We start from the raw sequence: 57005 nt of genomic DNA, 5'->3' as shown, positions 1-57005 counted from the left end.
TCGTCGAGCACCGCCCGCGCCGCCGCGTCGAGGTCGCGCAGGGCGACGCCCACGGCGGCCGCCTCACGCGCCGCGGTCAGTGCCTCGGCCACGATCCGGCCGGCTTCGCGCATCGCCTCGATCGACGCGTCTGTCTTGATCTCCACCATGCCAATTACTATACCGGTTCAACCGTTATTCTCATACCGGTCGATGCGGCATTACAATAACGGCATGGTGCGCACCCCTCTCACCCCCGAAGAGCGCGAACGCGGCGAGCGGCTCGGCCGGCTCCTCCGTCAGGCGCGCGCCGGCCGCAGCATGGTGGAGGTCGCAGCTGCGGCCGGAGTGTCCGCCGAGACCCTGCGGAAGATCGAGACGGGCCGTGCCCCGACCCCCGCCTTCTTCACCGTCGCCGCACTCGCCGCGGTCCTCGGCCTGTCCATGGACGAACTGATCGTGAGCTGTGCGCTGGTGCCGGCCGCCTGAGCCGGCGAGGCGAACGACCGGCCGGGGCATGACGGGCCGCGGAGGCTCACGTACGCTCGGCGTCGTGAGTGCCGAGAAGTTCGCCAGTGCCAGATACGTCAGCGTCACCACGTTCCGCAGGAACGGGACCGGAGTGGCCACGCCCGTGTGGTTCGCCGTGGACGACGGGGAGTTGTTCGTCTGGACGCGGTCGGACTCCTGGAAGGTCAAGCGCCTGCGCAACGACAGCCGCGTCGTCATCACCGTGTGCGACGCGCGCGGCAGGGTCACCGACGGTGCGCCCACCGCCGAGGGCACGGCCCGCCTGCTCGACGCGGCCGGCACCGGCACGGTGCGCAAGCTGCTGTCCCGCAAGTACACCTGGCAGTTCTGGGCGGTCGACCTGCCCGCGACGATCGCGCGGCTCGGAAAACGGCCCCACACGGGCATCGCCGTCACCTTCTGAAAACAGCGCGTAGCAGCCCCGTAACACAACTGCGGTCGAATGCCACCGGTCCTACCTCCCAACAGGTGTCAGGGTGGCGATGACGGTGTATCAACTCCCCGTGGCTGTCGGGGTGTTCGCGCGATACCTCGGAGAGCTGGTCGGACGTCCGGAGCGTACGGACGGCTGGTACGGCATCTTCCGGCAGCGGGACCCCGACGGGATGCGGGCCTGTCTGGACGGAATCGAGATCCCGCCCTGGGACGTGGTCGAATCCCTCCTCCAGGACCTCGTGTCCGTACGGGGGGCGGCGTACGCCGCACAGGAATCGGGCCGTGCCCGTGCGCTCCACGCGGCGGCCGCGGCGGCGCACGACCGGCGGCCAGGCGGCCGGGAGGCGCTTCAGGAGCGCCTGGAGCTGATGGGCACCGAGCGGCAGTACGCGAGGGACCGGGCGGAACAGCTGCTGCGGCTGCTGTCCGCCGAGCCCGAGGGCACCGTGGAGGCGGAGCGGCTGGGCAACGAACTGGCCTGGACCCGCGACGACCACGACCGTGCGGCAGCGCGGGTGACGGAACTGGCGGCACGGCTGGGCGCCTTGGGCGCACCGGCACCTGCACCCGCACCCGAACCCCCAGCCGTCCCCGCACCCGCACCCGCGGTCCCGCGCCAGTGGAACCCGGCCGCGGGCCGCCCGGCGGAGCGGCGGTCCGATGGCTCCACACAAGCCGCGCCGACGGGCGCGACCGGTGGATGGGGCGATCCGCCCGGCCCGGATCCTGCGCCGACGGACGACGCGACGGGCGGCTGGTTCCGTCCCGCCCCGGACGAACGCCCCCACCCGCACCCGGTGGACGAGCCGCCGTACGGTTCCGGCGCCCTGCCGGCCGCTGCCCACTCCGAGGCGGCCGCCGGGGGACCGGCCGGCCTGCCGGAAGGGTGGTTCCGGCCCGGCGACGAGGTGTCGGAGCCGGGGGTCGCAGCGGCGGGCGGGCAGCCAGGGGAACGCCCGGGAGCCGCGGCGGCGGGTGCACCCGCGCCCGGCGGCAAGGAGCCCAGGAGCGTCAAGGCCCGCCGGCGCCGTGGCGCCCGGTTCGCCGGGATCGAGGACGACGGGGACGGCGCCGTCGCCGTGCCCGTGCTGCCCGTCGCCGACGACGTCCCCCGAGGGGCGAGATACGGCGGCGCGGCCGCCCCGCTCGCGGCCCCGGTGGTGGAACCCCCTGAGGACGCCGTGCAGTCCGCCCGTGAGACCGTGTCGGCCCTCGGCCGGCTCCGTGCGCTAGGGCGCAGCGGTGAGGCGCATGCCCTGCTCTGCGAGGCCGCGGCACGTCCCGCGGCCTGGCTGCCCGCGCTCGCCGGGGAGCTGCACCGTACGGGCCTCGCCGCGGACTGGGCCACCCTGCTGTGGGAGGTCGCGTCACAGCCCGCCGAGCGGCTGGCCGCGGCAGCCGACGCGCTCACCGCGGCCGGCAGGCCCGACGACGGGCGGCAGGTGCTGCGGCAGGGGGTCTCCCGCCCGGCGGAGGAGATCGCCGACACCGTGATCGCGTTGGAGGAGGACGGACTGGCCGCGAGATCCGGCGCGTTGCTGGCCGCATTCGTGCAGGTGCGCACGGCGGAGGACACGGCAAAGGTGGCCGACCGCGACCCCGCGCTCCTCGTCCCGCGGCTGCTCGCCGCGGCCCGGGCCGTGTCCGCGGCGCGTGAGCGGGATCTCGTCCACGCGCTGCGTGTGGCGGGGCACCTCGGGGCCTGACCACGGCGGAAATCCGACAGAAATCGACCGCTCGGGTGCGAAACATGATCGACTCCGCGGGTTGACGACGATGGTCTTGCCCCAGTGTGTGACGAGGCTTACGTTCTCCTCCTACGCATTGCATCTACGTGCGTAGAGGCTCTCTGGCGTCCCGTCGAAGGAGCAGCTCATGACCCATGTCGTACGCGCCGCCCTTGTCCAGGCCACCTGGACCGGCGACACCGAATCCATGATTGCCAAGCACGAGGAACACGCCCGCGAGGCCGCCCGCCAGGGCGCCAAGGTCATCGGATTCCAAGAGGTCTTCAACGCTCCGTACTTCTGCCAGGTGCAGGACGCCGAGCACTACCGGTGGGCGGAGCCCGTCCCCGACGGTCCGACCGTCCGGCGGATGCAGGAGCTCGCCCGCGAGACCGGCATGGTGATCGTGGTCCCGGTCTTCGAGCTCGAAGGCGCCGGTTTCTACTACAACACCGCTGCCGTCATCGACGCCGACGGCAGCTACCTCGGCAAATACCGCAAGCACCACATCCCCCAGGTCAAGGGCTTCTGGGAGAAGTTCTACTTCCGGCCGGGCAACGCGGGCTGGCCGGTGTTCGACACCGCGGTCGGCAAGGTCGGCGTCTACATCTGCTACGACCGCCACTTCCCCGAGGGCTGGCGCCAACTCGGCCTGGGCGGAGCCCAGCTGGTCTACAACCCGTCCGCCACCCACCGCGGACTCTCCTCCTACCTCTGGCAGCTGGAACAACCCGCAGCGGCCGTCGCCAACGAGTACTTCATCGCTGCCATCAACCGCGTCGGCATCGAGGAGTACGGCGACAACGACTTCTACGGCACCAGCTACTTCGTCGACCCGCGCGGCCAGTTCGTCGGCGAGGTCGCCAGCGACAAGGCCGAGGAACTGGTCGTACGCGACCTCGACTTCGACCTGATCGACACCGTCCGCCAGCAGTGGGCGTTCTACCGCGACCGGCGCCCCGACGCGTACGACGGGCTGGTGCAGCCGTGAGCGACCTGTACTCCCGTCACAAGGCCGTCCTGCCCGACTGGCTCGCCCTCTACTACGGCAGCCCGATCGAGATCACGCACGGCGAGGGCCGCCACGTCTGGGACGCGGACGGCAACCGCTACCTCGACTTCTTCGGCGGCATCCTCACCACCATGACCGCCCACGCCCTGCCCGAGGTCACCAAGGCGGTGAGCGACCAGGCCGGGCGGATCATCCACTCGTCCACCCTCTACCTCAACCGCCCCATGGTGGAGCTCGCCGAGCGGATCGCCGCGCTGTCCGGCATCCCCGACGCCCGCGTCTTCTTCACCACCTCCGGCACCGAGGCCAACGACACCGCCCTGCTCCTCGCCACCGCCCGCCGCCGCTCCAACCAGATCCTGGCGATGCGCAACAGCTACCACGGCAGGTCGTTCTCCGCGGTCTCCATCACCGGCAACCAGGCCTGGTCGCCGACCACCCTCTCCCCGCTGCAGACGCTGTACGTGCACGGCGGCGTCCGCACCCGTGGCCCCTTCGCCCAGCTGTCCGACGCGCAGTTCACCGAGGCCTGCGTCGCCGACCTGGAGGACCTCCTCGGCCACACCCGCGACGTCGCCGCGTTCATCGCCGAACCGGTCCAGGGCGTCGGCGGCTTCACCTCACCGCCCGACGGGCTGTACGCCGCGTTCCGCGAGGTTCTCGACCGGCACGGCATCCTGTGGATCTCCGACGAGGTGCAGACCGGCTGGGGCCGCACCGGCGACCACTTCTGGGGCTGGCAGGCGCACGCCGAGAACGGCCCGCCGGACATGCTCACCTTCGCCAAGGGCATCGGCAACGGCATGTCGGTCGGCGGAGTCGTGGCCCGCGCCGAGGTGATGAACAGCCTCGACGCCAACTCCATCTCCACCTTCGGCGGTTCGCCCGTCACCATGGCCGCCGGCCTCGCCAACTTGTCCTACCTGCTCGAACACGATTTGCAGGGCAACGCCCGGCGCGTCGGCGGGCTGCTCCTCGAGCGGCTGCGCGCGGTCGCCGCCGCGGTCCCTGCCGTACGCGAGGTACGCGGCCGCGGGCTGATGGCCGGCATCGAACTGGTCCGGCCCGGCACGGACCGGGCCGACCCCGAGGCGGCGGCCCGAGTGCTCGAGTCCACCCGCGAGAACGGCCTGCTGATCGGCAAGGGCGGCGGTCACAACACCAGCGTCCTGCGCATCGCCCCGCCACTGTCGCTCACCGTCGCAGAGGCGGAGGAGGGCGCCGCCGTCCTCGAACAGGCCCTGCGCAGCCTCTGATACGAACCGAGGAGACCATGAGCACCCGCACCCTGATCCGCGGCGGTCTCGTCATCACCGCCGCCGACGAGATCCACGCCGACGTCCTCGTCGACGACGGCCGGATCGCCGCACTCGCCGCCCACGGGACCGCCGCAGCGGAGTCGTGGACCGCGGACCGCACCATCGACGCCACCGGAAAGTACGTCGTCCCGGGAGGCGTCGACGCACACACGCACATGGAGCTGCCGTTCGGCGGCACCTTCGCCTCCGACACCTTCGAGACCGGCACCCGGGCAGCGGCCTGGGGCGGCACGACGACCATCGTCGACTTCGCCGTGCAGTCGGTGGGGCGCTCGCTGCGCGAAGGGCTGGACGCCTGGTACGCCAAGGCCGACGGCAACTGCGCCATCGACTACGCGTTCCACATGATCCTCTCCGACGTCAACGAGTCGTCGCTGAAGGAGATGGACCACCTGGTGGCGGAGGGCATCACGTCCTTCAAGCTCTTCATGGCCTACCCGGGCGTCTTCTACAGCGACGACGGGCAGATCCTGCGCGCCATGCAACGCTCGTCGTCCAACGGCGGGCTGATCATGATGCACGCCGAGAACGGCATCGCCATCGACGTTCTCGTCGAACAGGCACTGGCCCGCGGCGAGACGGATCCGCGCCACCACGGCGAGGTCCGCAAGGTACTGCTGGAGGCCGAGGCGACGCATCGCGCCATCCAGCTCGCCCGGGTCGCCGGCGCACCGCTGTACGTCGTGCACGTCTCGGCGGAGGAGGCCGTCGCCGAGATCGCCGCGGCCCGCGACAAGGGGCTCAACGTCTTCGGCGAGACCTGCCCGCAGTATCTGTTCCTGTCCACGGACAACCTCGCCGAGCCCGACTTCGAGGGCGCCAAGTACGTGTGCTCCACCCCGCTGCGCCCGCGGGAGCACCAGGCGGCACTGTGGCGCGGGCTGCGCACCAACGACCTCCAGGTGGTCTCCACCGACCACTGCCCGTTCTGCTTCAGTGGCCAGAAGGACCTGGGCCGCGGCGACTTCTCCAAGATCCCCAACGGTCTGCCGGGCGTGGAGAACCGGATGGACCTGCTCCACCAGGCCGTCGTCGACGGGCACATCAGCCGCCGCCGCTGGATCGAGATCGCCTGCGCGACACCGGCCAGGATGTTCGGCCTCTACCCCAAGAAGGGCACCATCGCGCCCGGGGCGGACGCGGACGTCGTCATCTACGACCCGCACGCCCGGCAGACGATCTCCGCCGAAACGCACCACATGAACGTCGACTACTCGGCGTACGAGGGCAAGGCCGTCACCGGACAGGTGGAGACCGTGCTCTCGCGCGGCGAAGTGGTCATCGACCAGCGGAAGTTCACCGGCCGGGCCGGCCACGGTAGCTACACCCCCCGCTCCACCTGCCAGTATCTGAACTAGCCCAGGAGGCCCCGACGTGGACTTCGGACTCGTCCTGCAGACCGACCCGCCCGCATCCGCGGTCGTCGGACTGATGCGGCGCGCGGAACGCAACGGATTCCGCTACGGCTGGACCTTCGACTCCGCGGTGCTGTGGCAGGAGCCGTTCGTCATCTACAGCCGGATCCTCGAGCACACGCAGAAGCTCATCGTGGGGCCCATGGTGACCAACCCGGGCACCCGCACCTGGGAGGTCACCGCCTCCACCTTCGCCACCCTCAACGACATGTACGGCAACCGCACCGTGTGCGGAATCGGGCGCGGCGACTCCGCGATGCGCGTCGCCGGCCGCAGACCGAACACCCTGGCCCGCCTGGGCGAGGCCATCGGCGTCATCCGCGACCTGGCCGAGGGGCGCGAGGCGGAGGTCGACGGGCAGCCGGTGCGGCTGCCGTGGGTGAAGGGCGGCAAGCTGCCCGTGTGGATGGGTGCGTACGGGCCGAAGGCACTGGCGCTCGCCGGGCAGAAGGCCGACGGCTTCATCCTCCAGCTCGCCGACCTGTATCTGACGGAGTGGATGGTCAAGGCCGTGCGTGCGGCTGCCGCCGACGCCGGTCGCGACCCCGCGTCCGTCACCGTCTGTGTCGCCGCCCCGGCGTACGTCGGCGACGATCTCGCGCACGCCCGGGAGCAGTGCCGGTGGTTCGGCGGCATGGTCGGCAACCACGTCGCCGACCTCGTCTCACGCTACGGCGAGCACTCGGACATGGTGCCCGAGGCGCTCACCGCGTACATCAAGGAACGGCACGGCTACGACTACAGCCACCACGGGCGAGCCGGGAACCCGTCCACGGACTTCGTCCCGGACGAGATCGTCGACCGGTTCTGCCTGCTGGGGCCCGCCGAGGCGCACATCGAGAAGCTGAAGGCCCTGCGCGACCTGGGAGTCGACCAGTTCGCCGTCTACAACATGCACGACGCGAAGGAAGCGACGATCGACGCGTACGGAGCGGAGATCATCCCCGCACTCACCAGATGACCATCGGCTGAAAGGTCACGCAGCATGACCGCGACCGTCCCGCCCGTGCAGCCCGAAGGATCCACAGCCGAATCGGCGGGACGCGTCGAGCTCCCACCCGGCACCCACCTCGCCGACAGCCGTTTCGTCAACGACGACCTGCTGCCCGTACCGGTCGCACGGCGCCGCTGGACGACGTACAACTTCGCGGCGCTGTGGGTCGGCATGGCGCACAACATCCCTTCCTGGCTCCTCGCCTCCGGTCTCGTCGCGCTCGGCATGGACTGGAAGCAGGCCGTGTTCACCATCGCGCTCGCCAACGTCATCGTGCTCGCGCCGATGCTGCTCACCGGGCACGCCGGACCGAAGTACGGCATCCCGTTCCCGGTACTCGCCCGTGCCTCGTTCGGGCTGCGCGGCGCCAACCTGCCGGCGATGATCCGGGCCGGGGTGGCGTGCGCCTGGTTCGGCATCCAGACCTGGATCGGCGGCCAGGGAATCTTCGTGCTGCTCGGCAAGCTGTTCGGCGGCTGGGCCGAGGCGGCGACGATCGGCGGCCAGCCATGGACGCTGTGGGTGTGCTTCGTCTTCTTCTGGGTCCTCCAACTGGCCATCATCTACCGGGGAATGGAGACACTGCGCCGCTTCGAGAACTGGGCCGCGCCGTTCGTCATCGTCGGCGCGCTGGTGCTGCTGGTGTGGATCGCCGACAAGGCGGGCGGCCTCGGGCCGCTGCTCGACCAGCCGTCGCAGCTCGGCTGGGGCGCCGACTTCTGGCCGGTCTTCTTCCCCTCCCTCATGGGCATGATCGCCTTCTGGTCCACCCTCTCGCTCAACATCCCCGACTTCACCCGCTTCGGAGCGGGCCAGCGGGCCCAGGTCTGGGGCCAGACACTCGGCCTGCCCACCACGATGACGCTCTTCGCCCTGCTGTCCGTCTTCGTCACCTCCGGCTCCCAGGCCGTGTACGGGGCGGCGGTCTGGGACCCGGTGGCGCTCGCGGCGAAGACCGACAACGTCTTCGGGCTGCTCTACGCCCTGGTGACGGTGCTCGTCGCCACCATCTCGGTGAACATCGCGGCGAACGTCGTCTCACCCGCGTACGACCTGGCGAACCTGGCGCCGCGCTTCATCAACTTCCGCACCGGCGCCCTGATCACCGGCGTCGTCGGTGTGCTGATCATGCCGTGGAAACTGACCGAGACGCCCGAGCTGTACATCTTCACCTGGCTCGGTCTGGTCGGCGGCCTGCTGGGGACCGTCGCCGGCATCCTCATCGCCGACTACTGGCTGATCCGCCGCACGGTCCTGGACCTGCCCGCGCTGTACACACCCGGCAGCCGGTACTGGTACACGTCCGGCTGGAACCTGCGAGCCGTCGCGGCGTTCCTCGTCGGCGGTGTCCTCGCGATCGGCGGTTCCCACTCCGCCCCCGGCAAGGGGCCCTTCCCCGAGGACGGACTGATCCCCCTACTGCGTCCGCTCGCGGACTACGGATGGGCGGTCGGGCTGGCGGCGTCCCTGCTGCTGTACATGGGGCTGATGAGGGCCGGCGGGCGGCGGACGGCCGTGTGAAATGCGGCCGTCGCCGACAGCGGGCGGCTCAGCGGCGATCGCGCTGGGCCGCGACGACCTGACGCAGGGTCTTCTCGCCCGGCCCGCCGCGCTGGACGCGCTCGGCGAAGCCGGGGAACTGGCCGGCGATCGCGCTCAGCAGCCGCAGTTCGATCGGCGCGACGTTGATCTCGGCCACGTCGCGTTCCACCGCGCGTACGACCGCGTCGACGACCTGCCGTGGCGAGACCGTCCGCATGCCCGCCGGCGGCTTCGCTCCGGTGTCGGCGAACATGCCGACGTCCCGGACGAATCCCGGCTGGACGATGGAGACCCCGACGCCCGTGCCGTACAGATCCTGCCGCAGGCCGAGCGCGAATCCACGCATGCCGAACTTGGTCCCGCTGTACAGCGACGCCGACTTCGTGGCTGCCTTCCCCGACAGTGAGCCCACGAACGCCAGATGCCCGCTGCCCGACTCGACCATCGCGGGGGCGAGCAGCCGGGCCAGCATCGCGGGGGCGCGCAGATTCACCGCGAAGGCGCGGTCGACCTGCTCGGGGGTGTAGTCGAGCAGATCGCCGCTGGAGGGCAGGGCGGCATTGGCGACGAGGATGTCCGTGCCTGCCGCCTCCTCCGCCAGCCTTTCCACATCGCCCGGCTCCGCCAGATCGGCCAGGACCGTCCGGGCGCCGTAGCGCTCCGCGAGCGGCGCGAGGGCGTCGGCACGCCGGCCGCTCACGATCAACTTGGCACCGCGAGTGGCGAGTTCGGCGGCGAGGGCGCCGCCTATACCGCCGGTCACCCCGGTGAGGAGAACGGTTGCTCCGGTGATCCGCATCTGGTTACCCTCCAGTTCTGTTCGTTCGAACGAACAATAGGGAGGCGAGGCGGTCGTGTCCACAGACGCATTCGGCGGACTGGCGCAACACGTACAGGACTTGAGGGACGGACACACCACGTCCGAAGCCCTCGTGACCAGCGCCATCGAGCGCATCGAGGCGAGCCGGGGAACCATCAACGCGTTCCGCTGGGTACGCGGCGAACAGGCCGTCGCGGAGGCGAGAGAGGCGGACCGGCGACTGGCGGCGGGGGAGAAGCTGCCGCTGCTCGGCGTACCGATGGCCGTCAAGGACGACACCGATGTGGCCGGCCTCCCCACCCTGTTCGGCTGTCAGGGTGAGATCGCCGCCGCTGCCACGGACGGCGAATCGGCGCGCCGCCTCAGGGCGGCCGGCGCCGTCATCGTCGGCAAGACGAACTCCTGCGAGCTCGGCCAGTGGCCGTTCACCGAAGGCCCCGCCTTCGGCGCCACCCGCAACCCCTGGTCCCTCGACCACACCCCGGGCGGGTCCTCCGGCGGTTCCGCCGCCGCCGTCGCCGCCGGGCTCGTGCCCGCGGCACTCGGATCGGACGGCGCGGGATCGATCCGCATCCCCTCGGCCTGGACGCATCTCGTCGGCATCAAACCCCAGCGCGGACGCGTCTCCCTCTACCCGTACACCGACGCCTTCCAGGGCCTCGCGGTCAACGGTCCCCTCGCCCGCACCGTCGCCGACGCGGCCCTGCTGCTCGACGTCGTCCAGGGCCCGCACCCCGAGGACCTGCACCGGCCCGCCGCGATCGATGCGTCCGCCGCGGCCCGCCGTGAACCGGGTACGCTGCGCATCGCCCTCGCGTGGCGGCCGCCCCTCACCCTCACCGGAACCAAGCCGCACCCCGAGGTGCGCCGCGCCGTGACCGAGCTCGCCGAGGCACTCGCGCGGCTCGGCCACACCGTGGAGGAGGCCAGGCCCCGTTACGGACTGATCGGCCTCAGCCTCGTCCCGCGCGGTACCGCCGGCGTCGGTGAGATCGCCGCGCAGCACCCCCAACCCGCCCTGCTCGACCCCCGCACCCGCAGCGCCATGCGCAGCGCCCGGGTGTTGCGCGGCCCCGTCGTGCGCGCCGCACGCGCGCGCGAAATCCACCAGCACCGCCGTATCGGTGCCCTGTTCGACACCTACGACGTCCTGCTCACCCCGACGACCGCCGCTCCGCCCCCGCGCATCGGCACCTTCGACGGCCTCAGCACATGGCGCACCAACGCCGTCATGACCGCTGCCTGCCCGTACGCCTGGCCCTGGAACGTCCTCGGCTGGCCCGGGGTCAACGTCCCCGCCGGTCTGACGGCCGACGGACTGCCCGTCGGGGCGCAGCTGCTCGGACCGGCCGGCAGTGAGGAGCGGCTGATCTCGCTGGCCGCCCAGCTGGAGTCCGACCTGCGGTGGTACGAGAAGCGCCCGCCCTCCCTGCCCGGCCGGGCGGCCGTGGAGGGGGGTGCCCCCGGCGAAGCCATGGGGAGTGCCCCCACCGCGTGACCGGCGCAGGCGCGGCGGTGGGACAATGACCGGCATGTCCACCGCCGCCCGCTCCGCCTCGACACGGCAGCGCATCATCGAGGCCGTCCTGCACATCATCGGCAGCGGCGGGGTGGCGGCGGTCACCAACCGCCGGATAGCCAAGGAGGCCGGCGTCTCCCTCGGCTCGGTCACGTACCACTTCGAGACGCAGCACGAACTGCTGCGGGAGAGCCTGCTGCACTTCGTACGCGCGGAGACCCGGCGGTTCACCGAACTCGCTGACCAGTGCCAGAGCGACGGCATCGACATCGGCGGCGCCGCGTCGCTCGCGGGCCAGGTCGCGGACGGCACGGCCTTCGACAGCGAGCACATCGCCACGTTCGAGCTCTACGTCGAGGCCGGGCGCGACGAGCGGCTGCGGGCGGCGGCCGCCGAGGCGTTCTCCGCCTACGACCGCCTGGCCACGCAGATCCTGGCCGGACTCGGTGTCCCGGACGCCGAGCGGTACGCGGCCACCACCGTGGCGCTGGTCATGGGCCTCCAGTTGCGCCGGCTGGCCACCGGCAGCCCCGCCGAGGACCTCGTGGACGCCCTGCTGCTGCTCGCACGGGGCGCGGTCGGCCAGGACGTCCTCGGCCCGCGCTGACGCGTCGCGCGCGACGCGTCCGCCAGGACAAGTCCGGTCGATCACGTGCGGAGCCAGATGACGAGGGCTCCTGCCCGATGTCGCCCTCGTCGACGTGCTGATGCCTTAGATGACGGGCATCGAGACCACCAGATGCATCGCCGCCGACCCGCAACTCGCCGCGGTGCACGTCGTGATCCTCACCAACCACGGCCTCGACGAGTACGTCTTCGACGCGCTGCGCGCCGGAGCCGCCGGATTCCTGCTCAAGGACACCGAACCGGCCGAGCTGCTCCACGCGATCCGGGTCGCGGCCCGTGGCGACGCGCTGCTGTCCCCGGCCGTCACCCGCCGCCTCATCGGCGAGTTCGTCGGCCGTCCGCCGGACCGTGCGAGCGCACCCGGAATGAGGTGCTCACGCGCCGTGAGCGTGAGCTCACGGCACTGGCGGCGCGAGGGCTCACGAACGAGGAGATCGCGGCGCGCATGGTGATCAGCCCGTTCACCGCCAAGACCCGCATCAGCCGCGCCATGACGAAACTCGGTGCCAGGGACCGGGTGCAACTGGTCGTGTTCGCCTACGAATCGGGGCTCGTGGAGCCGCGCGAGCAGTCGCGCTGAGCGCCTTGGTGCAGCAGGCTCGTTGATGCGGGCCATCCACTTCGAAATTACCCTGAAAGGGTGCATATCGCCCGTCGATGCGCCGCGCCCGTCCTGGCCCTGGGGCTGGCGCTCGGCCTGCTGCCCGTCCGGGCGGCGGCGGGCGACGGGCCCCGGCTCGCGGCAGCCGTCGGGGGCGTGCCGCCGGCGAAGCTCGGCGCCAGCTACGAGAGCGGCTGCCCGGTACCCCCCGAGCGGTTGCGGCTGATCGCCATGAACCACTGGGGCTTCGACGGCCGCGTGCACCGCGGGGAGCTGATCGTCCATCAGGATGCGGTTGCCCCCGTACTGCGTATCTTCGGGGAGGCGTTCGACGCGAGATTCCCCGTCCGGCGGATGCGTGTCATGGCCGAGTACGGCGGCAGCGATGCACGCGCCATGGCCGACGACAACACCTCGGCCTTCAACTGCCGACGGGTGACGGGCGACGCGGAACACCTGTCACGCCACTCGTACGGTGACGCCGTCGACATCAACCCGCGGGAGAACCCGTACGTCGACCGCTCGGGAGAGGTCCACCCGCCCGCCGCGGAACGCCACTTGGACCGGAACCGGCGGGTCGAGGGAATGATCGTGCCGGGCGACGCGGTCACTGCGGCGATCGACGAGGCGGGCTGGGTGTGGGGCGGGTACTGGTCGACGCCCGACTACCAGCACGTGTCGGCGGACGGGACCTGATCCGGCCGCGCCCCCTGTCGAGGGTATTTAGGTGCCCCGTGCACCTTTTGCCGTACGGGGTTACCTGATCTTGATTAAAAGTTGCACGACTCCCCAGGTCCGGCCCTTGATTCCCGAAGTGTATGCGAAATACGGTCTGCGGTATTCCTTGATCACCCTGTGGCGGGAGGAAGACCCTCGTGCGCCGAACAGCCGTTTTCCCCACGGCAGTTGCCCTTCTATCCCTCATGACGGGCTGCTCGTCCCTGCAGTCCTCGGCGACCGAGGTCGGCGGGGTACGCATGACCGACGAGCGCCCCCTGCGTGAGGGCGGCACCCTCACCATTGCCCTCAACGCCGATCCGGACAAACTCGATCCGACGCTGGCCCAGACCCTTGTCGGCCGCACCGTCTTCTCCGCCATGTGCGAGAAGCTCTACGACATCGACCAGCACGGGGTGGTGATACCCCAGCTCGCCGCCGCGCTCCCCACGACATCGGCGGACGGGCGCACCGTCACCGTTCCCGTACGCAAGGGCGTCACCTTCAGCGACGGCACCGCTTTCGACGCCCGCGCGGTCGTCACCTCGCTGCTGCGCCACCGCGACCTGCCCGGATCGGCGCGCGGCACCGAACTCGCGCCCCTGGAATCGGCCGAGGCCACCGGCCCGTACACGGTGAGGCTCACCCTCGGGCAGCCCTACGTCCCGCTCACCGGTGTCCTCGCCGACCGTGCCGGGATGGTGATGTCCCCGGCAGCCCTGAAGAAGTACGGCAAGGACTTCACCAACCACCCCTCCTGCGTAGGCCCGTTCCGCTTCGCCGAACGGGTCGGCGGCGACAGGATCGTGCTCAGGAAGGATCCCCACTACTACGACGCCGGCAAGGTCCACCTCGACGAAATCGTCTACAAACCCATTCCCGACGGCAATGTCCGCCTCGCCAACCTGCGTTCCGGCGACATCCAGATAGGCGACCAGATGGCGCCCGTCGACGTCCGCAGCTCGCTCACGGAGCCCAAGCTCCAGCTGTTCAACTCGCCCTCCCTCGGCTACCAGGGCCTCGGCATCAACGTCGGCAACGTGAAGGGCCTCGGGGAGAAGCCCGAAAAGATCGACACCCTGCTCGCCCGCGACGTCCGCGTCCGCGAGGCGTTCGAGCTCTCCCTCGACCGGGCGCTCATCAACAATGTCGTCTACCTGGGCATGTACGAACCGGCCTGCGGACCCGTCTCACCGCAGTCCGCCATCGCCCCCGGCGTCCCGCACACACAGTGCCCGAAGCGCGATGTCCCCCGGGCACGGCAACTGCTGCGCGAGGCAGGGGCGAAGGGCCCCGTACGCATGGAGCTCAAGGTCTCCACCACCCCCGAGGCCGGCCGGCTCGGACAGGTCGTCCAGGCCATGGCCAAGGAAGCCGGATTCGACGTGACCCTGCAGCCCACCGAGTACGCCACCCTTCTCGAGGAGACCGACTCCGGGAAGTACGACGCCTTCACCAGCGGCTGGTCGGGGCGGCTCGACCCGGACGGCAACATCGCCGCGTTCCTGCGGACGCAGGGATCCATGAACGCCTACGGCCTCTCCGACCCGGACATCGACCGGCTCGTGGAACGCGGCCGCACCGAGGCGGACCCCGCCGCACGCGCCGGGATCTACGCCGAGCTGATCCGCCGCGTCCGGGCGGAACACACCCTCATCTATCTCTACCGGCAGAAGAACTACGTCGTCGCCACCAAGTCCGTCGCGGGCGTCCGCGTCTACGGCGACGGCCTCGTGCGAGTGAAGACTGCGGGGTACACGCGATGACCGGCTATCTGCGCACCCGGCTGCGCCAGTCCCTCATCACGCTCGTCCTCGTCAGCATCGTCGTCTTCGCCGGCATCAGAGCCCTGCCCGGCGATCCCGCGCTCGCCCTCGCAGGCGAGGAACGCAGCCCCGAGGCGCTCGCCGCGATCCGGGCGAGCTACGGCCTCGACGACAACATCCTCGTCCAGTACGGCCGGTTCATCGGCCACGCCGTCACGGGTGACCTCGGTACCTCCTCCCGTACCGGGCTGCCTGTCGCCGATGCCATCGCCGAGGCCCTGCCCGTGACCCTCGAACTGGCCGCGCTCTCCCTGCTGCTGGCCGTCGTCGTGGGCGTGGGCGCGGGTGTCGTCGCGGCGGTCCGGCGCGGCAGGCCGGAGGAGTGGCTGGCCAACGCGATCGCGCTGCTGGGCCTCTCGGTGCCGACGTTCTGGCTCGGCATCGTGCTCGTCCTCGCGTTCGCGATCGCCGTACCCGTCTTCGCCGCCTCCGGATTCGTGCCCTTCGGCACCGATCCGCTCGACAACCTCCGCCGCATGGTGCTGCCCGCGATCGTCCTCGGCTCCGGACTCGCCGCCGTCGTCATGCGCCAGACCCGGGCCGCGATGCTCGACTCGCTCTCAGCCGACTACGTCCGTACGGCCAGGGCCAAGGGCCTGTCCCGGCGGGCCGTCATCGGCCGGCACGCCCTGCGCAACTCCCTGGTCACCGTCGTCACCGTGCTCGGTCTGCAACTCGGGCATCTGATCTCGGGAGCCGTCGTCACCGAGTCGATCTTCGTCCTGCCCGGATTCGGCAAGCTCACCATCGACGCCGTCTTCACCCGCGACTACGCGACCCTCCAAGGCGTGGTGCTGTGCACCTCCGCCGCGTACATCCTCATCAACCTGCTGGTCGACGTGCTCTATTCGGTGATCGACCCGCGTATCCGGCTCGGAGGTGCCAGGTGACCACGACCGTCCTCACAGCGCCCGGCACCAAGGCCGTCGCTGCCCCGCGCGGCGGCGGCAGGCTCCGTGCGCTGAGGCGCAACCGCCTCGCCCTGACCGGCGGGGTCATCGCGGCCGTCTTCGTCCTCGCCGCCCTCCTCGCCCCGCTCGTCGCCCCCTACGACCCGGCACAGCCCCACTTCGACAACGCACTCGCCGCACCCAGCTGGGCCCACTGGCTCGGCACCGACGACCTCGGCCGTGACCAGCTCTCCCGGATCGTCCACGGAGCCCGTGCGTCGATGCAGGTCGGACTGCTCGCGGTGGCCCTCGCCTTCCTCGTGGGCGTACCGCTGGGACTCCTTGCCGGCTACTACGGCCGGATCGTCGACAGCACGGTCTCCCGGCTCACCGACACCATGCTGGCCTTCCCGTTCCTGGTGCTGGCCGTCGGGCTCGCCGCCGTCCTCGGACCGTCGCTGAGCAACGCCACGATCGCTGTCGGCATCTCCCAGGTTCCGGCGGTCATCCGCATCACGCGCGCCGAGACCCTGCGGCTCAAGCACGCCGACTACGTGGCGGCGGCGATCGCCAACGGCGGCGGGGACGCGACCGTCCTGCTGCGCCACGTCCTGCCCAACGCCACCTCGGCGCTCGTCGTCCAGGCCACCGTCGGCATCCCCGCCGCCATCATCGGCGAAGCCCTGCTCAGCTTCCTCGGGCTCGGCGTCCAGCCACCCGACCCCTCGCTCGGCGTCATGCTCGCCGGTGCCCAGTCGTTCCTCGCCCCCGCGCCATGGCTGGCCGTCTTCCCCGGACTGGCGATCATCGCCGCCACCCTGGCCTTCAACCTGCTCGGTGACGGGCTGCGCGACGTCCTCGACCCCCGTGGAGCCACCCGATGACCAGCCCAGTGCTCAGCGTGCGGGACCTGTCGGTGTCCTTCCGCAGCGACAGCCGTACCGTCCATGCCGTCGACTCCGTCTCCTACGACCTGGCAGCAGGCGAAGTCCTCGCCGTGGTGGGCGAGTCGGGGTGCGGCAAGTCCGTCACGTCGATGGCCGTGATGGGGCTGCTGCCGCCCACGGCGAGCGTCACCGGGTCGATCCTGCTCCGCGGTCGCGAACTCGCGGGCGCCGACGACAAGGCGCTGGGCGCGGTCCGCGGCAAGGACATCGCGATGATCTTCCAGGAGCCGATGACGTCCCTCAACCCCGTCCTCACCATCGGCCGGCAGATCACGGAGGTGCTCCGCAGGCACCAGGGTCTGACTCGCAGGGAAGCCCGGGAACGGGCCGTCGAGCTGCTCGAACTGGTCGGCATGCCCGCCCCGCGCCGTCGTGTCGACGAATACCCGCACCAGCTCAGCGGCGGCATGCGGCAGCGCGTGATGATCGCCGTGGCGGTCGCATGCGACCCGACGGTGCTCATCGCCGACGAGCCGACCACCGCGCTCGACGTCACCGTGCAGGCCGGCATCCTCGAGGTCCTCCAGTCCCTGCGCGAACGGCTCGGCACCGCGATCGTCCTCATCACCCACGACCTCGGAGTCGTCGCGGACATCGCCGACCGGGTCCTCGTCATGTACGCCGGCCGGGCCGTCGAACAGGCACCGGTCCACGAGCTGTTCACCGCGCCCCGCCACCCCTACACGAGCGGGTTGCTCGGCGCCGTGCTCCGGCCCGGTGAAGAGGGCAAACGGCGGCTCCCCGAGATCCCCGGCCTCGTCCCGAGCCTCGACACCCAGCCGGACGCCTGCACCTTCGCCCCGCGCTGCGACCGGGCCGACGACGCATGCACCGCATCAAGGCCCGGATTCGAGGCCCTGTCCGGCTCCCGAATCGCCGCCTGCCGCCACCCGCTCCCGATGCCCGCCGAGGAGGCCGCACCGTGACCAGCACCTCAGCCGTACTCGAACTCGACGGTCTCACCCGCCACTTCGCCTCCGGCAAGGGCACCGTCCGCGCCGTCGACGGCGTCAGCCTCACGGTCGGACGCGGCGAAGTGCTCGGCCTCGTCGGCGAATCGGGCAGCGGCAAGTCCACCGTGGGCCGGTGCGCCGTACGCCTCGACGAACCGACCGCCGGCACCGTACGCATCAACGGCACCGATGTCACCCGGCTCTCCCGCCGCGCGCTGCGTCCCCTGCGCAAGGACTTCCACCTCGTCTTCCAGGACCCCTCCTCGTCCCTCGACCCGCGGATGACGATCGGCGGCATCATCGCCGAACCGATCAGACTGCACGCTCTCGCCCGCGGCGAGGCGGTACGGGAACGGGTGGAGCAGCTCCTCGCCCAGGTCGGGCTGCGGCCCGAGCACGCCGACCGGCATCCGCACGAGCTCTCCGGCGGCCAGCGCCAGCGCATCTCCATCGCCCGCGCCCTCGCCGTCGACCCGGATCTGCTGATCGCCGACGAGCCGACGTCCGCACTCGACGTCTCCGTGCAGGCGTCCGTCCTCAACCTCCTCGCCGACCTGCAGCGCGACCGCGGGTTCGGCTGCCTGTTCATCACCCACGACCTCGCGGCCGTCGAGTTCCTCGCCGACCGGATCGCCGTGATGTACCTCGGCCAGATCGTCGAGCAGGCACCGACAGCAGAACTCTTCGCCGACCCCAAGCACCCGTACACACAGGCCCTGCTCTCCGCCGCGCCCGTCCCCGACCCGGCCGTGCAGCGGTCACGCGAGCGGATCGTACTCAGCGGAGAGCTGCCCAGCCCGCTCGATCCGCCTGCCGGCTGCCGCTTCCACACCCGCTGCCCACTGGCCGTGGACCGCTGCCGTACCGACGTTCCCGAGCTGCGTACGCTGCCGGGAGAGGAACGCCAGGTCTCCTGCCATCTGGTCGCCGACGACGGCACGGCCCCCGACGCCACCGCCCCCCGCGCGATCGCCATCACCCCCGCTCACTGAGGGAGTCACCCGAACATGTTCACCACCCGGCCGACCCTCCAGGGCACCTTCGGCATGGTGTCCTCCACCCACTGGCTGGCATCCCAGTCCGCGATGGCCGTGCTGGAGGACGGCGGGAACGCCTTCGACGCCGCCGTCGCCGCCGGATTCGTCCTCCACGTCGTCGAGCCCCACCTCAACGGCCCCGCCGGCGAGGTCCCGGTCGTCCTCGCCCCCGCAGGCGGCGAGGTGCGCGTCCTGTGCGGGCAGGGCCCGGCACCTGCGGGCGCCACGATCGACCACTACCGGGCGCTCGGGCTCGACCTCGTGCCGGGCACCGGACCGCTAGCCGCGGCCGTTCCGGGAGCGTTCGACGCGTGGATGCTGCTGCTGCGGGACCACGGCACCAAGACGCTCGCCGAGGTGCTGAAGTACGCCATCGCCTACGCGGAGGACGGGCACGCACCCGTCGAGCGGGTCGGCGAGACCGTGGAGAGCGTACGGGAGCTGTTCGAGACCGAGTGGACGACGTCCGCCGACGTGTATCTGCCCGGCGGCAGGGCGCCCCGGCCGGGCGAGCTGTTCCGCAACCCCGCACTCGCAGCGACCTGGCGGCGCCTCGTCGAGGAGGCGGGCGACGGCGGGCGCACCGAACAGATCGAGCGGGCACGGGAGATCTGGCGCGAGGGCTTCATCGCCGAGGCCCTCGTACGGCAGTCCGGCGTGCCGACCATGGACACCAGCGGCTCCCGGCACACCGGCACGCTCACGGCCGCCGACCTGGCCGGCTGGTCGGCCGGCTACGAGGCGCCCGCCACGTACGACTGGAACGGCTGGACGCTGTGCAAGGCAGGCGGCTGGAGCCAGGGGCCGGCCTTCCTCCAGCAGCTCGCGCTGCTGCCGCCCGAGCTGCCCGCCTACGGTTCGGCCGATTACGTCCATCTGCTGATCGAGGGCTGCAAGCTCGCCATGGCCGACCGGGAGGCCTGGTACGGAGACGCCGCCGACGTGCCCGTGCAGGCTCTGCTGTCGGAGTCCTACAACGCCGGGCGGCGGGCACTGATCGGGCAGAAGGCGTCGTACGAGCTGCGGCCCGGCAGCCCGGACGGGCGGGAGCCCGTGCTCAGCGCGCACGCGCGTGCCGTCGCCGCCGGGGAGCCCGGCTTCAACGCGATGGGCATACCGGCCGCCGGCGCGGGCGAGCCCACCGTCGCCAAGGACGGCACCACCCGCGGTGACACCTGCCATCTCGACGTGGTCGACCGCTGGGGCAACATGGTCGCCGCCACGCCGAGCGGCGGCTGGCTGCAGTCCAACCCCGTCGTTCCCGAACTGGGCTTCCCCCTCGGGACCAGGCTCCAGATGGCCTGGCTGGACCCCGGTCTGCCGAACTCGCTCACCCCGGGCCGTCGCCCCCGCACCACCCTCACCCCCTCGCTCGCACTGCGCGACGGGGAGCCCGTCATGGCCTTCGGTACGCCCGGTGGCGACCAGCAGGACCAGTGGCAGGTCCACTTCTTCCTGGCCGTGGCCCTGCGCGAGCAGGTACGGGGCGGGCTGGACCTGCAGGGCGCCGTCGACGCGCCGAACTGGCACAACGACGCCTTCCCCGGCTCCTTCTTCCCACGCGGTATGCGGCCCGGCAGCGTCACGGTCGAATCCCGGATGGATCCGGACGTCGTCGCCGACCTGCGGGAACGGGGCCATGACATCACCGTCGGTGAGCCCTGGTCCGAGGGCAGGCTGTGCGCCGTGGCCAGGGACCCGCGCACCGGCGTGCTCTCCGCCGCGGCGAACCCCCGGGGAATGCAGGGTTACGCGGTGGGGCGCTGACCGCATCCCGGGATGTCAGCGGGACGTGATTGGCTGGAGGCATGATCGATGAATTCCTGACCGGTGATCTCTCCGGCGTCGAGGAAGCGGTCCGCAAGGCGGCCGCCGCCGAGATCATGCCGCGCTACCGGCAGCTCGCCGCGCACGAGATCCTCGAGAAGAGCGGTCCGCACGACCTCGTCACCGCCGCGGACCGGCTGGCCGAGGAGCACCTGACCGCCTCGCTGACGACCCTGCTGCCCGGCTCCGTGGTCGTCGGCGAGGAAGCGGTCCACGCCGACCCGGCGGTGTACGAGGCGCTGCGCGGCGACGCGCCCTTGTGGATCGTCGACCCGGTCGACGGCACCCGCCAGTTCGTGGGTGGCGATCCCGGCTTCTGCACGCTGGTCGCCCTCGCGCACCGCGGTGAGCTCCTCGCCTCGTGGACGTATGCCCCGGTGACCGAGGAGTTCGCGTGCGCCGTGCGCGGCGGCGGCGCCACGCTCAACGGCGAGAAGCTGCGCTCCGGGTCGCCCGAGCCCGGAGCCGTGCTCGAAGTGGCCATGTCCCACCCCGACTACTCCAGCCCCGCCGAGAAGCGGTCACTGCTCGGCCTCGCAGTCCCCGGAGTGCATGCTCGGCCCTGCGGATCAGCGGGTCTGGAGTATCTGGCCGTCGCCCGTGGCGCACTGGACGCCACCGCGTTCAGCTGGGAGTACGCCTGGGACCACGCGGCAGGCCTGCTGCTGGTCACCGAAGCCGGCGGAGCCCATCTCACGCTCACGGGCGAACCGTTCCGCATCGTGGGCGGCAACTCCCTTCCGTTCACGGCCGCGCGTGACGAGGCGACTGCCCGCCGGATACGGGAAGTGCTCAGCTGACGGTGCGGGAGGTCAGGTCAACCGCGACCGGACCTCCCGCACCAGCTCTTCCGCCGCCTCCACCGCCGCCGCGTCCAGCCCGGCGAGCGCTGCCGAGACCCGCGCCGTGAAATCCCCCGGCACATCCGCCAGTGCCGAGGCGGCCGCCAGCGCGCCTTTCTCGTTGACGCACCACACCCTGTGATGGGCGAGCACGGCCTGTACCAGCACGCCGAACGCCCGCGACAGACACAGCGACACATGGAGCACGTCGCCGGAGCGCGCCGACTTGCGCGCGGCGGCGACGGAGAACTCCGCCTCCCACGACGCGCCGACCAATGCCTCGCGCAGCGCATCCGGATACGCCTGCGTCCGCGCCTGAAGTGCCGTCAGCTCGCCGGTCTCATCCGCCAGTACGCGGCACAGCGCCACCTCACCCGCATAGGCGGGCGACCAGAAGCCCAGCGGATGTCCCGGCTGCACCGCCGTCTCGTACCGTCCGGCCCGGCAGTCCGCCCACACCCGCTGCACGCGGTCCAGATCCCGCAGGATCCAGTCCACTCGTGCACCCTCCACGGTCAGCCACGCGCCCCCGTCGACCCACGGCCCCCAGCCGCCGGCCGGCGACCTCCACCCGTTCACCGCTCACCTGCCCGGCGAGCGCCGCGAGCGCCGCGACGTCGACCCCGCGGCGGTAGTACACGCCCAGATCCCAGTCGGAGTCGGGCCGGTGGGCGCCGCGCGCCCGGCTGCCGCCGAGCGTCACCGCGACCACACCGGTCACCACCGTGAGCCGCTGCGCCATCGCTTCGATCGTGGTGTTCATCGGTACGGGACGGTACCCCGGCCCGCGTCGTCGGAGTTCGGGAATATCCTGGGGTTCCTGGCTGTCGGCTGACAAAGGAGTCCGCAGGTGCCGTCGATGCTCGATGCCGTTGTCGTGGGGGCGGGGCCCAACGGACTGACGGCCGCTGTCGAACTGGCCCGCCGCGGCTTCTCCGTGGCTCTTTTCGAGGCTCTGGACGGCGTCGGAGGCGGTGCGCGGACCGAGGAGCTCACGCTCCCCGGCTTCCGCCACGACCCCTGTTCCGCCGTGCATCCGCTGGGCGTCGGCTCGCCCGCGTTCACCCGCATGCCGCTCGCCCGCCACGGTCTCGAATGGCTCCATCCCGAACTGCCCTTGGCGCACCCCTTTCCGGACGGCACCGCCGCGCTGCTCAGCCGCTCCGTCGGGGAGAGTGCCATGTCCCTCGGCGCGGCCGACGCGGGTGCCTACCGCCGCCTCGTCGCGCCCTACCTCGGACACTGGGACACCCTCGCCGCCGACTTCCTGCGCACGCCCTGGGACGGTCTGCCCCGCGACCCGTACCGCTTCGCACGTTTCGGGCTCGACGCGATCAGGCCGGCGGCCTGGCTCGCGCGCCGCTTCGAGGGGGAGAAGGGCCGGGCGCTGCTCGCCGGTCTGGCCGCTCACTCCATCGCCCCGACCAGCGGCATCGCGACCGGCGGGATCGCCCTGATGTTCGCGCTGGCGGCCCACGAGGTGGGCTGGCCGGTGCCCCGCGGCGGTTCCCAGGCCATCTCCGACGCGCTCGCCTCGTACCTGCGGGAGCAGGGCGGCACCATCCACACCGGCACCGAGGTCAAGCGGCTCGACGAACTGCCGCCCGCCCGCGCGTACGTCTTCGACACCTCGCCCACCGCGCTGGCAAGGATCGCCGGGCTGGGCCAGGCGTACTGGCGCTACAAGTACGGCGCATCGGCTTTCAAGATCGACTACGCGCTGTCGGGACCGATGCCCTGGACCGCGAAGGAGGCCCGCAAGGCCGGCACCGTGCACATCGGGCCCACCGCGGGCGAGATCGACGAGGCGCTGAGCGCGGCCGTCGAGGGGCGCGACCCCGACACGCCGTTCCTGATCACCGCCCAGCCGAGCCTGATCGACCCCAGCCGCGCCCCCGCGGGCAAGCACACCCTGTGGGCGTACGGCCATGTCCCCGCGGGCTGGGAGGGCGACGCGACCGAAGCAGTGGAACGCCAACTGGAGCGCTTCGCACCGGGCTTCCGCGACCTGGTTCTGGCCCGCGCGACCGCCGGCCCACCCCAACTGGCCGCGCGCAACGCCAATTACGTCGGCGGCGACATCGCCTGCGGCGCGTTCGCCGGCCTGCAGACGGTGCTCCGCCCCAAGCTGGCCCGCGTCCCCTACGCGACGGCACACCCCGCCGTCTTCCTCTGCTCCGCGGCGACCCCGCCGGGCCCGGGGGTCCACGGCATGTCCGGCCACCACGCGGCGAAGGCGGTGTGGCGCCGACTGCGGGCGCGGTGAGACCGGGGGTGGTCCGGCGCCCCGCATCGCGGCCGTGCCCTGCCGCGTGCGGACCGGCAGGATGGGGCCATGACACAGCACGGCCCCGCCATCACCCTCGTCCACGGTGACATCACCGAGCAGCACGTCGACGCCATCGTCAACGCCGCCAATTCCTCCCTGCTGGGCGGTGGCGGCGTCGACGGCGCCATCCACCGGCGCGGCGGGCCGGAGGTTCTCGCCGCGTGCCGCGCCCTGCGCGCATCCCACTACGGCAAGGGTCTGCCCACCGGTCAGGCCGTCGCCACCACCGCCGGGCGCCTCGATGCGGCGCATGTCATCCACACGGTCGGTCCGGTCTGGTCCCGTGAGGAGGACCGGTCGGCGCTGCTTGCCTCCTGCTACCGGGAATCGCTGCGCGTCGCCGCCGCGTCGGGGGCGCGGACCGTGGCGTTCCCCGCCATCTCCACCGGTATCTACGGCTGGCCCATGGACGACGGCGCCCGCATCGCGATCCGCACGGTGCGCGAGGCGGCAGCGGCGCCGGTCGAGGAGGTGCGGTTCGTGCTCTTCGACGAGGACGCGTACCGCACCTTCGAGGCGACGCTGGCGGAGAACGCCGAGGGCTGACACGCCGCTCGCCCGGCCCCTGCCGAGGCCCTGGCAGCGCGACGTCCATGTCGGATTTCTGCCAGCCCGGGGGCCTCCGCGTGCCCCATGCTTGAGGCATGCACACCGACACCGAGCGCTGCGTACGCGCCGTCCGGGCGAAGGACGCGCGGTTCGACGGCTGGTTCTTCACCGCCGTCCTGACCACCCGGATCTACTGTCGCCCCAGCTGCCCGGCCGTGCCCCCGAAGGCCGAGAACATGACCTTCTACCCGAGCGCCGCCGCCTGCCAACAGGCCGGATTCCGGGCCTGCAAGCGCTGCCGGCCCGACACCAGCCCCGGCTCCCCGGAATGGAACGCCCGCGCCGACGCCGTCGCCCGCGCCATGCGGCTCATCGCCGACGGCGTCGTCGACCGGGAGGGCGTGCCGGGGCTCGCGGGCCGGCTCGGGTACTCCACCCGCCAGATCGAACGCCAGCTCCTCGCCGAACTCGGCGCAGGCCCGCTCGCCCTGGCCCGCGCCCAGCGCGCCCAGACCGCGCGGCTGCTCATCGAGACCACCGCGCTGCCCATGGCCGAGGTCGCCTTCGCCGCAGGGTTCTCCTCGATCCGCACGTTCAACGACACCGTCCGCGAGGTCTTCGCCCTCGCCCCCACCGACCTGCGCGAGCGGGCGGCACGCCGCCGGCCCACGCCGTCGTCCGCACCCGGTGCGATCACCCTCAGGCTGCCGTACCGCGCACCGCTCAACCCCAGCAACCTCTTCGGGCATCTCGCGGCGACCGGCGTTCCGGGCGTCGAGGAGTGGCGCGACGGCGCGTACCGGCGCACGCTGTCCCTCCCGTACGGGCACGGCATCGTCGCCCTCGCCCCGCATCCCGACCACATCGCCTGCCGGCTCTCCCTGACCGACCTGCGCGATCTGACCATCGCGATCAGCCGCTGCCGGTGGCTGCTCGACCTCGACGCCGATCCCGTGGCCGTCGACGATCAGCTGCGCGCCGACCCCGAGCTCGCCCCGCTCGTCGACAAGGCCCCCGGCCGCCGGGTGCCGCGCACCGTCGACGCCGCCGAGTTCGCCGTACGAGCCGTCCTGGGCCAGCAGGTCTCCACCGCCGCCGCCCGCACCCACGCGAACCGGCTGGTCACCGCCCACGGTGTGCCCGTGGACGACCCCGAAGGCGGCCTCACCCACCTGTTCCCGGCTTCCGCGGCGCTCGCGGCCCTCGATCCCGAGGCCCTCGCACTGCCGCGCAGCCGACGCACCACCCTGACCACCCTCGTCTCCGCGCTCGCCGACAACTCCCTGCGGCTCGACCCCGGCAGCGACTGGGACCGTGCCAGGTCGCAGCTCGCCGAACTGCCCGGCTTCGGCCCCTGGACCGTCGAGGTGATCGCCATGCGCGCACTGGGCGATCCCGATGCCTTCCTGCCCACCGACCTCGGCATGCGCCGGGCGGCCGCCGAGCTGGGACTGCCCGCGACCCCGGCCGCCCTCACGGCACGAGCCGCGGGGTGGCGGCCCTGGCGGGCATACGCGGTCCAGTACCTGTGGGCCTCCGACGACCACCCCATCAACCACCTGCCCGCGTAAGGAACTTCGGACATGACCAGGCAGCACACGATCGTCGACAGCCCGTACGGCCCGCTCACCCTCGTCGCCACCGACGGCGTGCTCAGCGGGCTCTACATGACCGACCAGCGGCACCGGCCGGACGAGGAAACCTTCGGGGAGGCGGACGAGACACCCTTCGGGGAGACCGTCCGGCAGCTGGAGGCGTACTTCGCGCGGGAACTGACCGCGTTCGACCTGCCGTTGCACTTCGAAGGCACCCCGTTCCAGCGCAGCGTCTGGGAGCAGCTGTGCCGCATCCCGTACGGCGAGACCCGCACCTACGGCGAACTGGCCGACGCGCTCGGCAACAGCGGCGCCTCCCGGGCGGTCGGCCTCGCCAACGGCAAGAACCCGATCGGCATCATCGTGCCGTGCCACCGGGTGATCGGCTCCTCGGGCAGCCTCGTCGGCTACGGCGGCGGACTGGACCGCAAACAGCGCCTGCTCGCCTTGGAGCGCGGCGCCGGCGAGCAGACCCTGTTCGCCACGCCCTAACCTCCCAGCCGCTCCAGCAGCGCCGGCAGCGAGGTGCCGATCGGCTCGCGCACGACCTCCTCGGCCAGATCGTCGTACGGCGTCGGCTCGGCGTTGACCACGATCAGCCGCGCCCCGTGCTCCGCCGCGATCCCGGCCAGCGACGCCGCGGGCTGCACCTGCAGCGTCGTGCCGACCGCGACGAACACCTCGCAGGCCTTCGCGATCGACATGGCCTCGCCCAGCACCACCGGGTCGAGGCGCTCACCGAACATGACCGTTGCGGACTTGAGGATGCCGCCGCACTGCGCACACGCCGGATCGTCCTCGCCGGCCTCCACCCGCGCCAGCGCCTCGGCCATGGGTGAGCGGACATGGCAGCTCGTGCACACCACCGTCCGTGCGGTGCCGTGCAGTTCGAGGACCTTGCGGCCCGGCATGCCACCGAGCTGGTGCAGTCCGTCCACGTTCTGCGTGATCACCCGGACGGCGACGCCCGGCCGCCGGTCGAGCTCGGCCACGGCACGGTGTGCGGCGTTGGGTTCGGCCCGCCAGGTCGCGCTCTCGCGGCGCATGCGCCAGGACCGGCGCCGGATCTCCGGATCAGCCATGTAGTAGTCGTACGTGACGAGCTTCTCGGCCTCCGGGTCACGCCGCCACAGCCCCTGCGGGCCGCGGTAGTCGGGGATGCCGGAGTCGGTGGAGACACCGGCGCCGCTGAGGATCGCGACGAGAGTCATACGTCGAGCGTACGCAGGCAGGCGGCCGGGCAGCGAACGGTTTCCCGCTGCCCGGCCGCCCCGCGTCACTCAGGAGGTGATCTTGGTGAACGGGGTCGGTGCCTGTCCCGTCCAGCGGTGCTGCACCGCCTTGCCCGACTCCTTCATCACCCCGTCGTCCGGCACCTTCGCCGTCTCGGCCAGGTAGAAGCGCCCGTCGTCGAGCGAGACGAGACCGTACTGACCTGTCGACTGCCAGCCGTACGTTCCCGACGGCTCGTGGTGCAGGCCCTCGGGCAGCAGCGACAGCAGCCGTCCGCGCTCCGGCTCCCTCTGGCCGCGGATCTCGCCCCACACCGGACGCCGGTCGCCGTCGAGGACGAACAGCGAGTAGTTGGGGAAGCCCGGCTTCGTGCCCTTGTACGCGGCCATCAGCCAGTTCCCGCTGTGCCCGTCGTACTCCAGGTTCTGCACGCCGTACGTGGTGTTGCCGGTGTACACGAAGTACTTGCCGTCGGGGCGCGACGGACCGCTGCGATGCGGCGCCGATTCGGTCAGCGGCCGTTCGTACCTGCGCCACTGGCGTACGTCGTACTGCAACAGCACCTGGTGGTCGTTGTCCTGCCGGTCGGTGTTGGCGTACACGCCGTATGCGACGGTCAACTTCTGCGGGCCGCCCTTCCGGCCGAACGCCGGCCCGAACGCGACCCCGTCGATGCCGCTGCATCCGTAGCGGTGGTCCTCGGTCCTGCCCGTGTTGCCGTCGAAGACACCGTCGCCGTTCATGTCGGCCGTGTAGTCCGAGACGACTTCCTTGAGATGCACGGTGGAGAACACGCCGCTCGTCTCGGCGTCCATGTTCATCCGGTCGATCCGGTCGACGTCGAGGACGGCGATGTAGAACGCCTCGGCTGCCTTGTACTCCAGAGAGCCGTAGACCCGGCCGTCCTCGGTGTTGAAGTCGAGATCGCCCAGATGCCCGGTGAACCCGGTGACCGACCCGACGGGCCTGCCGCTCAGGTCGGTCTTGACGAGCAGATTGGTGAACGAGAAGTACATGAAGCCCTTGCGCCGGTCCAACGCCATCCCCTGCAGGTGCCCGGACTGCCAGGCACCGCCGTCGACGGTGAGGGGCGGGCGGCTCACGGTGCTCGTCGGGGCGGCGGCTGCCGGTGTCATGGTGCCGATCGCCGAGGCGGCCAGTAGGGCGGCGGCCGTCATCAGGCGGTACGAGTGCCTGTGCATGATCCCTCCGGTGTCCTGGGAGTCCGGATGGTGCCCAGCGGGCGTGCACGCCGGACCAACACGGCATGAACGCACGTAAGCGGGATACCAGAGGACTGATGCCCTGTCAGTACCACGCGGCGCACCCGCGATTGGCCGCGGTGCGCCACGGGTGTGTCGGCCGCGCCTCAGCCGGAGGTGGTCAGCCGTGCGAACGGTGACCCCGTCCCGCCCGTCCAGCGGTGCAGCAGCGCCTTGCCCTTCTGCCGGGTGGCGCCCCCCGTCACCTTCGAGGACTCGCCGACGAAGAAGCGGCCGTCGTCGAGCGAGACCAGTCCGAACTGACCCGGCGCGTGCCAGCCGTACGTCCCCGAGGGCCCGTGATGCAGCCCCTTGCGCAGGAGCGACAGCAGCTTCCCGCGCTCGGGCCGCTGCTGGCCGCGGATGTCACCGGTCACCGGGGGCCTGCTGCCGTCGACGACGAAGAGCCCGTAGTTCGGGAAGAAGGACTTGGTGCCCTTGTAGACCGCCATCAGCCAGTTGCCGCTGTGCCGGTCGTACTCCAGGTTCTGTACGCCGTACGTGGTGTTGCCGGTGTACACGAAGTACTTTCCGTCGTACGTGGCCGGACCGCTGCGGTGCGGGTGTGCCTGGTTCAGCGGGCGCTCGAACTGCTTCCACGTCCGGATGTCGTACTGCAACAGCACCTGGTGGTCGTTGTCCTTGCGCGAGGTGTTGGCGTAGATCCCGTACGCGACGGTGAGCCGCTGCGGCCCCGTCCTGCCGGTGCCGAACGCGGGGCCGAACGATATGCCGTCGATGCCGGCATTGCCGTAGCGGTGGTCCGCCGTCCTGCCGGTCTCACCGTCGAAGACGCCGTCGCCGTTCATGTCGGCGGTGTAGTCGCGCCGGACCTCGGAGAGATGAACCGTCGTCAGGACACCGCTCGTCTCGGCGTCCATGTTCATCCGCGTGATGCGGGAGCCGTCGAAGACGGCGATGTAGAACGCGGCGGCGCCCGCGTACTCCAGCGAGCCGTACACGCGACCGTCCTGGGAGTTGAAGTCCAGGTCGCCCAGATGGCCGGTGATGCCCCGGACCGAACCGACCGGCTTCCCCGCCAGGTCGGTCTTGACGAGCATGTTGGTGAACGAGAAGTACATGAACCGCTTGCCGCGGTCCAGCGCCATGCCCTGCAGGTGCCCGGACTGCCAGGCACCGCCGTCGACGGCCGCGGGAACAGGTCGCACGGCCGGAACCGCCATGGCGGGGCGGGGGGCGGCGGGCCCTTGGGCGGGTACCGTCCGCGCGGTCATCTCGTGGGGGCTGGCGGCGGGTGCGGCGCCGGCGATCGTCACCAGCGCCAGGGCGGCGATGCTTGTCAGCCAGCCGCGCAGGTGCTTGAACATGGTCCCTCCGGAGTCCTGGGGATCCGGAGACTGCCCGGCGGGCGTGCACGGCCCGGGGCCGCGTGGTCAACGCGTCATGAACGTCCGTGTACGGCGCACCAGTTCACGGCGAATCGGACGAAAGGGGTGGTAACGCCCCTGCGGTGGAGGGTCAGTTCGCGGGCGGCAGACCGTTCTCCAGCTCGACCGCTCCCGTCCCTGCGTCCAGCGCGTCGAGCGATGCCAGGACCCGGCTCCCGAGTGGTCCGGGCAGATGGTGGGGGACGTCCTCGCGCGCGACGAGGCGCCAGGACAGCAGCTCCGCCTCCTGCAGCCTGATGGCCTTGAACTGCTCCTCCGTCAGGACACCGCCGTCGTACACATACGCGGCGATCGGTGGCCTGGCCTCGCCCGGGACCCAGTCCACGGCGAGCAGCGCACCCAGCTCGAGATCGAGACCGATCTCCTCCAAGGTCTCCCTCCGGGCGGCCTGCCGGGGCGTCTCGCCCTCGTCCGACTCCACGGTTCCGCCGGGCAGCGCCCAGCCCGCGCGGTAGTTGGGTTCGACGAGCAGGACGCGGCCGGCGGCGTCACGGCACAGGGCGGCGGAACCGGCCAGGATGCGGGGGAGCGAGGCGATGTACGCGGCGTAGTCAGAGGTCGTCACACACGCAGCGTAAGTGAGCCGTCATGAACCGACGGTGACCATTTGGTGGGAAACGCTTACGCGAGGACGAAGATGCTGGTCGAAGGTGGGGTGGCAGGGCATTGGGCGGTGCGGATAGGGTCGGGGCGGCGCGACTGCCTGTTCGATAGCAAGGGATACAAGGTGACGGACGGAGCAGTTTCTCAGTCTGCGCGGGTGCTCGTCGCGGCTGACAAGTTCAAGGGCTCGCTCACGGCCGTGCAGGTCGCGGAGCGGGTGACGGCCGGGCTCCGGCACGTCGTACCCGGCCTCGAGGTGGAGACCCTCCCCGTCGCCGACGGCGGTGACGGTACGGTCGCCGCGGCAGTGGCCGCCGGTTTCGAACGGCGCGAGGCGCGGGTGACCGGACCCCTCGGAGAGCCGGTGACCGCGGCGTACGCGCTTCGGGACGGCACCGCCGTCGTCGAGATGGCGGAGGCTTCGGGCCTCCAGCATCTTCCCCAGGGCGTGTTCGCCCCGCTCACCGCCACCACGTACGGCTCCGGCGAGCTGCTGCGCGCGGCGCTCGACGCGGGGGCCCGGACCATCGTCTTCGGCGTCGGAGGCAGCGCGACCACCGATGGCGGCGCCGGCATGCTGGCCGCGCTCGGAGCCCGCTTCCTCGATGCCGACGGCAAGCCCGTGCCACCGGGCGGCGGCGGTCTGAGTGTGCTTGCGACGGCGGACCTCTCGGGGCTCGACCCGCGTGTCGCGGACGTCGACCTGATCCTCGCCAGCGACGTGGACAACCCGCTCACGGGCCCCAAGGGCGCTCCGGCGGTCTACGGACCGCAGAAGGGTGCGACCCCGGACGACGTGGCAACGCTGGACGAGGCCCTCGCGCACTACGCCTCCGTCCTCGGCCCCGCCCTCGCGGACGCGCCCGGCGCGGGTGCGGCGGGCGGCATCGGCTACGGCGCCCTGGTCGCTCTCGGAGCGCGGTTCCGTCCGGGCATCGAGGTCATGCTCGACGTCCTGGGCTTCGGCCCGGCCCTTGCCCGCGCGACGCTCGTCGTCACCGGCGAGGGGTCCCTCGACGAACAGACCCTCCATGGAAAGGCCCCCGCGGGCGTCGCGGCGGCGGCCCGCGCGCAGGGCGTCGAGGTGGTGGCGGTCTGCGGCCGCCTGGCACTTCCCCCGGAGGCCCTCGGCAAGGCGGGCATCCGCCGCGCCTACGCCCTGACCGCCCTGGAGCCGGACCCGGCTAAGTGCATGGCGGAGGCGGGCCCGCTGCTGGAGCGCGCGGCGGCGGCGATCGCCCGCGACTTCCTGCCGTAGCCCTGGGTGGGTGGCGCTCGTGCGTGGCCGGGCCCGTGAGCGCGCCCGCGCTTGAGCGTGGCCCGGCTTCCTGACCCGGTCCGGGTGCGTGGTGTCCGGGTGCCGCTCCGGGGGGCGGCGTGTCGCGGGAGCGGGGCGTCGGTCCCGGCGGGTGACCCCGGGCCCGGCCCCCGCAACCACCCCGGACCGGCCCCCCGGCCCCGGCAACGCAAAGGCCCCGGATGCGAAACGCATCCGGGGCCCTCAACGGTCAAGACATGCGGCGCCTACGGCGCCTCCGCCGCCCGTGCCTCGCGCGACTCGCGACGGTTGTCACGGAACGTGTTCACCCGTCGTGCCGTCGCGAACAGCGGAATCGTCGCCGCCATCACGATCTGCAGCGCACAGCCCATCTGCAGCAGCACCTGGCCGCCCGGCGCGTCGAACGCCCACGCCGCCAGCATGCCCATCGCCGCCACGATCCAGCCGAGCATCGCCACCGCGAGGACACCCCGCGGCTTCGGGTACTCGACCCGGCTGACCATGAGCCAGGCCGTACCGATGATCGCGAGCAGCGTCGGGATGAACGGCAGCTCGAGCAGCACGATCGAGACGACCGTGAGCGCGCCGAAGGGGCTCGGCATGCCCTGGAACATGCCGTCCTTCATCGTCACGCACGAGAATCTGGCGAGTCGTAGCACGACCGCCAGCAGCACGACGATCGCGGCCACCGCCGACACCCGCTGGTGCGCGTCGTCCGCGACCATGCCGTAGACCAGCACGAAGTACGCCGGCGCGAGACCGAAGCTGATCAGGTCGGAGAGGTTGTCCAGCTCCGCGCCCATCGGCGACGACCGCAGCTTGCGGGCCACGAGCCCGTCGCAGAGGTCGAAGATCGCCGCCAGCAGCATCAGGATCACGGCGGTCGCGGCACTGTGCCGCGCCATGCCGGTCTCCTGGCTGCCCTGCAGATGCGGGATGAGGATTCCGGTGGTGGTGAAGTACACCGCCATGAATCCGCACGTGGCGTTACCGAGCGTGAGGGTGTCCGCTATCGACAGCCGCAGAGAGAGCGGCATCTCCTCCGCGTCGTCCTCTTCCTCGGACTCCGCGACCCAGTTGGAAGCCTGTGTGTCGGGATCAATCACGGTCAATGCGAGTCACCCCCGCAGTCGTGGTCTGACCGACCTCGACGGCGACGTCCACACCTTCCGGAAGGTAGATGTCGACGCGCGAGCCGAAGCGGATCAGGCCGATGCGCTCTCCCTGCTCCACCTTGGTGCCCTGCGGAATGTACGGCACGATGCGCCGTGCGACCGCGCCGGCGATCTGCACCATCTCGATGTCGCCGAGTTCGGTGTCGAAGTGCCAGACAACGCGCTCGTTGTTCTCGCTCTCCTTGTTGAACGCGGGGACGAAGCCGCCGGGGATGTGCTCGACCGACGTCACCGTGCCCGCGAGCGGGGCGCGATTGACATGCACATTGAGCGGGCTCATGAAGATCGCGACGCGGGTGCGCCCGTCCTTCCACGGCATGATGCTCTGCACCACGCCGTCGGCGGGGGAGATGACGCGGCCGGACGCGATCTCGCGCTCGGGGTCGCGGAAGAACCACAACATGCCCGCCGCGAGCGCGGTGGTGGGCACGGCAATGGCCGCAGCCCGCCGCGAACGGCGGGCGCGGGCCAGGCTGAGAGCAGCGGTGGCGACGGTCGGCAGAAGCCACGGCGATGCTCCGCGCGCAAGGCGGACGCGGCCGCGTGGTGCAGAGGTTTGGCTGTGGGGCATGGATGACCTTCGTAGCGGATGATGCCGCGCTGGCAACGGGGGACGGCGGCTTTCCGGCCGATGTTATCGGGTGCGGAGCACAACTGGGAAAGCCGGAAGCCGAGTCGGAGGCCGGAAGATGATCACAGGGTGTGATCTCCTTCGCGGCCTTACCGGCCCAAAAGCGACAATCAACCCTGGAATCGGTACTCCTCGAGCAGCCGACGACCAATGATCATTTTCTGGATTTCGGCGGTACCCTCACCGATCAGCAGCATCGGAGCCTCTCGGTAGAGGCGCTCGATCTCGTACTCCTTGGAGAAGCCGTAGCCGCCGTGGATCCGGAAGGCGTCCTCGACGACTTCCTTGCAGTATTCGGAGGCGAGGTACTTCGCCATCCCTGCCTCCAGGTCGTTTCGCTCCCCGGAGTCCTTTTTGCGTGCCGCGTTCACCATCATCGCATGGGCGGCCTCGACCTTGGTAGCCATCTCGGCCAGCTTGAACTGAATGGCCTGGTGCTGGGCGATCGCCTTGCCGAAAGTGTGACGCTGCTGGGCATACGAGACACCCAGCTCGAAGGCACGCTGGGCGACGCCGCAGCCACGGGCGGCGACGTTGACGCGGCCGACCTCGACGCCGTCCATCATTTGGTAAAACCCTCGGCCCGTGGTGCCGCCGAGGACCCGATTGGCCGGAATGCGCAGTCCGTCCATGATGAGTTCGGTCGTGTCGACGCCCTTGTAACCCATCTTGTCGATCTTCCCGGGGATGGTGAGGCCGGGGCGGACCTCTCCGAAGCCGGGCTCCTTCTCGACGAGGAAGGTCGTCATCGACTTGTGCGGGGCCGTGCCCTCGGGGTGTCCTTCGTCACTCCGGCACAGAACGGCCACCAGCGTGGACGTTCCACCGTTCGTCAGCCACATCTTCTGCCCGTTGAGGACGTACTCGTCGCCGTCCTTCACACCCTTGGAGGTGATGGCCGACACGTCCGAACCGAGGCCGGGCTCGGACATCGAGAACGCGCCCCGCACCTCGCCCAGCGCCATGCGCGGCAGGAAGGTGTCCTTCTGCTCCTGCGTGCCGTGCTGCTTGAGCATGTACGCCACGATGAAGTGCGTGTTGATGATGCCCGAGACGGACATCCAGCCACGGGCGATCTCCTCGACGCACAGCGCGTAGGTGAGAAGGGACTCGCCCAGGCCGCCGTACTCCTCCGGGATCATCAGGCCGAACAGGCCGAGTTCCTTGAGGCCGTCGACGATCTGCTGCGGGTACTCGTCCTTGTGCTCCAGCTGGGTGGCGACAGGGATGATCTCCTTGTCGACGAAGTCCCGGACGGTGGACAGGATCTCCTGCTGGACGTCGGTCAGACCAGCGGTCTGGGCGAGTCGGGCCATGACTACTTCTCCTGTGCCTTCAGCTCCGGGCGGCCGGGCTGCTCGCCGCCGCGCTCCTTGATGTACGTCTCGGTCGGGACCATCACCTTGCGCCTGAAGACGCAGACGAGCGTGCCGTCCTGCTTGTAGCCCTTGGTCTCGACGTAGACGATGCCGCGGTCGTTCTTCGACTTCGACGGCGTCTTGTCGAGGACGGTGGTCTCGCCGTAGATGGTGTCGCCGTGGAACGTCGGCGCCACGTGCCGCAGCGACTCGATCTCCAGGTTGGCGATCGCCTTGCCGGAGACGTCCGGGACGGACATGCCGAGCAGCAGCGAGTAGATGTAGTTCCCCACCACGACGTTCTTGCCGAAGTCCGTGGTGTTCTCCGCATAGTTGGCGTCCATGTGGAGGGGGTGGTGGTTCATCGTGAGGAGACAGAAGAGGTGGTCGTCGTACTCCGTGACCGTCTTTCCGGGCCAGTGCTTGTAGACGGCCCCGACCTCGAACTCCTCGTACGTGCGTCCGAACTGCATGTGGCTCAGGCCTCCGGGATCTCGAACTTGCTGGTGCGCTGCATGCCGGCGGCGCGGCCCTTGCCGGAGACGACCAGCGCCATCTTGCGGCTGGCCTCGTCGATCATCTCGTCGCCGAGCATCGCGGAGCCCTTCTTGCCGCCTGCCTCGGACGTGTAGTAGTCGTACGCGTCCAGGATCAGCTCGGCGTGGTCGTAGTCCTCCTGCGAGGGCGAGAAGATCTCGTTGGACGCCTCGACCTGGCCCGGGTGCAGCACCCACTTGCCGTCGAAGCCGAGGGCCGCGGCGCGCTGGGCGACGGCGCGGTAGCCGTCGATGTTGCGGATCTGGAGGTAGGGGCCGTCGATCGCCTGGAGGTTGTTGGCGCGGGCGGCCATGAGGATCTTCATCAGGATGTAGTGGTAGGCGTCCGCGGGGTAGCCGGGCGGCTGCTCGCCGACGACCAGGGACTTCATGTTGATGGAGGCCATGAAGTCGGCCGGGCCGAAGATGATCGTCTCGACGCGCGGGGAGGCCTGCGCGATCGCGTTGACGTTGTTGAGGCCCTGCGCGTTCTCGATCTGCGCCTCGATGCCGATCTTGCCGACCTCGAAGCCCATCGTCTTCTCGATCTGGGTGAGCAGCAGGTCGAGTGCGACGACCTGCTCGGCGGTCTGGACCTTCGGCAGCATGATGCAGTCGAGGTTCTGGCCGGCGCCCTCGACGACGGTGACGACGTCACGGTAGGTCCAGTGCGTGGTCCAGTCGTTGACCCGCACGACACGCGTCTTGCCGGTCCAGTCACCCTCGTTGAGGAACTTCACGATGGTGTGCCGTGCGTCCGGCTTGGCGAGCGGCGCGCACGCGTCCTCCAGGTCGAGGAAGACCTGGTCGGCCGGCAGCCCCTGGGCCTTCTCCAGGAAGCGGGGGTTGCTTCCCGGCACCGCGAGACACGAGCGGCGGGGGCGAAGCCGGTTCACGGGGTGCACAGGCGTGGTCATGCGGGGACCTCCAGAGGGTCGAGCTTGTTCGCTTTACGGATCTCGTCGACGATACGGCCGATGATCTCCGTGATACCGAAGTCCTTCGGGGTGAATACGGCGGCCACTCCCGCCGCCTTCAGGTCCGCGGCGTCGGCGTTCGGGATGATCCCGCCGACGATCACGGGGATGTCGGCCGCGCCGGCCTCGCGCAGCCGCTCCAGCACATCCGGCACCAGCTCGGCGTGCGAGCCGGACAGGATCGACAGCCCCACGCAGTGCACGTCCTCCGCGAGGGCGGCGGAAACGATCTGCTCCGGGGTGAGCCGGATGCCCTGGTAGACCACCTCGAACCCGGCGTCGCGGGCCCTTACGGCGATCTGCTCGGCGCCGTTGGAGTGCCCGTCCAGGCCGGGCTTGCCGACCAGCAGCCGCAGCCGGCCCGCGCCGATGTCCTCCGCGGTGCGCGACACCTTCTCGCGCACGACGGCGAGCGGGGTGCCCGCCTCGGCGGTGACGGCGACCGGGGCGCTGCTGACGCCCGTCGGCGCACGGAACTCGCCGAAGACGTCACGCAGCGCCCAGGCCCACTCGCCGGTGGTGACGCCCGCACGCGCACACTCGACGGTGGCCGCCATCAGGTTCTCGGTCCCCGCGGCCGCCTTCTTCAGCGCCGCGAGGGATTCGGCCGCGCGCCCCTCTTCACGACCCGCACGCCACTCGTGCAGCTTGGCGACGACCCGGGCCTCGTTCGCCGGGTCGACTGTCATGATCGCCGTGTCGAGGTCCGCGGTGAGCGGGTTGGGCTCGGTGGTCTCGAAGATGTTGACGCCGATGATCTTCTCGTCGCCCGCCTCGATCCGGGCCCGCCGCTCGGCGTGCGAGGACACGAGCTGCGACTTGAGGTAACCGGACTCGACGGCCGCCATGGCGCCGCCCATCTCCTGGATCCGGTCGATCTCCGCGAGGCATTCGTCGACGAGGGAACCGACCTTCGCCTCGATGACATGGGAGCCCGCGAAGATGTCCTCGTACTCGAGCAGGTCCGACTCGTGCGCCAGTACCTGCTGGATGCGCAGCGACCACTGCTGGTCCCAGGGGCGGGGCAGACCCAGCGCCTCGTTCCAGGCGGGCAGCTGCACGGCGCGCGCCCGCGCGTCCTTGGACAGCGTCACGGCGAGCATCTCCAGCACGATGCGCTGGACGTTGTTCTCCGGCTGAGCCTCGGTCAGACCGAGAGAGTTGACCTGCACGCCGTAACGGAAGCGGCGCTGCTTGTCGTTCTCGATGCCGTACCGCTCGCGGGTCACCTTGTCCCAGATGCGGCCGAAGGCGCGCATCTTGCACATCTCCTCGACGAAGCGGACACCCGCGTTCACGAAGAACGAGATGCGGGCGACCACGTCGCCGAACTTCTCCGCCGGCACCTGGCCCGAGTCGCGGACCGCGTCGAGCACGGCGATCGCGGTGGACATCGCGTACGCGATCTCCTGGACCGGGGTGGCCCCGGCCTCCTGCAGGTGGTAGCTGCAGATGTTGATCGGATTCCACTTGGGGATGTTGGCCACCGTGTACGTGATCATGTCGGTGGTCAGGCGCAGCGAAGGACCGGGCGGGAAGACGTGAGTCCCGCGCGACAGGTACTCCTTGACGATGTCGTTCTGCGTCGTGCCCTGGAGCCTGGTGATGTCCGCGCCCTGCTCCTCGGCGACCACCTGGTACAGCGCCAGCAGCCACATGGCGGTGGCGTTGATGGTCATCGAGGTGTTCATCTGCTCCAGGGGGATGTCCTGGAACAGCCGGCGCATGTCGCCCAGATGGGAGACCGGCACACCGACCCGGCCGACCTCGCCGCGGGCGAGGATGTGGTCGGGGTCGTAACCGGTCTGTGTCGGCAGGTCGAACGCGACCGACAGTCCCGTCTGCCCCTTGGCGAGGTTGCGCCGGTACAGCTCGTTGGACGCCTCGGCGGTCGAATGCCCCGCGTACGTCCGCATGAGCCAGGGCCGGTCCTTCTTACGCTCTGTCATCTAACAGACCTCAGACATTCCTGAAGCGGTTGATGGCGTCGATGTGCTTCTCGCGCAGCTCGGGGTCGCTGACGCCGAGGCCCTCCTGCGGGGCGAGCGCGAGGACGCCGACCTTGCCCTGGTGGAGGTTGCGGTGCACGTCGTACGCCGCCTGGCCGGTGTCCTCCAGGGAGTAGACCTTGGAGAGCGTCGGGTGGATCTTGCCCTTGGCGATCAGGCGGTTGGCCTCCCACGCCTCGCGGTAGTTCGCGAAGTGCGAGCCGATGATCCGCTTCAGCGACATCCACAGGTAGCGGTTGTCGTACTCGTGGTTGTAGCCCGACGTCGACGCGCAGGTGACGATGGTGCCGCCCTTGCGGGTGACGTACACACTCGCGCCGAAGGTCTCGCGTCCGGGGTGCTCGAAGACGATGTCCACGTCCTCGCCGCCGGTGAGTTCACGGATGCGCTTGCCGAACCGCTTCCACTCGCGCGGGTCCTGGTTGTGCTCGTCCTTCCAGAACTTGTAGCCCTCGGCGTTGCGGTCGATGATCGCCTCGGCGCCCATCGCGCGGCAGATGTCCGCCTTCTGGTCGCTGGAGACGACACAGATCGGGTTGGCGCCGCCGGCCAGCGCGAACTGGGTGGCGTAGGAGCCGAGTCCGCCGCTGGCGCCCCAGATCAGGACGTTGTCGCCCTGCTTCATGCCGGCGCCGTTGCGGGAGACCAGCTGACGGTACGCGGTGGAGTTGACCAGGCCGGGGGCCGCCGCCTCCTCCCAGCTGAGGTGCTTCGGCTTCGGCATCAGCTGGTTGGACTTGACCAGTGCGATCTCGGCGAGGCCACCGAAGTTGGTCTCGAAGCCCCAGATGCGCTGCTCGGGGTCGAGCATCGTGTCGTTGTGGCCGTCCGAGGACTCCAGCTCGACCGAGAGGCAGTGCGCGACGACCTCGTCACCGGGGTTCCAGGCGTTGACGCCGGGACCGGTGCGCAGGACGACGCCCGCGAGGTCGGAGCCGATGATGTGGTACGGCAGGTCGTGGCGCTTGGACAGCTCGGACAGGCGTCCGTAGCGCTCCAGGAACCCGAACGTCGACACGGGCTCGAAGATCGAGGTCCACACGGAGTTGTAGTTGACGGAGCTCGCCATGACGGCGACGAGGGCCTCACCGGGCCCCAGTTCGGGGACGGGCACGTCGTCGAGGTGGATCGACTTGCGCGGGTCCTTGTCGCGGCTCTCGAGGCCGGCGAATATCTCCGTCTCGTCCTTGTGCACGGTGATCGCGCGGTAGGACTCGGGGAGCGGCAGAGCGGCGAAGTCGGCGGAGGTGGACTCCGGCGACTGGATCGCGTCCAGGATTTCCTTCACGGTGTTGCCTCCGGCGAAGAGCGTCCGGCGGGACGCTGAGGGGTACGTCGGGTGATGCTGCTGCTGTGGAGGTGTGCCGTCGGTTCGGCGTGTGGTGCTGCTGGCAGCGCTGGTGTGCGCGAAAGGTGCCTGTGACGCAGGCGTCCGGGCGCTCATCCGGGGGACGGTTGAGGGGACAGCCGACGCACGAGAGGTCTCTGCGCGCCGGCCGCCCGGACAACATCAACGTATGGCACCGCGTGCCAGGTGACAAGACACTGCGTGCCAAGAATTTCTCTCAGATGCAATCTGGCGGACACATATGAGCGATGATCGATCGGACGACCCCTGTGACCATGCAAAAGGCCGCCCCGAACCGGGGCGGCCTTGCGTGAAGTGATGCAGTCGTAGCGGTACGTGAACTGTTGTGAGAGCCGGTTCATACCGCCATACGAGTGAATTCCCGTGAGCTGTGTGCGGCTCTTGCCGGTGCGAGCGGTCAGTTCTCCTTGAGCGCCTGCTCGATCGTGCGCATGACCTCGCTCAGTGGCGCGTCCGTACGGGCCACGGCCACCAGGACCTCACCCTGGGAGCGCACCATGGCCACCGGCTCATCGGCAGCGGCCGTCTCGGCCATGACCGCGGCGGACTTGCGGCCCGCTCCTATCCCCGTGCCGAACGTGTCACGGACGATCGCGAACGCGTGGTCCAGCTGGGCCTCCACGTCGCCCTGACCGCCCGCCCGCAGCCAGCGGCGCAGCACATGGTTGTGCGCGGTGACGACCGCCGACGCGGCCACCTCCGCCAGCAGCGGGTCGTCATTGCCCGCGTGGTGGTCGCGCTCGTCGAAATGGCCCAGCAGATAGCGCGTGAACAGACGCTCGTAGCGGGCCACCGAGGCGATCTCGCGCTCCCGCAGCGTCGGCACCTCACGGGTGAGGCGGTAGCGCTCGACGGAGACGGCGGGGGAGGCCGCGTACATCCGCATGACCTCCTTGATGCCACGGCACACCGTGTCGAGCGGGTGCTCGTGGGGCGGGGCCGCGTTCAGCACCGCCTCGGCCCGCACCAGGGTGTCGTCGTGGTCCGGGAAGATCGCCTCTTCCTTGGAGCGGAAGTGACGGAAGAAGGTCCGTCGCGCCACACCGGCCGTCGCGGCGATCTCGTCGACGGTCGTCGCCTCGTACCCCTTCGTCGCGAACAACTCCATGGCCGCCGCCGCGAGTTCGCGGCGCATCTTCAGGCGCTGAGCGGCGGCGCGGGAGCCTGCGGCGGTTTCCGGAGTGTCGGACGCGGCGCCGGCGCGGCCGGGCCGGCGGGCGGGATCAGCGGGCTGGGGCATGACCTGAACGTACTGCATCCGTTCGGCCGGGCGCGCCTGCGGGTCGGGCCCGACGCGGTCCGCGGCGTGGGGCGGGCTCCCCGGACCGAGGAGCCCGCCCCAGCCGCCGTCGACATCAGCGGCGGGCATATTCGCGGAAGCCGCGACCCGTCTTGCGGCCGAGGCATCCCGCGGCCACCAGGTGCTCCAGCAGCGGCGCCGGGGCCAGACCCGGGTCGCGGAACTCCTTGTGCAGGACCTTCTGGATGGCGAGCGAGACATCGAGGCCGACCACGTCGAGGAGCTGGAACGGCCCCATCGGGTAGCCGCCGCCCAGTTTCATCGCGGCGTCGATGTCGTCGAGGGTGGCGTAGTGCTCCTCGACCATCCGGATCGCGTTGTTCAGGTACGGGAAGAGCAGCGCGTTCACGATGAAGCCGGCGCGGTCGCCGCAGTCCACCGGGTGCTTCCTGATCTTCGTCGTGACCTCGCGGACCGTCGCGTGGACGTCGTCCGCGGTCAGGACCGTGCGGACCACCTCCACCAGCTTCATGGCGGGGGCCGGGTTGAAGAAGTGCATGCCGATCACGTCCTGCGGGCGCGAGGTGGCGCGGGCGCAGGCGACGACGGACAGCGAGGAGGTCGTGGTGGCGAGCACCGCGCCCGGCTTGCAGACCTTGTCCAGCGTCGCGAAGAGCTGCTGCTTGATCTCCAGGTCCTCGGCCACGGCCTCGACGGCCAGGTCGACGTCGGCGAAGGCGTCGAGCGAACCGGCGGGCGACACCCGGGCCAGCGTCGCGTCACGCGCCTCCTCCGTCATCCGGCCCTTGGCGACCGAGCGGTTCAGCGACTTGGTGATCAGACCCTTGGCCGCCTCGGCCTTCTCCAGGCTGCGCGCGGCGAGAACGACGTCGTAACCGGCCTTGGCGAAGACCTCGGCGATGCCGCTCGCCATCGTGCCCGAGCCGGCCACGCCGACCGAGGAGACGGAACGGCCCGCGCCGGAGCCCGCCGCCGGCTGCGGGGTGAGCGAGTCCGGCACGACATCGGCGCTGCCGGGGGCGGCGTAGCTGTAGAAGCCGCGGCCCGCCTTGCGCCCGGTCAGCCCCGCCTCGCTGAGCTGCTTGAGGATCGGCGTGGGGGCGTGCAGCCGGTCGCGGGACTCCGCGTACATCGCGTCGAGCACGGTGCGGGCGGTGTCGATACCGATCAGGTCCAGCAGGGCGAGCGGGCCCATCGGCAGTCCGCAGCCGAGCTGCATCGCGGAGTCGATGTCCTCGCGGGAGGCGTAGCGCGCCTCGTACATGGCCGCGGCCTGGTTGAGGTAGCCGAACAGCAGGCCGTCCGCCACGAATCCGGGCCGGTCGCCGACCGCGATCGGCTCCTTGCCCAGCTCGGCGGCGAGCGCGGTGACGGACTCGACGGCCTTCGGCGAGGTCAGCACGGACGAGACGACCTCGACGAGCTTCATCGCCGGGGCGGGGTTGAAGAAGTGCAGGCCGAGCACGCGCTCGGGGCGCTGGGACTCGGCGGCCAGCCGGGTCACGGACAGCGCGTTCGTCCCCGTGGCGATGATGGTCTCCGGGCGGACGAGGGCGTCCAGCTCGCGGATGACCAGCTGCTTGACCTCGTACGACTCGGGCACGACCTCGATCACGAGATCGGCGTCGGCCGCGGCCTGGAGATCGGAGAAGGTGCGGAAGCGGGCGAGGGTGTTGCGGCGCTCCTCCTCGGTGATCCGCTCGCGCTCCACGGCGCGGGCGGTGGAGGCCTCGAGCGCGACGACGGCCTGGCGGGCGGCGGCGTCGCTGACGTCGATGCCGATGACCTCGCGTCCGGCGCGGGCGAGCACCTCGGCGATGCCGGTGCCCATGGTGCCGAGTCCGACGACGGCGATGGTGTGCAGAGAGGTGTCCATCAGGGGACTCCAGGGATGAGTGACGACTGATGAGGGGAGCGCGCGCAGCAGGGCCACCGGCATGAGGGATGCCGAACAGGCGCAGGGCGCGCGGGCGTTCACTGGGCCGACGGACTCTGTCCCGTGTCACGTCGTACTACTCGGCAGAACTGCCGAACCGACTGCTCCCGGCGGTGGCTGCGTCACCAGGCCACCGCAGGTTGCGGGGGTTACCCGCTCACATGAGGTTAACTCGCGGGTAACGAGCGCGCCAGTCCCTGGGTGATGTGATCTGGATCGCTGCCCGAATTCCCGTCCGATCGTCGATACCCTCGCCTTCATGGACGAGGAGTTACGGTCGCTCGCGCAGCGGCTTCGGAGCGAGTCCGGTGGCGGCGCCGCCTATGAGCGGCTGCTGGTCACCGAGGACACCGAGGAACTCGCCGCGGTCCTCGTCGAGCGCGAACGCCCGCTGTGGGCCCGGGAGATCGCCGCTTTCCGGCTCGGCTGCGCCGGTGACCGCCGCGCCTTCGAATCCCTCGTGCTGCTGCTCAACCACCGCGACCCGGAACGTTGCGTCTCCGCCGCCCATGCGCTCCTTCTGCTGGACGACCCCCGCACGCCCCGGGCGGCGGCGGCTCTCGCCACCAACGAACTACGCGTCGCCTACGCCCTGACCCCGGTCCGTCTCCTGATCCGACTGCGCGCCCCGGAGTCCGCCCCCGCACTGATCACCCTCCTCGCCCGCCGCCTGAACCTGAGCGACCCGCACTGGCGCGTGGCACTGGCATGCGTGGAGGGCCTGGGCGCTCTCGGTGACGAACGCGCCGCCGAGGTCGTGCGCGCGGCCCTGCCCCACCCCCGTCTGACGGCGGCGGCGGCCGCGGCCCTGGCGCGGCTGGAATCCTGACGGACCCGGCGTTTCACGCCGTCGTCCGGCTGCCCGAGGAGCGCGGGCAGTATCAGGGCTGTCGTTCCTGGCAGGTGGGCCCGGCGGTCGTCGTCGCGGCCTGATCTCCGCTCGGGCGTGCGTCCGGACCGGGCACATGCGACGGCCGCCGGAGCCTTCTGCGGGTACGGGGCCGCAGGCGTGCCCGGGCGGCGTCCGCCATGCGGCGCGGCGTCCAGGGAGCGCGGGAACCCTCCACCGGACGTTGCGGCGGTACGGCCGGCCGGGGCGGCAGCGCAGGAAGACGGACCAACGCGTCCAGGCCGCCGCCCGGGGCCGCCTCCAGCATGGCGCGCCCGCCCCCCGCGACGGCCAGCCGCTGCACCAGAGCGAGGCCCAGACCACTGCCGCCCCCGGCCGCGCCCGGTGCCCGCCAGAAACGGTCGAAGGCACGGGCACGGTGTTCGGGCGGCAGGCCCGGGCCCTGGTCGATGACGTGCAACTCCGCCCAGCGGGCCCGGGCCTCACGCGTGCCGCGGCGGGTTCCGCGTGCCTGCCGCGTCTCCAGCCGCACCTCGGTCCCGGGCCCGGAGACCCGCAGCGCGTTGGAGAGCAGGTTGTCCAGAATCTGTTCCACCGCACCCGGTACGGCGAGCGCATGGCCGACGGGCTCACCCGCGAGGGTCAGCAGGCATCCGCGGGCGGCGAACAACGGGCCCCAGGTGGCGGCCCGTTCACGGGCGCACCGGTCCAGGTCGACCGGCTCCCTGACGGTCGCGTGTTCCTCCAGCCGGGCCATGGCCAGCAGTTTCTCGACCATCCGGGCGAGCCGTTCGGTCTCGGTCATCGCCGCGGTCAGGCTGCCCCGGGCGGCGGGGGCGATACCGGGTTCCAGGTTGTCCAGTCGCAGCCGCAGGGCGGCAAGCGGTGTCTTGAGCTGATGGGACGCCTCGCCCGCGAACGCCCGCTGCGACTGCATCACGTGCTCCAGGCGCGCGGCGGTGTCGTTGAAGGTGCCGGCCAGCCGGCGGACCTCGGGCGGACCGGTGGACGTCGCCAGGGTCGCACGGACGGAGAGGTCCCCGCGGGCCAGTTGTGCGGTCACGGCCTCCAGTTCCAGGATCGGGCGACCGGTCCAGCGCGCCACCGCAAGGCCCAGTCCCGCGAACGCCGTCAGGACGAGCAGCCCCGCAACGGCGAGCGTCAGCCAGACCCGGTGCACCCGCTGGGAGACCACCTCCGTGGGCAGCGACAGGTGCACGGCGCCGGAACGCGATGCTCCGACGGCCACCGGTGCCGCCGCGGACAGCCCATTCACCCGGCCGTACCTGCTGGTGCGGACCTCGGTCGCGGCCCGCCCGTGCAGCGCGGCGCGCACGTGCCGCCGGTCGAGCATGTCCCGGGCCTCGCGGTTGTCCAGCGGGCGGGACGCGGCACGGACCCGGCCGTCGCGGTCGAGCACGAACACCTCTCCGCCGATCCGCTCGGCACAGTGGTTCACGCGCCGGGCGAGCGCAGCCGTCTGGTCCGACCTGAGGGAGAGCCGGGCGTAAGCGGCGAGAGCCTCGGCCTCGTCCTCCGCGGTGCGCACGACGCGCTGTCGCTCCGCGCTGCTGTAGACGATGCCCAGCGGGACTTCCAGGCTGATGAGCACCAGCACGATGAGGGTGAGATAGCTCAGCCGCAGGCGACGGGTCACGGCCGCGGCACTCGGTCCGGGGCGAACGGCGGCGGGTCGGGGAACGAGACGTGGTCGGTGAGCCGGAAGCCGACCCCGCGCACGGTCTCGATCCAACGGGCGTCGCCGAGCTTGCGCCGCAGGGTGGCGACATGCACGTCCAGAGTCCTGGTCGGGCCGTGGAAATGCGGGTCCCACACCTGGTCGAGGATCTGCCGGCGGGTGTATACGGCACCGGGATCCTCCGTCAGGAGTGCCAGCAGGTCGAACTCCTTGGGCGTGAGGGCGACCTGTTCGGAGCCCAGCCGCACCTGGCGGGTGCGCCGGTCGACGACGAGCCCTCCCTGCCCGGCGTATCCGTCCCCGCCGAAAGCCTTTCGAGCTCCGGCGCCGGGGGCGTCCGCCGGGCCCGGGGTGCCGGCCGGCACCTCCGGTACGGCGGTCACCGCCGCCGGGCGGGCCGGTTCCGACGGACTCGCAAAGCCCTGAGCCGCGACGGCCGTGCGCCGGGTGACCGCCCGGACCCGGGCAATCAGCTCCCGGATGCTGAAAGGTTTCGCCAGGTAGTCGTCGGCCCCGATCTCCAGGCCCACGATCCGGTCGGCCTCCTCGCCCCGCGCAGTGAGCATGATGATCGGCACGTCGGAGACCTGACGGATGTGCCGGCAGACGTCGATGCCGTCGATGTCCGGCAGGCCGAGATCCAGCAGAACGATGTCCTCGTAGGGCGCGCCGAGTGCCTCGGATCCGGTGGCGACCCGCGCCACCGTCAGCCCGTAGCGGGCCAGTCCCTCGGCAAGGGGCTCGGCGATGGTGTCGTCGTCCTCGATGAGCAACACCCGCATGGTCGTCTTCCCATCCGTTCGTTCTCGGCGGCATGTCGGGGGCCCTGCCGGGTGCGCCTCAGGCGCGCGTCAAGGACCTTGTGTGCAGGGCGAGTTCGGCATCTGCACCGTACAACAGCACGTTGCCGGGAAGATCGTGACTCATCCCACCCCCGACGACCCGCGTTCTTGGCCCTGTTCTGCGTACACGCCCCCTCGCCGCAGAGAACTGCCCGGATCCTGGGCGGGCCTTAACGTGCTGCTGGCCTGGCGCTGACAACTGCCTCCCTACGGTCGTTGCCACAGTCCGCAGGCGCCGTCCCCGAGACGAGCGCCGCTGCGAACCCCAGGAGGCACCATGCAGGCCCTTCTCGACCATGCACGTTCCTTCCACCGGAATCTCGGCGACGACGCCGACACCTATCGCGCCCTCGCTGCCGGCCAGTCGCCCGAGGCCATGGTCATCAGCTGTTCGGACTCCCGCGTCGTCCCCGCACTCCTCACCGGCGCCGGACCGGGCAGGATCTTCGAACTGCGCAACGCCGGCAACATCGTTCCGCCGCCCGGCACGGGCACCCCCTCGGGCGAGGTCGCGACCATCGAGTACGCACTCGACGTGCTGGGGGTGCGGGACGTGGTGGTGTGCGGCCACTCGCACTGCGGAGCGATGGACGCCCTCGCCTCCGGCAGCGACCTGTCCGAACTCCCCGGCGTACAGGCGTGGCTGTCGCTGGTGCGCCCCGCGCTCGACCCGTACCTCGGCACGCCCTCCGGCACCCAACCGCAGCTCGAAGAGATCGTCCAGCGCAATGTCGTGCACCAGCTCGCGGTGCTGAGCTCCTATCCGGCGGCCCGCCGGCTCATGGACGCGGGCGCCCTCCGTCTGCACGGCTGGTTCTACCGCGTCGAGACCGGAGCGCTCCTGGAACTCGGGGACGAGGGGACGTTCGAGGCCCGCTGACGCCGCCCCCCGACCGCTCGGCCCCGTCGCACGGACCCCGGAGGACCCCCCATGACTTCCCCCACCCGAAAACGCGCCCGCCACGCCCGCCCGGCAGGCCGCTCCCTCCCCACCCTTCCCCACCTTCCCGCCACTGCCCGACGCGCGCCCGAAGCCCCCTCGGAACGGCCGCCCACCCTCGTCGAAGAACTGCGCGGAGCCTCGCTCGTGACCGAGATCACGGCGTCGTTCGTCGTCTTCCTGGTCGCTCTGCCGCTGTGCATCGGCGTGGCGGTCGCCTCCGGTGCACCCGCCGAACTCGGCATCATCTCCGGTGTGGTCGGCGGGCTGATCGTCGGCCTGATGCGCGGCAGCACCCTCCAGGTCAGCGGGCCCGCGGCCGGACTCGCCGCCCTCGTCGCGGAGGCCGTGGCCGCACACGGCCTGGCGACGCTCGGCATCATCGTCCTTGCATCCGGTGTCCTGCAGATCGGCCTCGCGCTCATCCGCCTCGGCCGGATGTTCCAGGCGATCTCCGTCGCCGTCGTCCAGGGGATGCTGGCCGGTATCGGCCTGCCGCTGATGATCAGCCAGTCCTACGTGCTGGCCGACAGCAAGGCTCCGGGCACTCCCGTGGAGAACGCGCTGGGCCTGCCCGATCTGATCACCACGGCCCTGAGCACCGGCAACGCCGTGATCGCCACGGCGCTCGGCCTCGCGACCGTCGTCCTGTGCTTCGTCTGGAAGAAGGTGCCCGGCCCCGTGGGCAAGGCGCCGGCGGCGCTGGTCGCCGTCGGCGTCGGCATGGCCGTGGCCGCGCTTCCCGGGGTGCGGATCAACACCCTCCGGGTGGGCGATCTGCTGGGCTCCGTGCACCTGCCCGGAGCCGCGGAGTTCGCCTCCCTGGCCGACCCCGCCGTGCTGGCCACCGTGCTCACGTTCACGGCGATCGCCTCCGCCGAGAGCCTGTTCACCGCCGCCGCCGTGGACCGTATGCACACCGGTGCGCGCACCCGCTACAACACCGAACTGCTCTCCCAGGGAGTGGGCAACACGGTGTGCGGCACGCTGGGCGCCCTGCCCATGACGGCCGTGGTCGCGCGCAGTTCGGCCAATGTCCAGGCGGGCGCCACGACCCGGCTCTCCCGCACCCTGCACGGGCTGTGGCTGCTGGGCTTCGCCCTGCTCCTGCCCGGCCTCCTCGCGCTGATCCCCATCACGGTGCTTGCCGGAGTGCTGGTGCACAGCGGCTGGAAGCTCCTCGCGCCCGAGCAGTTCCCGCGGTTGTGGAAGCAGGACAAGGGGGAGGCGATCGTGATGGCCGTCACCACCGTCGCGATCTTCGGTACCGCCCTGCTGGAGGGAGTCCTCATCGGACTTGCCGCGGGTGTCGTGCTGGCCGTGCTCCGCATGTCCCGCACCACCGTGCGGCACAGCACCGAGGGGGACACGGCGAAACTGACGATGACGGGCAGCGCCACCTTCATCAGGCTCCCTCAGCTGCTCGATGCGCTCGATGCCGTCGCCGCGGCCGGCCGTCCCCGGATCCGGCTCGACCTCACGGCCATGACACACCTCGACCACGCCTGCCGCACCCAGGTCGACGAGTTCGTCGCCCAGCAGCGCAGGAGCGGGAAGGTCCGGGTGGAACTGATGCTCCCGGGCGGCCCGACGGACGCTCCGACGGCAGGGCCCGGCGAGCCACCGCTCGCAAGCGGCGTACCCCGGCAGGCGGCGACGGGGGAGGAACGAGCGGACCTTCCGCACCCCGTGGCCCGCTTCGCCCGGGGCCGGGCGGCGGCACGTTCCGGTCACGACCCCGAACCACTCGCGTACGACGGGGAGTTCACCCGGTCGGCCGCAACCGAGGAGTTCGACATCGGTGCATGGGAGGAGGCGTTCAGGAGCGAGGCTCCCGGACGCGACACCGGTACCGCCCCGCGGCCCCTGCACCACCGCAACGCCCCGAGGCGGCCGAACGCCGGCCCCGGCTCCGGCCACGGCGGCCGCAACGACGCCAGGGCCGCCGGCCCGGACGAGGCCCTCGACTGGTGAATCGGTGGCCTGGGCGGCCCGGCCCAGGGCCTGTCCGGCGGATCATGCCGGACAGGCCCGTGGTCCCGAGGAGGGCTCAGCCCTTGAGCGTGAAGGTGAAGTCGCCGGAGAGCTTGCCGCTCAGCCGGACCGCCGAGACGAGCTTCCCCGCCGTGATCAGTCTCTCGACCTCGGCCCGCGAAAGACCGCAGCCTTGGGCGATCAGTCGCACCGGCCGGACAGGGATCCGCGCCGCAAAGCGGACCGAGACGTCGATCACCTCGCGGTCCAGGTGATCCGATCCGCCGGTGTCGAGGCGCCAGGCGTCGTCCCAGTCGAGGGCGATGCGATTACGGCGCTGCACGACCGGATCCTGGAGCAACTCGGCTGCCAGGCCAGGGTCGTTGTCATGCAGCCTGTCCAGCAGCTCAGGTCGTACGGAGCGCACGTTCATCCGCTCCAGGACCGTGAGCTTTGCCGTGTCCCCGCAAGCGGTACAGAGCACGAGGAGCCAGGCGTCGAGGAGCTTGTGGTGTGCGTTGACGCGAAATTTGCCGTTGGCCCGGAAGCGCTCGGACGCGCACACGTGGCATCGGCGGAGAACGGTCGGCAGGCAGGTGGGCATGACCATCCAGCTATTGAGCACAGAAGTACACCGGTTTCAGTGAGAAGTCCGCAGCAAAAAGGAGCGCGGCGCACATGCGCGACGCGCGACAGATCAGCGCTCGGGAGGTCTCACAGGGTGTACAACGGCACGTCCTTGCCCAGACGACTTGGTTCGGCAGCACGGTAGTGGCGCACAGCGGCGCTGCTCCACTGGTTTTCGAGCGGCTCACCGCCAGGTCGGCGGTGCGGACGGTGCCACCTTGGGCGCCCCTGAGGCGTGCTGGTGGGCGCGGACAGAGGTGGAGTCGACGTTGGCGTCCCGATCGACGGCACCCGCGGCGTCGGCCTGGGCTCGGACGTGCGAGAGGAGCATCTCCCAGGTGCTGTCGGCCGACCACAGTAAGAACTCCTGACGGAATGACTCTCAAGTCACGTTGGAGCTTGGCCGGTGGGTAGCGGCCGCGTGCGAGGATGCTGCCGTGCTGGATGAGATCGACGCGGTGGACTGGGACTCCATACCGGGCCATCCCGACTGGTATGAACCGGATCGCGCCGCCCGTGGTCTACGTGCCCTGGCCGAGGCGGCGAACCTGGTACAGGCCGCGGAGGCCGGCTCGCGGCTTGGCGGCGGTGGAATTGTTCATGGCCACAGTGGCGCGGTGTTCCCAGCGGCTGTGGTTGCGGCCCCGCTGCTCCTGGACATCGCCCAGCAGGGTCACGCGGCGGCGCGGGACACCGCGTTGGGGCTGCTTGATGAGGCTCTGTCGTGCTACCCGCATGCCGGGTACACCCGGGTGGCAGGTTCTGGCGGCACCGTGGTTCCCCTCTGCTGTGCCATCGCCCACCACTTGCGAGCTCGCGCCGATTTCCTTGCCGGGCTGGGCAAGAGGGGCAAGTCATTGCTGGCCGACGCGGCCGCGCACTGGCGCTTCGAGATCCGCGAGTGCATCGCCGACAGCGGCGACACGGCAGCCTTCGGCATCCTGGCCGGCTGTCTCCCCGACGGCGTACACGCGGCGGAAATGCATCTCGCTGGAGCCATCACCATGCTGAGCGGACTCACCCTCGAATACCCGCCCGCAGAGGGCTCTCTCGAAGCATGCCTGCGGGTGATCGCCCGGCATCCGGGCGAACTGCCGCCAGGTGCCGTGCTGTATCCGGCGGAGTGCGGGGATTTTGTGCACTGACTGGCTGCCATGCTTCAGGACCTTCTGGCGCAGAGACCGACTGCCGCCGTGACGCGGCAAGACGCCTCCAGCAGATCAGGGCGCATCCGAGGGTGAGGAAGGCTGCGTGGATGTCGTCGCGGATCTCCCAGCGGATCCGCAGGCGGCGGAACCAGTGCAGGTGGGCGAAGGCGCGCTCGACGACCGAGCGTTGAGTGCCCAGACCGGAGCCGTGATCGGTGCCGCGTCGTGCGATCACGGGCTTCACCCGAGGGTGCCCTGGAACACCAGCACGTCCGGATGCCGCTTGCGTCCCCGGAGTGTCCCGCTCGTACGGAACACGTGCGATCGGGGAGACAGGACCTACGGTGTTTCGTCCCCCTCGTTCGCGTCCCCCGCGTCAGGGAGGATGGCGAACGCCTCGATCTCGACGAGCAGTTCGGGCCGAATCAGGGCCGCGACCTGCACGGCCGAGCTCGACGGCTGCCGCACGGGGTCGATCACCTCGTCGCGTGCCGCCCTGACCGCCGGGAGATGGGCGATGTCGGTCACGAAGTACGTCAGTTTGATGACGTCGTCGAACGAGGCGCCTGCCGCGGCCAGGCAGCGGCGGAGGTTCGCGAACACCTGCCGCGCCTGGGCCGCCGGGTCGTCCACACCGACGACAGTTCCGTCCTCGGCGAAGGCGCATTGGCCGGAGACCGCCACGAAGCGGCCGGTGCCGAGGACGACATGGCTGTAGCCGTTGCCGGGCGCAACACCCTCGGGGGCACGTACATGCGTGAGGTGAGAGGACATGCGCACATCCTCGCCCACGGCGCGGCGCCTCGGCACTCCGGCCGTCAGGGCAGGACCGTCCCGCCGTCCGGATCCGGGTACCCGGGCTCAGCGCGGTCCGCACGCCGCACATGCAGATGGCCTTCCAGCGGGAAGGCGGGCGGCCATGCGGGCAGGAGCCGGGCGAACTCGTAGCCGCACTTCTGCGCGACCCGGCACGACGCCTCGTTGTCCACCTGGTGGAGCAGTTCCAGGCGTTCCAGCCCCTCGGTCCCGAACGTGTCGAAGGCCCAGGCACCGAGCGCTTCGAGAGCCCGCGGGGCGATGCCCCGGCCGCGGGCTTCGACCGCCGTCCAGTAACCGACCTCGGCTGAAGCGGCGCCGGTGTCCGCCCTCTTCAGGACCACGTTGCCGAGGAGGCGGCCGGCCTCGGCGGACTCCTCCCGGACGGCGAAGGCGAATCGCTCGCCCGCCGCCCAGCCCTGCTGCTGGACCCCGACCCACCGCGCCGCCTCCGTGACGTCGTCCAGGGTCGTGGAGGTCAGGCGCCGCAACACGGGATCGCGATACGCCTCGACGAGGGCGGAGGCGTCCGCCAGGCACCAGGGACGAAGAACGAGCGCAGGAGCAGAGGGTGTTCCGTCCGCTCGCAGGACGGCTGTGATGCCCGCCGACGGGCCGGTCGATGCGGTCATCGCGGTGTCCTTGCCCGCAGTGCCCGCACGGACCAGTCGAGCGCCGGTCCCGGAGACTGCGGTGCGGGCCAGTCGTTGATCGTCGCGAGCAGGCGGAAGTACCTGTCCCTGCGAGGGCGGTCGATCCTCCGCAGCCGCGTCAGCAGCAGTCGGGGCAGCCGGGTGTCGTCGGCGGGACTGCCGAGGAGTCGCGCGCAGCGGGCGGTGAGCGCCGCGACGACGGGCTCGGCCCGGACCGATGCCGGTGCGATGCCCGCGGCCAGGGCGGGGCCCACCACGTCGCGGACCGTCGCGGCGAGGTCGGGCTGCGGAGCCGTGGCGCCAGGTGTGCGCCCGGCCGCGTGGTCCTCGGCCGTCCGGCGCAACTCGGCCCGGAATTCCGGCTCCTGGGCCAGCTCCGCCAGCTCGACCCAGGCCCGCAGCTGTTCCGTGGTGGGACGGTCGGGCAGCTCCGGGGTCATCGAGCGCATGATCCCGGCGAATGCTTCGTCGGTGCCGAATCCGCCGAAGACGGCGTCGAGGAAGTCGCCCACCAGACCTCGGCGCTGGTCCTCGGAGAGTGTGGCCAGTCTGTGCATGAGATCCATCTCCTCGGGGGTGGACCCGCGTTCGGCGACCGCTGTCAGTACCGCGCGCCGCCGGCGCAGCACACGGATCTGTACGTCCAGTGCCTCGGCGTGCGCTGCGGCGACCTCCGTCAGCGGCAGCTCCCGGTTCAGCACCCTGCGGACGGTCGCGAGGTCCACTCCCAGTTCGCGCAGGGTCCGCACGAGGTCCAGGCGCGACGCGGCGTCGGCGTCGTACAGGCGGTAGCCGGCCGGGGTGCGGCCGGTCGGTGTCACGATCCCCTGGTCGGACCAGAACCGGATGGTCTTCACCGTGAGGCCGGTGCGCAGGGCCAGTTCGCCGATCGAGCAGAGCGTGTCGCCGTTCATGCCCCCACCTTCGGGTCTCCCCCTGGAGGAGACGCAAGCCCGCGCGTCCGCGGCACCGATCGCCTGCGGCCACCGGTGATCACCGTACGTCGTGAGGACGAACGAAGATCAGGCGGTGGCCGCAGGTCGCCACGTGGTGCCTGCCCGTGGCGGTCGATGTGCGAGCGGGCCCGTCAGCTGCTGACGTACTCCGCGAGGTGCTCGCCGGTGAGGGTGGAGCGCTTGGCGACCAGGTCGGCGGGGGTGCCCTCGAAGACGATCTTGCCGCCGTCGTGGCCGGCACCGGGGCCGAGGTCGATGATCCAGTCGGCGTGCGCCATGACCGCCTGGTGGTGCTCGATGACGATCACCGACTTGCCGGAGTCGACGAGCCGGTCGAGCAGGCCGAGGAGGTGCTCGACGTCGGCGAGGTGGAGGCCCGTGGTCGGCTCGTCGAGAACGTAGACGCCGCCCTTGTCGCCCATGTGGGTGGCCAGCTTGAGCCGCTGCCGCTCGCCGCCGGACAGCGTGGTGAGCGGCTGGCCGAGGGTGAGATAGCCGAGCCCGACGTCGGCGAGCCGGTCGAGGATCTTGTGCGCGGCGGGCGTGTGGGCCTCGCCGGCGCCGAAGAACTCCTCGGCCTCGGTCACCGACATCGCGAGCACCTCGCTGATGTCGCGGCCGCCGAGGTGGTAATCGAGCACCGAGGCGTCGAACCGCTTGCCCTCGCACTGCTCACAGGTGGTGGCCACCCCGGCCATCATCGCCAGGTCGGTGTAGATGACGCCGGCCCCGTTGCAAGTGGGGCAGGCACCCTCGGAGTTGGCGCTGAACAGCGCCGGCTTCACGCCGTTCTCCTTGGCGAACGCCTTGCGGATCGGCTCGAGAAGTCCGGTGTACGTCGCCGGGTTGCTGCGCCGGGAGCCCTTGATCGGGGTCTGGTCGACCGCCACCACACCCTCGTCGGCCGGGATCGAGCCGTGCACGAGGGAGCTCTTGCCGGAACCGGCGACGCCGGTGATGACGGTGAGCACGCCGAGCGGGATGTCGACGTCGACGTCTCGCAGGTTGTTCGCCGTCGCGCCGCGGATCTCCAGGGCGCCGGTGGCCTTGCGCACCGTTTCCTTGAGGGTGGCCCGGTCGTCGAGATGGCGGCCGGTGACAGTGCCGCTGGCCCGCAGTCCCTCGAGGGTGCCCTCGAAGCAGACGGTGCCGCCCGCCGTACCCGCGCCGGGGCCGAGGTCGACGACGTGGTCGGCGATCGCGATCGCCTCCGGCTTGTGCTCGACGACGAGCACCGTGTTGCCCTTGTCCCGCAGCTGCAGCAGCAGGTCGTTCATCCGCTGGATGTCATGCGGGTGCAGCCCGATCGTCGGCTCGTCGAAGACGTACGTGACGTCGGTGAGCGAGGAGCCGAGGTGGCGGATCATCTTGACGCGCTGCGCCTCGCCGCCCGACAGCGTGCCCGCGGGACGATCGAGCGAGAGATAGCCGAGCCCGATCTCCACGAACGAGTCGAGCGTCCGCTGCAGTGTGGTGAGCAGCGGCGCCACCGAAGGCTCCTTGAGAGAGCGGACCCACTCGGCCAGGTCCCTGATCTCCATGGAGCAGCAGTCGGCGATGCTCTTCCGCTTGATCTTCGACGAGCGCGCGCCCTCGTTCAGCCGGGTGCCGTCACATTCGGGGCAGGTGGTGAAGGTGACCGCCCGCTCCACGAACGCCCGGATGTGCGGCTGCATCGCCTCCTTGTCCTTGGACAGGAACGACTTCTGGATCTTGGGGATGAGCCCCTCGTAGGTGAGGTTGACGCCGTTGACCTTGACCTTGACCGGCTCCCCGTAGAGGAAGTCCTGCAGCTCCTTCTTGGTGTACCTGCGGATCGGCTTGTCCGGGTCGACGAAGCCGGACTGGGCGTAGACCTGCACGGTCCACTGGCTGTCCGACTTCCAGCCGGGGATGGTGAACGCGCCCTCGGCGAGCGACTTGGAGTCGTCGTACAGCTGGGTGAGGTCGATGTCGGTGACCTTGCCCCGGCCCTCGCAGCGCCCACACATGCCGCCGGTGATGCTGAAGCTGCGCCGCTCCTTCACGGCCTTCCCGGCCTTCTGCACGGTGACCGCGCCCGCCCCGCTGATCGAGGCGACGTTGAAGGAGAACGCCTGAGCGGAGCCGATGTGCGGCTTGCCGAGCCGGCTGAACAGGATGCGCAGCATCGCGTTGGCGTCGGTGGCGGTGCCGACCGTGGAGCGTGGGTCGGATCCCATGCGCTGCTGGTCGACGCTGATCGCGGTCGTCAGACCGTCGAGCACGTCGACGTCGGGCCGTGCGAGGTTGGGCATGAAACCCTGCACGAAGGAGCTGTACGTCTCGTTGATCATCCGCTGCGACTCCGCGGCGATCGTGTCGAACACCAGCGAGCTCTTGCCCGAGCCGGAGACGCCGGTGAACACCGTCAGCCGACGCTTCGGAATCTCGACGCTGACGTCCTTGAGGTTGTTCACGCGCGCGCCGTGCACGCGGATCAGATCGTGGGCGTCGGCAACATGCTGCGCAGGCGACTGCGTGTCCGTTCTTGTGGCCATGCTTGTCGTGTCTCCATCTGTTGAGCGGGGCCGCCGTCGCGGTCTCCGTCGGCGTCGTCCCGCTCGATCCGACCGGCTTCGAGAGTTGCGTCCGATTCTTGTTCGTCGGCACGGTCGCGGCAACGGTCCACTGTCCACGCGATCCGTGGTGTTGGCCGTGGTGGCGCGACGCACGTCCGACACCCCGGCCGCGCGGCGCGCCGGCCGTGGTGTCGGACCGATCAGTTCACTGCTTGCGAGGCTGGCTGAAGCGCAGCATGTTGCCGGCCGGGTCGCGGAAGGCGCAGTCGCGGACGCCGTACGGCTGGTCGATCGGCTCCTGCAGCACATCGCCGCCCGCCGCGCGGATGCGTTCGAACGTGGCGTCGCAGTCGTCGGTCCGGAAGATGACGCCGCGCAGCATGCCCTTTGCCATCAGCTCGGCCACTGCCTGCCTGTCGGCGTCGGAGGCGTTCGGGTCCGCGAGCGGCGGCTCGAGGACGATGTCCACATCGGGCTGCGACGGCGAGCCGACGGTCACCCAGCGCATCCCCTCGAAACCGACGTCGTTGCGCACCTCCAGGCCGAGAACGTCCCGGTAGAAGGCGAGCGCCTTGTCGTGGTCGTCGACGGCGATGAAGCACTGCGAAAGGTTGATGTCCATGCGTTTCACGCTACGGGCGGGGGGTCGGGTTTCGCTTCTCCATTCCTGACCGGTCGCGTGCGGATCCCGGCGGCAGGATCCGAACGGAAGACCCCAGGTCCCGTACGGGCGGTCCAGCGAGGTGCCGTAGCTGTCGTCGAGGGCCCGACAAGATCGCAGGACGGGGCCTAGCCCCAATACCGGTGACTTTGGCTGGTGTTGGTCGTTGGATGTGGTGTGCCAAGGCCTGGACAGGTGAAGTCGTCGGGTGAGCGGTTGTCGGACCGG

50 protein-coding genes and 3 pseudogenes (1 of these 53 running past the window's edge) are annotated in these 57005 nt (G+C 70.8%); 28 read left to right on the top strand and 25 right to left on the bottom strand.

All coding sequences use genetic code 11. The annotated features are described in order from the left end of the window. Positions 1-149, bottom strand: the 5' end (the start) of a protein-coding gene (gene map / locus AC067Z_RS17890; protein WP_478790478.1) for a type I methionyl aminopeptidase. The gene continues 619 nt to the left of window position 1, outside the view; only the first 149 of its 768 coding nucleotides appear in the window; it begins with the start codon at positions 147-149; its stop codon lies off the left edge, out of view. Positions 150-213: 64 nt separating this feature from the next. Here map and AC067Z_RS17885 point away from each other — a divergent pair, with 64 nt between their 5' ends. The 8 genes from AC067Z_RS17885 to AC067Z_RS17850 all read left to right on the top strand — a co-directional run bounded on the left by AC067Z_RS17885 (position 214) and on the right by AC067Z_RS17850 (position 8933). After that, a complete protein-coding gene (locus AC067Z_RS17885; protein WP_478790477.1) occupies positions 214-468 on the top strand; it encodes a helix-turn-helix domain-containing protein in 255 nt (84 codons plus the stop codon). A gap of 64 nt (positions 469-532) precedes the next feature. Then, on the top strand, positions 533-913 hold the full coding sequence (locus tag AC067Z_RS17880) for a PPOX class F420-dependent oxidoreductase (protein ID WP_478790476.1): 381 nt from the start codon (positions 533-535) through the stop codon (positions 911-913). A 100-nt stretch (positions 914-1013) separates the two neighbouring features. Beyond that, complete coding sequence (locus AC067Z_RS17875; protein WP_478790475.1) at positions 1014-2651, top strand: hypothetical protein; 1638 nt, start codon at positions 1014-1016, stop codon at positions 2649-2651. A gap of 169 nt (positions 2652-2820) precedes the next feature. Beyond that, complete coding sequence (locus AC067Z_RS17870) at positions 2821-3663, top strand: nitrilase-related carbon-nitrogen hydrolase (RefSeq protein WP_478790474.1); 843 nt, start codon at positions 2821-2823, stop codon at positions 3661-3663. Continuing rightward, on the top strand, positions 3660-4940 hold the full coding sequence (locus AC067Z_RS17865; protein ID WP_478790473.1) for an aspartate aminotransferase family protein: 1281 nt from the start codon (positions 3660-3662) through the stop codon (positions 4938-4940). The genes AC067Z_RS17870 and AC067Z_RS17865 overlap by 4 nt, the downstream gene beginning before the upstream one ends. Positions 4941-4957: 17 nt before the next feature. Next, positions 4958-6361 (top strand): dihydropyrimidinase, encoded by a 1404-nt coding sequence (hydA, locus tag AC067Z_RS17860; protein ID WP_478790472.1) that lies wholly within the window; start codon positions 4958-4960, stop codon positions 6359-6361. Positions 6362-6377: 16 nt separating this feature from the next. Continuing rightward, complete coding sequence (locus AC067Z_RS17855) at positions 6378-7379, top strand: TIGR03842 family LLM class F420-dependent oxidoreductase (RefSeq protein ID WP_478790471.1); 1002 nt, start codon at positions 6378-6380, stop codon at positions 7377-7379. A gap of 24 nt (positions 7380-7403) precedes the next feature. Further along, positions 7404-8933, top strand: a complete 1530-nt coding sequence (locus AC067Z_RS17850; protein ID WP_478790470.1) for an NCS1 family nucleobase:cation symporter-1 — start codon at positions 7404-7406, stop codon at positions 8931-8933. A gap of 28 nt (positions 8934-8961) precedes the next feature. Here the strand turns inward: AC067Z_RS17850 and AC067Z_RS17845 are convergent, their stop codons facing one another. Next, entirely contained in the window at positions 8962-9753 is a 792-nt protein-coding gene (locus AC067Z_RS17845) for an SDR family NAD(P)-dependent oxidoreductase (RefSeq protein WP_478790469.1), read from the bottom strand. A gap of 55 nt (positions 9754-9808) precedes the next feature. On the opposite strand from AC067Z_RS17845, the gene AC067Z_RS17840 reads away from it, so the two are divergent. The 11 genes and pseudogenes from AC067Z_RS17840 to AC067Z_RS17790 all read left to right on the top strand — a co-directional run bounded on the left by AC067Z_RS17840 (position 9809) and on the right by AC067Z_RS17790 (position 21518). After that, the gene (locus AC067Z_RS17840; protein WP_478790468.1) at positions 9809-11272 is read left to right on the top strand and encodes an amidase; all 1464 of its coding nucleotides are present in this window, start codon (positions 9809-9811) and stop codon (positions 11270-11272) included. A gap of 34 nt (positions 11273-11306) precedes the next feature. After that, positions 11307-11900, top strand: a complete 594-nt coding sequence (locus AC067Z_RS17835; RefSeq protein ID WP_478790467.1) for a TetR/AcrR family transcriptional regulator — start codon at positions 11307-11309, stop codon at positions 11898-11900. Between the two features lie 61 nt (positions 11901-11961). Beyond that, positions 11962-12500: pseudogene (locus tag AC067Z_RS17830) on the top strand (response regulator); the annotation flags it as partial. Positions 12501-12560: 60 nt separating this feature from the next. After that, positions 12561-13217 carry a M15 family metallopeptidase gene (locus tag AC067Z_RS17825; RefSeq protein ID WP_478790466.1) on the top strand — a complete coding sequence of 219 codons (657 nt, stop codon included), beginning with the start codon at positions 12561-12563 and terminating at the stop codon, positions 13215-13217. 227 nt (positions 13218-13444) lie between these two features. Continuing rightward, positions 13445-15004, top strand: a complete 1560-nt coding sequence (locus AC067Z_RS17820) for an ABC transporter substrate-binding protein (RefSeq protein WP_478790465.1) — start codon at positions 13445-13447, stop codon at positions 15002-15004. Beyond that, on the top strand, positions 15001-15954 hold the full coding sequence (locus AC067Z_RS17815) for an ABC transporter permease (protein ID WP_478790464.1): 954 nt from the start codon (positions 15001-15003) through the stop codon (positions 15952-15954). Before AC067Z_RS17820 ends, AC067Z_RS17815 begins: the two co-directional genes overlap by 4 nt. Then, entirely contained in the window at positions 15951-16838 is an 888-nt protein-coding gene (locus AC067Z_RS17810; protein WP_478790463.1) for an ABC transporter permease, read from the top strand. The genes AC067Z_RS17815 and AC067Z_RS17810 overlap by 4 nt, the downstream gene beginning before the upstream one ends. Continuing rightward, entirely contained in the window at positions 16835-17827 is a 993-nt protein-coding gene (locus AC067Z_RS17805) for an ABC transporter ATP-binding protein (RefSeq protein WP_478790462.1), read from the top strand. The genes AC067Z_RS17810 and AC067Z_RS17805 overlap by 4 nt, the downstream gene beginning before the upstream one ends. Then, positions 17824-18846: an ABC transporter ATP-binding protein gene (locus AC067Z_RS17800; RefSeq protein WP_478790461.1), complete on the top strand. Its 1023-nt coding sequence runs from the start codon at positions 17824-17826 to the stop codon at positions 18844-18846. Before AC067Z_RS17805 ends, AC067Z_RS17800 begins: the two co-directional genes overlap by 4 nt. Before the next feature lie 15 nt (positions 18847-18861). Then, positions 18862-20658, top strand: coding sequence for a gamma-glutamyltransferase family protein (locus AC067Z_RS17795; protein ID WP_478790460.1), 1797 nt, complete (start codon positions 18862-18864; stop codon positions 20656-20658). Positions 20659-20699: 41 nt separating this feature from the next. Then, on the top strand, positions 20700-21518 hold the full coding sequence (locus AC067Z_RS17790; RefSeq protein WP_478790459.1) for an inositol monophosphatase family protein: 819 nt from the start codon (positions 20700-20702) through the stop codon (positions 21516-21518). 12 nt (positions 21519-21530) lie between these two features. On the opposite strand, the pseudogene AC067Z_RS17785 reads toward AC067Z_RS17790, so the two are convergent. Then, positions 21531-22323 (bottom strand): annotated as a pseudogene (locus AC067Z_RS17785) (nucleotidyltransferase domain-containing protein). Positions 22324-22410: 87 nt separating this feature from the next. Here AC067Z_RS17785 and AC067Z_RS17780 point away from each other — a divergent pair. From AC067Z_RS17780 to AC067Z_RS17765, 4 genes are all read left to right on the top strand, one after another. Beyond that, positions 22411-23826: a phytoene desaturase family protein gene (locus tag AC067Z_RS17780; protein ID WP_478790458.1), complete on the top strand. Its 1416-nt coding sequence runs from the start codon at positions 22411-22413 to the stop codon at positions 23824-23826. A 69-nt stretch (positions 23827-23895) separates the two neighbouring features. Continuing rightward, a complete protein-coding gene (locus AC067Z_RS17775) occupies positions 23896-24435 on the top strand; it encodes an O-acetyl-ADP-ribose deacetylase (RefSeq protein WP_478790457.1) in 540 nt (179 codons plus the stop codon). 98 nt (positions 24436-24533) lie between these two features. Then, the gene (locus tag AC067Z_RS17770; protein WP_478790456.1) at positions 24534-26009 is read left to right on the top strand and encodes an AlkA N-terminal domain-containing protein; all 1476 of its coding nucleotides are present in this window, start codon (positions 24534-24536) and stop codon (positions 26007-26009) included. A 12-nt stretch (positions 26010-26021) separates the two neighbouring features. Then, positions 26022-26525 (top strand): methylated-DNA--[protein]-cysteine S-methyltransferase, encoded by a 504-nt coding sequence (locus tag AC067Z_RS17765; protein WP_478790455.1) that lies wholly within the window; start codon positions 26022-26024, stop codon positions 26523-26525. Here the strand turns inward: AC067Z_RS17765 and AC067Z_RS17760 are convergent. The 4 genes from AC067Z_RS17760 to AC067Z_RS17745 form a co-directional block, all read right to left on the bottom strand. Continuing rightward, positions 26522-27244 carry an SIR2 family NAD-dependent protein deacylase gene (locus tag AC067Z_RS17760; protein ID WP_478790454.1) on the bottom strand — a complete coding sequence of 241 codons (723 nt, stop codon included), beginning with the start codon at positions 27242-27244 and terminating at the stop codon, positions 26522-26524. The genes AC067Z_RS17765 and AC067Z_RS17760 overlap by 4 nt on opposite strands. 69 nt (positions 27245-27313) lie before the next feature. Continuing rightward, complete coding sequence (locus AC067Z_RS17755; protein WP_478790453.1) at positions 27314-28468, bottom strand: hypothetical protein; 1155 nt, start codon at positions 28466-28468, stop codon at positions 27314-27316. Positions 28469-28635: 167 nt separating this feature from the next. Next, positions 28636-29856 (bottom strand): hypothetical protein, encoded by a 1221-nt coding sequence (locus AC067Z_RS17750; RefSeq protein ID WP_478790452.1) that lies wholly within the window; start codon positions 29854-29856, stop codon positions 28636-28638. Positions 29857-30007: 151 nt separating this feature from the next. Then, on the bottom strand, positions 30008-30502 hold the full coding sequence (locus AC067Z_RS17745) for an NUDIX domain-containing protein (protein ID WP_478790451.1): 495 nt from the start codon (positions 30500-30502) through the stop codon (positions 30008-30010). Positions 30503-30697: 195 nt separating this feature from the next. Between AC067Z_RS17745 and AC067Z_RS17740 the strand changes: the two genes are divergently transcribed. Further along, positions 30698-31798, top strand: coding sequence for a glycerate kinase (locus AC067Z_RS17740; protein WP_478790450.1), 1101 nt, complete (start codon positions 30698-30700; stop codon positions 31796-31798). Between the two features lie 266 nt (positions 31799-32064). On the opposite strand, the gene pssA is transcribed toward AC067Z_RS17740, so the two are convergent. From pssA to AC067Z_RS17695, 9 genes are all read right to left on the bottom strand, one after another. Further along, a complete protein-coding gene (gene pssA / locus AC067Z_RS17735; protein ID WP_478790646.1) occupies positions 32065-32925 on the bottom strand; it encodes a CDP-diacylglycerol--serine O-phosphatidyltransferase in 861 nt (286 codons plus the stop codon). Further along, on the bottom strand, positions 32918-33565 hold the full coding sequence (locus tag AC067Z_RS17730; RefSeq protein ID WP_478790449.1) for a phosphatidylserine decarboxylase: 648 nt from the start codon (positions 33563-33565) through the stop codon (positions 32918-32920). Before AC067Z_RS17730 ends, pssA begins: the two co-directional genes overlap by 8 nt. A gap of 170 nt (positions 33566-33735) precedes the next feature. Further along, on the bottom strand, positions 33736-34941 hold the full coding sequence (locus AC067Z_RS17725) for an acyl-CoA dehydrogenase family protein (protein WP_478790448.1): 1206 nt from the start codon (positions 34939-34941) through the stop codon (positions 33736-33738). A 2-nt stretch (positions 34942-34943) separates the two neighbouring features. After that, entirely contained in the window at positions 34944-35456 is a 513-nt protein-coding gene (locus AC067Z_RS17720; RefSeq protein WP_190159287.1) for a MaoC family dehydratase, read from the bottom strand. Positions 35457-35461: 5 nt separating this feature from the next. Next, the gene (locus AC067Z_RS17715; protein WP_478790447.1) at positions 35462-36436 is read right to left on the bottom strand and encodes an HpcH/HpaI aldolase/citrate lyase family protein; all 975 of its coding nucleotides are present in this window, start codon (positions 36434-36436) and stop codon (positions 35462-35464) included. Further along, positions 36433-38445: a protein meaA gene (locus tag AC067Z_RS17710; protein WP_478790446.1), complete on the bottom strand. Its 2013-nt coding sequence runs from the start codon at positions 38443-38445 to the stop codon at positions 36433-36435. The genes AC067Z_RS17715 and AC067Z_RS17710 overlap by 4 nt, the downstream gene beginning before the upstream one ends. 10 nt (positions 38446-38455) lie before the next feature. Continuing rightward, positions 38456-39793, bottom strand: coding sequence for a crotonyl-CoA carboxylase/reductase (gene ccrA, locus AC067Z_RS17705; protein ID WP_478790445.1), 1338 nt, complete (start codon positions 39791-39793; stop codon positions 38456-38458). Between the two features lie 478 nt (positions 39794-40271). Next, on the bottom strand, positions 40272-41132 hold the full coding sequence (locus tag AC067Z_RS17700) for a TetR family transcriptional regulator (protein WP_478790645.1): 861 nt from the start codon (positions 41130-41132) through the stop codon (positions 40272-40274). A gap of 97 nt (positions 41133-41229) precedes the next feature. Then, positions 41230-43011, bottom strand: coding sequence for a 3-hydroxyacyl-CoA dehydrogenase family protein (locus AC067Z_RS17695; RefSeq protein WP_478790444.1), 1782 nt, complete (start codon positions 43009-43011; stop codon positions 41230-41232). Between the two features lie 319 nt (positions 43012-43330). On the opposite strand from AC067Z_RS17695, the gene AC067Z_RS17690 reads away from it, so the two are divergent. Then, the gene (locus tag AC067Z_RS17690) at positions 43331-43900 is read left to right on the top strand and encodes an adenylosuccinate lyase (RefSeq protein ID WP_478790443.1); all 570 of its coding nucleotides are present in this window, start codon (positions 43331-43333) and stop codon (positions 43898-43900) included. Between the two features lie 52 nt (positions 43901-43952). On the opposite strand, the gene AC067Z_RS17685 is transcribed toward AC067Z_RS17690, so the two are convergent. Both AC067Z_RS17685 and AC067Z_RS17680 read right to left on the bottom strand, forming a co-directional pair. Next, positions 43953-45578: a sensor histidine kinase gene (locus AC067Z_RS17685; protein ID WP_478790442.1), complete on the bottom strand. Its 1626-nt coding sequence runs from the start codon at positions 45576-45578 to the stop codon at positions 43953-43955. Then, on the bottom strand, positions 45575-46402 hold the full coding sequence (locus AC067Z_RS17680) for a response regulator transcription factor (protein WP_478790441.1): 828 nt from the start codon (positions 46400-46402) through the stop codon (positions 45575-45577). The genes AC067Z_RS17685 and AC067Z_RS17680 overlap by 4 nt, the downstream gene beginning before the upstream one ends. Before the next feature lie 337 nt (positions 46403-46739). Between AC067Z_RS17680 and AC067Z_RS17675 the strand changes: the two genes are divergently transcribed. Both AC067Z_RS17675 and AC067Z_RS17670 read left to right on the top strand, forming a co-directional pair. Beyond that, positions 46740-47342, top strand: coding sequence for a carbonic anhydrase (locus tag AC067Z_RS17675; RefSeq protein WP_478790440.1), 603 nt, complete (start codon positions 46740-46742; stop codon positions 47340-47342). 51 nt (positions 47343-47393) lie between these two features. Then, complete coding sequence (locus tag AC067Z_RS17670; protein ID WP_478790439.1) at positions 47394-49376, top strand: SulP family inorganic anion transporter; 1983 nt, start codon at positions 47394-47396, stop codon at positions 49374-49376. A gap of 76 nt (positions 49377-49452) precedes the next feature. On the opposite strand, the gene AC067Z_RS17665 is transcribed toward AC067Z_RS17670, so the two are convergent. Beyond that, positions 49453-50001, bottom strand: coding sequence for a DUF1062 domain-containing protein (locus tag AC067Z_RS17665; RefSeq protein WP_478790438.1), 549 nt, complete (start codon positions 49999-50001; stop codon positions 49453-49455). Positions 50002-50440: 439 nt separating this feature from the next. On the opposite strand from AC067Z_RS17665, the gene AC067Z_RS17660 reads away from it, so the two are divergent. Next, positions 50441-51148, top strand: coding sequence for a hypothetical protein (locus tag AC067Z_RS17660; protein WP_478790437.1), 708 nt, complete (start codon positions 50441-50443; stop codon positions 51146-51148). A gap of 58 nt (positions 51149-51206) precedes the next feature. Here AC067Z_RS17660 and AC067Z_RS17655 read toward each other — a convergent pair. From AC067Z_RS17655 to AC067Z_RS17630, 6 genes and pseudogenes are all read right to left on the bottom strand, one after another. Beyond that, positions 51207-51395 (bottom strand): annotated as a pseudogene (locus tag AC067Z_RS17655) (transposase); the annotation flags it as partial. A gap of 95 nt (positions 51396-51490) precedes the next feature. Next, a complete protein-coding gene (locus AC067Z_RS17650) occupies positions 51491-51925 on the bottom strand; it encodes a RidA family protein (RefSeq protein ID WP_478790436.1) in 435 nt (144 codons plus the stop codon). Between the two features lie 44 nt (positions 51926-51969). Beyond that, the gene (locus AC067Z_RS17645) at positions 51970-52599 is read right to left on the bottom strand and encodes a GNAT family N-acetyltransferase (RefSeq protein ID WP_478790435.1); all 630 of its coding nucleotides are present in this window, start codon (positions 52597-52599) and stop codon (positions 51970-51972) included. Further along, a complete protein-coding gene (locus tag AC067Z_RS17640; RefSeq protein WP_478790434.1) occupies positions 52596-53534 on the bottom strand; it encodes a helix-turn-helix domain-containing protein in 939 nt (312 codons plus the stop codon). The genes AC067Z_RS17645 and AC067Z_RS17640 overlap by 4 nt, the downstream gene beginning before the upstream one ends. A 173-nt stretch (positions 53535-53707) precedes the next feature. Continuing rightward, positions 53708-56095, bottom strand: coding sequence for an ATP-binding cassette domain-containing protein (locus AC067Z_RS17635; protein WP_478790433.1), 2388 nt, complete (start codon positions 56093-56095; stop codon positions 53708-53710). Positions 56096-56321: 226 nt separating this feature from the next. Continuing rightward, the gene (locus AC067Z_RS17630) at positions 56322-56738 is read right to left on the bottom strand and encodes a VOC family protein (RefSeq protein WP_478790432.1); all 417 of its coding nucleotides are present in this window, start codon (positions 56736-56738) and stop codon (positions 56322-56324) included. Positions 56739-57005 lie beyond the last annotated feature (267 nt).

Source organism: Streptomyces sp. NPDC043812, from assembly GCF_056436245.1.
The sequence above is the reverse complement of the archived record's forward strand: the minus strand, read 5'-3'. Positions and strand labels throughout refer to the sequence as shown.

Excerpts from the sequence above, each read along its gene's own strand:
- AC067Z_RS17710 (WP_478790446.1), bottom strand. The coding sequence starts at position 38,445 with ATGACAGAGCGTAAGAAGGACCGGCCCTGGCTCATGCGGACGTACGCG.
- AC067Z_RS17795 (WP_478790460.1), top strand. The coding sequence starts at position 18,862 with ATGTTCACCACCCGGCCGACCCTCCAGGGCACCTTCGGCATGGTGTCC.
- AC067Z_RS17850 (WP_478790470.1), top strand. The coding sequence starts at position 7,404 with ATGACCGCGACCGTCCCGCCCGTGCAGCCCGAAGGATCCACAGCCGAA.
- AC067Z_RS17700 (WP_478790645.1), bottom strand. The coding sequence starts at position 41,132 with ATGCAGTACGTTCAGGTCATGCCCCAGCCCGCTGATCCCGCCCGCCGG.
- AC067Z_RS17650 (WP_478790436.1), bottom strand. The coding sequence starts at position 51,925 with ATGTCCTCTCACCTCACGCATGTACGTGCCCCCGAGGGTGTTGCGCCC.
- hydA (WP_478790472.1), top strand. The coding sequence starts at position 4,958 with ATGAGCACCCGCACCCTGATCCGCGGCGGTCTCGTCATCACCGCCGCC.
- AC067Z_RS17635 (WP_478790433.1), bottom strand. The coding sequence starts at position 56,095 with ATGGCCACAAGAACGGACACGCAGTCGCCTGCGCAGCATGTTGCCGAC.
- AC067Z_RS17760 (WP_478790454.1), bottom strand. The coding sequence starts at position 27,244 with ATGACTCTCGTCGCGATCCTCAGCGGCGCCGGTGTCTCCACCGACTCC.
- AC067Z_RS17885 (WP_478790477.1), top strand. The coding sequence starts at position 214 with ATGGTGCGCACCCCTCTCACCCCCGAAGAGCGCGAACGCGGCGAGCGG.
- AC067Z_RS17805 (WP_478790462.1), top strand. The coding sequence starts at position 16,835 with ATGACCAGCCCAGTGCTCAGCGTGCGGGACCTGTCGGTGTCCTTCCGC.
- AC067Z_RS17725 (WP_478790448.1), bottom strand. The coding sequence starts at position 34,941 with ATGGCCCGACTCGCCCAGACCGCTGGTCTGACCGACGTCCAGCAGGAG.
- AC067Z_RS17770 (WP_478790456.1), top strand. The coding sequence starts at position 24,534 with ATGCACACCGACACCGAGCGCTGCGTACGCGCCGTCCGGGCGAAGGAC.
- AC067Z_RS17670 (WP_478790439.1), top strand. The coding sequence starts at position 47,394 with ATGACTTCCCCCACCCGAAAACGCGCCCGCCACGCCCGCCCGGCAGGC.
- AC067Z_RS17640 (WP_478790434.1), bottom strand. The coding sequence starts at position 53,534 with ATGAACGGCGACACGCTCTGCTCGATCGGCGAACTGGCCCTGCGCACC.
- AC067Z_RS17675 (WP_478790440.1), top strand. The coding sequence starts at position 46,740 with ATGCAGGCCCTTCTCGACCATGCACGTTCCTTCCACCGGAATCTCGGC.
- AC067Z_RS17870 (WP_478790474.1), top strand. The coding sequence starts at position 2,821 with ATGACCCATGTCGTACGCGCCGCCCTTGTCCAGGCCACCTGGACCGGC.
- AC067Z_RS17835 (WP_478790467.1), top strand. The coding sequence starts at position 11,307 with ATGTCCACCGCCGCCCGCTCCGCCTCGACACGGCAGCGCATCATCGAG.
- AC067Z_RS17715 (WP_478790447.1), bottom strand. The coding sequence starts at position 36,436 with ATGACCACGCCTGTGCACCCCGTGAACCGGCTTCGCCCCCGCCGCTCG.
- AC067Z_RS17750 (WP_478790452.1), bottom strand. The coding sequence starts at position 29,856 with ATGTTCAAGCACCTGCGCGGCTGGCTGACAAGCATCGCCGCCCTGGCG.
- AC067Z_RS17775 (WP_478790457.1), top strand. The coding sequence starts at position 23,896 with ATGACACAGCACGGCCCCGCCATCACCCTCGTCCACGGTGACATCACC.
- AC067Z_RS17820 (WP_478790465.1), top strand. The coding sequence starts at position 13,445 with ATGACGGGCTGCTCGTCCCTGCAGTCCTCGGCGACCGAGGTCGGCGGG.
- AC067Z_RS17720 (WP_190159287.1), bottom strand. The coding sequence starts at position 35,456 with ATGCAGTTCGGACGCACGTACGAGGAGTTCGAGGTCGGGGCCGTCTAC.
- AC067Z_RS17790 (WP_478790459.1), top strand. The coding sequence starts at position 20,700 with ATGATCGATGAATTCCTGACCGGTGATCTCTCCGGCGTCGAGGAAGCG.
- AC067Z_RS17815 (WP_478790464.1), top strand. The coding sequence starts at position 15,001 with ATGACCGGCTATCTGCGCACCCGGCTGCGCCAGTCCCTCATCACGCTC.
- AC067Z_RS17690 (WP_478790443.1), top strand. The coding sequence starts at position 43,331 with ATGGACGAGGAGTTACGGTCGCTCGCGCAGCGGCTTCGGAGCGAGTCC.
- AC067Z_RS17630 (WP_478790432.1), bottom strand. The coding sequence starts at position 56,738 with ATGGACATCAACCTTTCGCAGTGCTTCATCGCCGTCGACGACCACGAC.
- AC067Z_RS17695 (WP_478790444.1), bottom strand. The coding sequence starts at position 43,011 with ATGGACACCTCTCTGCACACCATCGCCGTCGTCGGACTCGGCACCATG.
- AC067Z_RS17730 (WP_478790449.1), bottom strand. The coding sequence starts at position 33,565 with ATGCCCCACAGCCAAACCTCTGCACCACGCGGCCGCGTCCGCCTTGCG.
- AC067Z_RS17765 (WP_478790455.1), top strand. The coding sequence starts at position 26,022 with ATGACCAGGCAGCACACGATCGTCGACAGCCCGTACGGCCCGCTCACC.
- AC067Z_RS17680 (WP_478790441.1), bottom strand. The coding sequence starts at position 46,402 with ATGCGGGTGTTGCTCATCGAGGACGACGACACCATCGCCGAGCCCCTT.
- AC067Z_RS17755 (WP_478790453.1), bottom strand. The coding sequence starts at position 28,468 with ATGCACAGGCACTCGTACCGCCTGATGACGGCCGCCGCCCTACTGGCC.
- AC067Z_RS17845 (WP_478790469.1), bottom strand. The coding sequence starts at position 9,753 with ATGCGGATCACCGGAGCAACCGTTCTCCTCACCGGGGTGACCGGCGGT.
- AC067Z_RS17645 (WP_478790435.1), bottom strand. The coding sequence starts at position 52,599 with ATGACCGCATCGACCGGCCCGTCGGCGGGCATCACAGCCGTCCTGCGA.